Raw genomic sequence first — 57671 nt, 5'->3', positions numbered from 1 at the left:
TCGACCCGCCCGAGTTCCGCCGCATCCTGACCCTCATGCTCGAGGTGCCGTTCCTGTTGATCCGCGCAGCGCTGCCGCACATGTACACGCGGGGATTCGGGCGGATCATCAACGTCTCGTCGGTGCACGGGCTGCGCGCCTCGCCGTACAAGGTCGCCTATGTCACGGCGAAGCACGGGTTGGAGGGTCTGTCGAAGGTCACCGCGCTGGAGGGCGGCGAGCACGGCGTCACGAGCAACTGCGTCAACCCCGGCTACGTCCGCACGCCCCTGGTGGAGAGGCAACTGGCCGATCAGGCGCGCGTCCACGGCATCCCCGAGGCCGAGGTGCTCGAGCGGATCATGCTCACCGAGAGCGCCATCAAGCGGCTCGTCGAGCCGGCCGAGGTGGCGTCGCTGGTGGCGTGGCTGGCGAGCGACGAGGCGTCGATGGTGACCGGAGCGAGCTACACGATGGACGGCGGCTGGTCGGCGCGGTAGGAAGCGGCCCGGACCGGAGCGCTAGCGTGGAGGGGTGCCTTCCCTGAACCCCGCCGTCGCCGAGGTCCGCCTGGCGGTGCGTGCCGCACTCGCCGACCTTCCCGAGGGCGCGACCGTGGTCAGCGCCCTCTCCGGCGGCGCGGACTCGCTCGCCCTCACCGTGGCCGCCGCGTTCGAGGCGGCCAAGACGAGCATCCGGGTGGTCGCCGCGGTGGTCGACCACGGTCTTCAGGACGGTTCGGATGCGGTCGCGCAGCGTGCGGCCGAACAGGCCGGCGCCCACGGCGTGCCGGCTCGGGTGCTGTCCGTCGTCGTCGATCCGCGGCATCCCGACGGCCCGGAGGCCGCCGCGCGCGATGCCCGCTATGCGGCGCTGCGACGGTGCGCCGCCGAAGAGGGGGCCGACGCGGTGCTTCTCGGACACACCCTCGACGACCAGGCCGAGACCGTGCTGCTCGGCCTCGCCCGCGGATCGGGCGCGGCCAGCCTGCAGGGCATGGCTCCCGCACGTGAGGACGATGACGGCTCGCGGTGGCTGCGGCCGCTGCTCGGAGTGCGCCGCACGACCACGCGCGCGTTCTGCGCGGCATCCGGAATCGACGCGTGGGACGACCCGCACAACCTCGACGCGCGCTACGCGCGCGTCCGCGTGCGCAAGCGGGTGCTCCCGGTGCTCGAGGATGAGCTCGGCCCCGGCATCGCCGAGGCACTCGCGCGCACGGCCGAGCAGCTGCGCGAGGACGCCGAGGCGTTCGAGGAGATGATCCACGAGACCATCGAGGACATCGTCGAGCACGCCGAAGCCGGCATCTCGGTGAGCGCCGCCGCGCTCGCCGCGAATCCCGCGGCGCTGCGCAACCGCATCATCCGCCTCGTCGTCGACAGCGAGTTCGGAGTGGGTCTCAGCCGCACGCAGACGCTCGAGGTCGCGCGTCTCGCGACCGACTGGTCCGGTCAGGGCCCGATCGACCTGCCCGGATGCTCCGCACAGCGTCGTGGGGGCCGCATCGTCTTCACCGCCCGCTGACCCCCGCGCTCGCGCTCGCGCCCGCGCGCTCACGCCCGTGCGCTCACCCCCGCGCCCGCACGCCCGCACAAACTGACGCTGAGGGGTCGGAAAGCGTTCGATCAGAGCCCGCGGATGCCGCAGGTCTTGACCCCTCACCGGCGGTGCGTGGCTGCTTCCCGCCGCCGAGCAGGCCGCTGAGAAGGAGCATCCGAAACCGTCGCCTAAAATCGATCCATGCGTGCAGCGGACATCCCCGAAGACCTCGCCCAGATCCTCGTCACCGAGGAGGAGATCCGCGCCAAGCTCGACGAGCTGGCCGCCCGGGTGGCCGCCGACTATGCGGGCAAGAACCTGCTGCTGGTCGGCGTGCTCAAGGGCGCGGTGATGGTCATGGCCGACTTCGCCCGTGCCCTTCCGATGGACGCCCCGATGGACTGGATGGCCGTGTCGAGCTACGGCGCCAGCACGAAGTCGAGCGGCGTCGTGCAGATCCGCAAAGACCTCGACACCGACCTCAACGGCCGGCACGTGCTGATCGTCGAGGACATCATCGACTCCGGGCTCACCCTCAGCTGGCTGCTCGAGAACTTCGAATCCCGCGGCGCCGAATCGCTCGAGGTGCTCGCTCTGCTGCGCAAGCCCGAGGCGGCGAAGGTCGAGATCGACTGCAAGTACGTCGGCTTCGACATCCCCAACGAGTTCGTCGTCGGATACGGACTCGACTACGCCGAGAGCTACCGCAACCTGCGCGACGTGGCCGTTCTCGCGCCTCACGTGTACTCCTGACGCGGGCGTACGCCGTCGGTGAACGCACAGCGGGCGCCTCAGGTGCGGGCGGTACGCTGAACGCATCATGGATGTCAAGAAGATCTCCCGGAGTCCGCTGATCTACATCGCGTTGATCGGTGTTCTGCTGTTCGGCGGCTTCCTGCTGATCTCGAACCTCAATGCGCCCAAGCAGATCACCACCCAGGAGGGGCTGAAGCTGCTCGAGGGCACCAGCGTCACCAAGGTGATCAACACCGACGGCGACCAGCGCGTCGACATGACCCTCTCGAAGCCGTACGAGGGCGCCGAGAGCGTGCAGTTCTACTATGTGCAGGCGCGCGCCGAGCAGGTCGTGCAGGCGATCGACGCCTCCGAGCCGAAGGACCAGTTCAACGACGTCGTGCCCAGGGCCACCTGGTTCGACGGCTTCCTCTCACTGCTGCTTCCCCTGGTGCTGCTGGGTCTGCTGTTCTGGTGGCTGCTGTCCTCCATGCAGGGCGGTGGCAGCAAGGTCATGCAGTTCGGCAAGTCGAAGGCCAAACTCGTCAGCAAGGAGACCCCGACGGTCACCTTCGCCGATGTCGCCGGCGCCGACGAGGCCATCGAGGAGCTGCACGAGATCAAGGAGTTCCTGCAGGACCCGGCGAAGTTCCAGGCGATCGGCGCTCGCATCCCGAAGGGCGTGCTGCTGTACGGCCCTCCCGGAACCGGAAAGACACTGCTCGCCCGTGCGGTCGCCGGCGAGGCGGGCGCCCCGTTCTACTCGATATCGGGTTCCGACTTCGTCGAGATGTTCGTCGGCGTCGGCGCATCCCGCGTGCGCGACCTGTTCAACCAGGCCAAGGAGAACGCCCCGGCGATCATCTTCATCGACGAGATCGACGCCGTCGGCCGGCACCGCGGCGCCGGGCTCGGCGGCGGCAACGACGAGCGCGAGCAGACGCTGAACCAGATGCTCGTCGAGATGGACGGCTTCGACCCCAACGCGAACGTGATCGTCATCGCGGCGACCAACCGCCCCGACATCCTCGACCCGGCGCTGCTGCGCCCCGGTCGCTTCGACCGCCAGATCGGGGTGGATGCCCCGGACCTCAAGGGCCGGCAGAAGATCCTCGAGGTGCACGCCAAGGGCAAGCCGCTCTCGCAGTCGGTCGACCTCGAGGTCGTCGCGCGCAAGACCCCCGGGTTCACCGGCGCCGACCTCGCGAACGTGCTCAACGAGGCCGCGCTGCTCACCGCCCGCTCCAACGCGCAGCTGATCGACAACCGCGCGCTCGACGAGGCGATCGACCGTGTCATCGCCGGGCCGCAGCGGCGCACCCGGGTGATGAAGGACAAGGAGAAGCTCATCACCGCGTACCACGAGGGCGGCCACGCCCTCGCCGCCGCGGCGATGAACCACACCGATCCGGTGACGAAGATCACCATCCTGCCGCGCGGCAAGGCCCTCGGCTACACGATGGTGCTGCCCCTGGACGACAAGTACTCGGTCACCCGCAACGAACTGCAGGACCAGCTGACCTACGCCATGGGCGGTCGCGTGGCGGAGGAGATCGTCTTCCACGACCCGACCACCGGCGCCTCGAACGACATCGAGAAGGCGACGAGCATCGCCCGCAAGATGGTCATCGAGTACGGCATGACCACCGCGCTCGGCCCCGTCAAGCTCGGCTCCGAGGGCGGAGAGCCGTTCGCCGGCCGCGACATGGGCCGCGGACGCGAGTACTCCGAGACGATCGCCGAGCGCGTCGACGTCGAGGTGCGGGCGCTCATCGAGCAGGCGCACAACGAGGCGTACCAGGTGCTCAGCGAGAACCGCGACGTCCTCGACCGCCTCGCGCTGGCGCTGCTCGAGCAGGAGACGCTCGACCACAACCAGATCGCCGAGATCTTCACCGACGTGCGCAAGCTGCCCGAGCGCCCGCAGTGGCTCTCCAGCGACGAGCGTCCGGTGTCGGCGCTGCCGCCCGTCGAGGTTCCCCGCCGCTCCGACCAGGGGATCGCGGCACAGACATCCGCGCAGACCGGAAGCGCACGCCGTTCGGGCGCGCAGGCGGCCGGCGGGCAGGCGCGACCGGCGACGGCCTGACGTGACTGTCGACAAGGCACGCGTCGAACGGCTCACCCGAGAGTTGCTCGAGGCGATCGGCGAGGACCCGGATCGGCCGGGGCTGCGGCAGACACCGAGCCGCATGGCCGAGCTGTACGGCGAGTTCTTCGCCGGCGTCAGCGAAGACCCGGCCGGGCCGCTGGCGCGGACCATCAGCGTCTCCCGCGGACCCGCGCCCGACACGCTGCCGTCGGGTGCGGTGCTGCTGCGCGACATCCGGTTCCGCTCGGTGTGCGAGCATCACCTGCTGCCGTTCGCGGGGCACGCGCACATCGCGTACCTGCCCGGCGAGCAGGTGGTCGGTCTCGGCGCGCTGGTGAAGGTCGTGGAGATCCTCGCCGCGCGCCCGCAGGTGCAGGAGCGGCTCGGCGAGCAGATCGCGGACGCGATCGCCGATCATCTCGACACCCGCGGTGTGCTCGTGGTGCTCGACGCCGTGCACGGCTGCGTCACCATGCGCGGCGGACGGCAGCCCGAGGCGTCGACCCTCACGATCTCCGCACGCGGCGAGTTCAGCGACGCCACGGCGCGCGCCGAGCTGATCGCGCTGATCGGCACCGGCCCGGCGACTCCGGGGGCCGTGCGGTGACGGCGATCTGGGGCATCCTCAACGTCACCCCCGACTCGTTCAGCGACGGCGGTCGCTACATGGACGCCGACACGGCGATCGCCCGCGCCCGGATGCTGCGCGCTCAGGGCGCCGCGGTCATCGACGTCGGCGGCGAATCCACGCGTCCCGGTGCGGAAAGGGTGTCGGCCGACGAGGAGCAGCGCCGAGTGCTGCCCGTCGTCGAAGCGCTCTCGGCCGACGGCATCCCGGTGTCGATCGACACCCTCAACGCCGCCACGGCTGCGGAGGCGGTGCGAGCCGGAGCGCGGATCGTCAACGACGTCTCCGGCGGTCTCGCCGACGACGGGATGCTGGCGGCCGTCGCCGCCTCCGACGCCGACTTCGCGATCGGCCACTGGCGCGGGCCGTCCAGCGACATGTACGCCCACGCGCAGTACGGGCGCGTCGCCCGCGAGGTGGCCGGCGAGCTTCGGGAACGCGTCTCGGCGGCGGCCGCCGCCGGCATCGCGCCCTCTCGGCTGATCGTCGACCCCGGCATCGGCTTCGCGAAGTCGGGACAGCAGAACTGGGAGGTGCTGCGCGGCCTCGACGAGATCACCGCCCTCGGGCACCGGGTGCTCGTCGGCACGTCGCGCAAGCGCTTCCTGGCGGAGGTGCTGGATGCGAGGGCCGAGGAGGACGCCGAACGCCGCCGCGACCTCGCCACCGCGGTGACGAGCGTGCTCGCAGCCCGAGCCGGTGCGTGGGCGGTGCGGGTGCATGACGTCGCCGCGACGCGCGATGCGCTGGCCGTGGTGAGCGCCTGGGACGGAGCGTGAGATGGATCACCTCGACGAGATCACCCTGACCGGCCTGACCGTGTTCGGCTATCACGGCGTGTTCGACCACGAGCGCCGTGACGGGCAGGAGTTCACGATCGATCTCACGCTGAACCTGTCGCTGAAGGATGCCGCGGCATCCGACGACGTCGCCGACACCGTGCACTACGGCGAGCTCGCCGATCGGGTGGCCGCGATCATCGCCGGCGAGCCGGTAAACCTCATCGAGAGCCTCGCCGAGCGCATCGCCGGCGCCGTCCTCGATGACGAACGGGTCAGGATGGTCACGGTCACAGTGCACAAGCCGCATGCCCCGATAGAGCAGTCGTTCGACGACGTCTCTGTCACGATCCGCCGGAGCAGGGTGTGATGGACCGCCGCCTCACCCACCTGCCGCCCGGGCCGGACCCGCGCCCCGGGCGGGAGCCGCAGGTGGCCGTGATCGCGCTCGGATCGAACGAGGGTGACCGCGGCGAGATGCTGCACGCTGCGGCGGAGCGCCTGCGTCGCCTGCCGCTCGTCGACGGTTTCGTGATGTCGGAGCCGATCGAGACGGTCGCGGTGCGCGTCGACGGTCCCGACCCGGATGCTCCGCCGTATCTCAACGCGGTCGCTCTGATGACCACCCGCCTGGCGCCGTCGGTGCTGCTCGGCATGCTGCACGCGGTCGAGGAGGAGCAGGGCCGGGTGCGCGCAGAGCGGTGGGGCGACCGCACGCTCGATCTCGACCTCATCGCGTACGGCGAGTTCCGCAGCGACGAGCCGCACCTGCAGGTGCCGCACCCGCGTGCCGCCGAGCGGCTGTTCGTGCTGGAGCCGTGGCTCAGCGTCGACCCGGAGGCCGTGCTGCCCGGGCACGGGCGGGTGGACGCACTGGTGCGACGACTGAAGAGCTCGTCCGCGGACGAAGCGGGGGACCGATGAAGAGGACCTCCGCCGGTCTGCTGATGCTGCTCGCGCTGCTGGCGGCGGGTGCCGGATTCGGGTTCGATCACCTGCTCACCGTCAGCGGACGGGCGACGTTCACGCCGTCCGTTTTCCTGCCGGTGCTGCTCGCACTGCTGGCCGTCGCGACCGTCTCGCTGGCGTGGCCGGTGCGGCGCAGCGTGCGCGGCGGACGCCGCATCGACCCGTTCCGTGCGCTGCGCGCGGCGACCCTCGCCAGAGCCTCCAGCCTGCTCGGTGCGATCATGGCCGGGTTCAGTGCCGGGCTGTTGGCGTTCCTCTCCACGCGTCCCGTGCCCGCGCCGGTAGGGTCGACTGTGGCGCTGGTCGCCCTGATCGTCGCCGCGGTGGTGCTGATCGGGGCGGCGCTGATCGCCGAACAGTTCTGCACCCTGCCGAAGGATTCTGATGACCGAGAGCCAGACGACCCCGCCGAGTGATCCGAACGGATTCGGCGTGCCGGTACCTCCGGCGCCGCCCATCGCACCCGTCGCGCCCGCCGCACCGAATCCCGCCGTGCAGCAGGCAGCGGATGCGGCGCTGACCCAGCCGCCCGCCCCGCCGGCATCCGCTCCGACGGCCCCGCCGGCGCCGACCGCGTCGGCATCCGGCCAGCCGGTGCCGAGCGCCCCGGCATCCGCACCGTCCGCCCCTGCCGCGCTCGACCAGGGGACGTACGACATGCTGCGCACGCCCCGCAACCCCGCCGGCCTCGCGCTCGACGGCACCTGGCATCAGATCTCGCCGCGCTACGTCGTCTCGCAGTTCGTGCAGAACGCCATCTTCATCGCCGTCGTCGTCATCGCCGCGCTCGTTCTCGGCCTGGTGCTGGACCAGAGCTGGGTGTGGATCCCCGCGGGCCTGATCATCGCGGTCACCGTGGTCACGCTGATCATCCTTCCCCGTCAGGCGAAGGCGCTGGGCTACATGCTGCGCGAGGATGACGTGGTGTTCCGCAAGGGCATCCTCTGGCAGCGCATGGTGGCCGTGCCCTACGGGCGGATGCAGCTGGTCGACATCACCCAGGGGCCGCTCGATCGCGCGTTCGGCGTCTCGCAGCTGAAGATGGTGACCGCCGCGGCCACCACGGGCGTGCAGATCCCCGGACTGACCCAGCAGGCGGCCGAGGCGCTGCGCGACACTCTCATCGAGGTCGCCGAGACCCGACGGACCGGACTGTGAGCGAGCCGCGTACCCCCGGCATCGTCGATCCCGCGGCATCCGATCCCGAGGTGCTGCCGCAGGGCGGGTCGTCGTCGCTCGCCGACGGCGAGTGGCACCGGATGCATCCGCTCACCCCTCTGTTCAAGGGTGGACTGGCCCTGATCGTGGTCGCCGGCATCGTGATCACGAACATGCGCGATCGGGTGATCGGCTGGCTGGTGAACATCTTCGCCCCGGGTGAGCTCGAGAACGACGCCGTCGACTACGGCGGAGCCGACCCGCTGAACTGGGTGGTCGAGAACAACCTGATCCTCATCGCGCTGCTGGGCGTGCTCGGACTGGTGGTCGTGCTCATCGCGATCTTCTGGCTGGTCTGGCGTTTCCAGCAGTTCCGCATCACCGGCGATCACGTCGAGGTGCGCAAGGGCATGATCTTCCGTTCGCACCGTCGGGCTCCACTCGACCGCGTGCAGGGCGTGAACCTCACCCGTCCCTTCCCCGCACGCATCATCGGCCTCGCGAAGCTCGAGGTCGTCGGCGCCGGAAACGACGCGAACGTCCCCCTGGAGTATCTGGCCACCTCACGCGCCGAGTCGGTCCGCGCCGACATCCTGCGCCTCGCCTCGGGTGCACGCGCTGCCCGCGAGCAGGCCCGCACCGGTGCTGCGCCGACACGAACCCGCGCCGAGTTCGTCGGATCGGTGAACGCCGGCGTCTCAGGGCTCATCGAGGGCGTCGACCTCGCCGACGTCGCGCCCGAGAGCGTCGTGAAGATCCCGACCGGACGCCTGATCGGCTCCCAGCTGATCCACGCGCTGCTCTGGCTTGTGTTCTTCGGCCTGATCTCCCTCGCCGTGATGATCACCGCTCTCATCGGGATGCGCGCCGACGGCGACGACAACGCCGAGATCAGGATCGCCATGCTCGGCATCGGCCTCGGCATGGGCGTGCCGATGATCGTCGCCGCAGTGGGCATCACCTGGGCGCAGATCTCGAAGTCGCTGCGCTACTCGATCGCTCCCACCCCTGACGGCGTGCGGATCACGTACGGACTGCTCACCACGGTGACCGAGACCATCCCACCAGGACGCATCTTCGGCGTGGAGGTCACCCAGTCGCTGCTGTGGCGGCCGTTCGGATGGTGGACGATCAAGATCAACCGCATGAGCGGCAAGAGCGCCGCACAGCAGCAGTCGGGCAACGCGCAGCAGTTCAACGTCGTGCTGCCGGTGGGCAAGCGCGCGGACGTGGAGCGCGTGCTGGCGCTCATCCTGCCGGATGCTCCCGCATCCGACATCCCGCTGGTGTGGGAGCACGGCATCCTGGGCCCCGTCGCCGGCGACCCGTACAAGACCATCCCCTCGCGCGCACGCTGGCGGCGTCCGCTGTCGTGGAAGCGGCACGGATACGCGCTGACGGAGTTCGGGGTGCTGCTCAGACGCGGCACCGTCTGGCGCAAGCTCGCCGTCTTCCCCCTGGCGAGGCTGCAGGGCGTCTCGATCTCACAGGGACCGATCGACCGGATGCAGCGCGTCTCGGGAGGTCAGGTGCACTCCATCACCGGACCCATCTCCGGCGGACTGTCCGGCCTGGAGCGCGACGACGCCATCGCGCTGCTCGACGGGGTGAGCCGGGCCGCCGCGCTCGCCGCTTCGCGCGATCAGACGCACCGCTGGGGCGCGTACGCCGCCGCGCCTCCCGCGAGGTGAACCGGTGAACCGCGACGGTCGGCTGGGCGTCGGCGTCATCGGCGCCGGAAGGGTGGGCCCCGTCATCGGCGCTGCGCTCGCCGGTGCAGGTCATGCGATCACCGGGATCACCTCGGGGTCGGACGACGACCGGGCGGCCGCCGTGCTTCCCGGCGCGCCCGTGCTGGACGCGCTCGAGGTGGTGCGCCGCAGCGAGCTGGTGGTGATCGCCGTGCCGCATGCGGAGCTGCCCGGACTGGTGTCGGGCATCGCCGAGCTCGGCGGGTGGCAGATGGGCCAGCTCGTGCTGCACACCGACCCGTCGTACGGCATCGAGGTGCTGCGGCCCGCCGCCGAGCGCGGCGCCATTCCGCTCGCGGTGCATCCGGCGATCGCCTTCACCGGCACGACGATCGACCTGCGACAGCTGCAGGTGGCGTTCGCCGCGGTCACCGCCCCGGCGGCCGTCCTGCCGATCGCGCAGGCGCTCGCCGTCGAGATGGGCTGCGAGCCGGTCGTCATCGCCGAGCAGGACCGCGCCGCCTATGCCGAGGCGATCGCGACGGCATCCGCCTTCTCCCGCTCCATCGTCGGCCAGGCGACCGCGCTGCTGCGCGGCGTCGGCGTCGAGAACCCCGGAGGCTACCTCTCGGCGCTGGTGTCGTCGACGGTCGAGCAGGCGCTGCGCGAGGCATCCGCCCCGCCTGAACCGCCCCCGAGCCTCTGAGTCGCGCGCGGGCCTGACGGCCGTTCTGGGCGACCGGAGCTAGATCGCAGATGCGCCACACGTGCCCTGACCGGAGTCAGCGCCCGCCCGAGAAGCCGCCACCTCCGCCGCCGCCGGAGAATCCGCCGCCGGCCGAACCGCCTGCGCCGGAGGATGAGCCGGACGACGGCGAACTGTAGGTGGCGGCCGACTGCGTGGAGGCGGAGAACGACGACATCCACAGGGCGAAGCCGGCGTTGCGCGTCGCATCCGTCCAGGCGGGCGTCGCGCCGGTGTCGGCGTAGGTCTGCTCGAGCACCCGCGCCCAGGACTTCTCCTCGCCGAGCAGCATCGCGTACGGCAGCAGGTGCTCGTAGAGCAGCACCGTGTCGACGCCGCCGTCGGCGCGGCGCTCGGCCCCTTGGTACGACTGCAGCATCCGGATGCGGTCGGCTTCGGCGACTCGGATGAACTCGCGCACGCCCATCAGGTACTCGTGCCACTGGGCGCCCTCACGGGTGAGTACGGCGTGCCGGCTGAACGCGATGATCGCAGTGACCCCGGTGAACACCGTCGTGACGATGGCCATGGCGACGGCGAGCGGAAGCGTGTCGCGGTCGAGCGAGATGCTCCAGATCAGGAACCCGACGGCGCAGGCCAGCACGGCGAGCGAGATCCCGCCGAGCACGGCGGCGACCGGACTGCGCTCGGCGGTGGTCCAGCCGCGCCGCTCGGCCTCCTTCACGCCTGCGGCGAGGAGCTTCGCCATGCGTCCGCTGAACTTCTCGCTGCCGGACGGGATGGCGCGCGCCGTCTTGTCACCAGGGAACAGCGCCTTCAGCATCCGGGTGTCGAGATCTGACTCCGCCGCGGTGCGATCGAGCAGGCGCAGCGACGGCCGGGGCTCGCCCTCGGCGGACGCGCCCTCTTCGATGCGCAGCGCACCACGCACGGCGAGGTGCACGATCTGCGCGGGCACGGGGTGATCGGCGCCCGGGATCAAGGGTGCGGCCGCCAGCGGCGGCAGGTCGGCGGGCACGTCGTACTGCGCGATGATCACGCCCGTCGCGGTGCGCCGCCGGCGCCGGAAGGCCGCGACGGCGCCGATCGCACCCGCCCCGACGGCGAGCGATCCTCCCGCGACGATCACGGGGCCGACGTCGGCGACGACGTTCGGCCTGCGCGATTCCGGCTGAACGACCGTCCCCGGTTCGAAGCCGATCGCGATCGTGACCCCGTCGCCCGCCGAGCGTTCCCCGGAGCTCACGGTGAACACCGCGCTGCCGTCGGCGTCCGTCGGCCCCTGCAGCGTGCACGTGCGCGTCGACCCCTGTGCGCCCTGATAGCAGGCCGCATCGCCGGTGAGCGCCTCGGCGAGTTCGGGGGAGAAGACGACGGCGGCACGGAACGAGCCGATCGCCTGGGTGCTGTCGAGCGGAAGCAGGTCCCAGTAGAACTCGTCGCGGCCGGTCTCGCTGCCGGCGACCATCACATCCGTCATCGTGTACTCGATGACGTACGTGGTGCGGCCGTGGACGTACGAGTCGTCTCCGGTGAGCACGTACAGCACGCCGTCGTCGGATTCCGTCTCGTACGGCACCGCACGTCCGTCGCCGTCGGTGACCGAGCGGATGCTCAGGTTCAGGCCGGCTCCCTGATACCGCTCCGGGTATCCGCGCACGATGCCCTTGTTCTGATCGCTGTCGGGGAAGTCGGCGACGAGGGTCTCCGTGACGTGGGCCAGTGCGCGACCCTGCGCGTCGAGCGAGATCTCGTAGCGCGAGGTCCACGACGCGTAGTCGAAGTCGTCGACATCGTCCTCGGCGACCGCGGCGGAGGCGGGCATCAGCGTGGCCGCGAGGATCGCGAACAGCAGCAGGGCGATGGCGAGCGGCCGGTGATGGGCGTCGATCCGGGCGGAGGTCTGGAGGGCGCGCATGCTGAGAGGCTACCCGCGTCCGCCTCTCACAGCGGTCGGCGACGGGCTCGCCGGTAGACTTGCAGCGACTTTCCGAGGAGCTGCACCCATGACTGACGCGCCTGCGCCGACCACCGCCCCTGCCGAGCTGGAAGACGACGTCTTCGAGCAGAAGGCGGTCCGTCTGGCGAAGCGCGAGAAGCTGATCGCCGGCCGGGCCGATGCCGGTGGCGGCGCGTTCCCCGTCGGCGTGCCCGTGACGCACGGCATCCCGGCGCTGCGCGAGAAGTTCGGCGACCTCGAGGCAGGCGCCGAGACCGGCGAGGTCGTGGGCGTCGCGGGGCGCGTCGTGTTCAGCCGCAACACCGGCAAGCTGTGCTTCGCCACGCTGCAGGCCGGCGACGGCTCGCGCATCCAGGCGATGGTGTCGCTGGCGAACGTCGGCGAGGACTCACTCGCGAGCTGGAAGGAACTCGTCGACCTCGGCGACCACGTGTTCGTGCACGGCGAGGTCATCTCGAGCCGCCGCGGTGAGCTGTCGATCATGGCCGACGACTGGGCGATCGCGTCGAAAGCGATCCTGCCGCTGCCGAACGTCTACGGCGAGCTGAGCGAGGAGACCCGCGTGCGCAGCCGGTTCCTCGACCTCATCGTGCGCGACCAGGCCCGCACCACCGTGCGCGCCCGGGCGGCGGTGAACGCGAGCCTGCGCTCCACCTTCACCGATCACGACTACCTCGAGGTCGAGACGCCGATGCTGCAGGTGCAGCACGGCGGAGCATCCGCCCGCCCCTTCGTCACGCATTCGAACGCGTTCGACACCGAGCTCTACCTGCGCATCGCACCGGAGCTGTACCTGAAGCGCGCCGTCGTCGGCGGCATCGAGCGGGTGTTCGAGATCAACCGCAACTTCCGCAACGAGGGCGCCGATTCCACGCACAGCCCCGAGTTCGCGATGCTCGAGGCGTATCAGGCCTACGGCGACTACAACCAGATGGCGCAGCTCACGCAGGAGCTGGTGCAGAACGCTGCGATCGCGGTCGCCGGCTCCACGACCGTGACCTGGGCTGACGGCACCGAGTACGACCTCGGCGGCGAATGGGACCGTGTCTCGATGTACGACTCGCTCTCCGAGGCGTCGGGCCGCACGGTGACCCCGGCGGACTCCGTGGAGGACCTCATCGCCTTCGCGGACGAGCACGGCGTCGAGATCCCGCCGCATCCCACCCACGGCAAGCTCGTCGAGGAGCTGTGGGAGCACTTCGTGAAGGTCGACCTGGTGCGGCCGACCTTCGTGATGGACTTCCCGGTCGACACGTCGCCGCTGGTGCGCGAGCACCGCTCGATCGCGGGCGTCGTGGAGAAGTGGGATCTGTACGTGCGTGGCTTCGAGCTGGCCACCGGCTACTCCGAGCTCGTCGACCCGGTCATCCAGCGGGAGCGCTTCGTCGAGCAGGCCAAGCTCGCCGCCCGCGGCGACGTCGAGGCGATGCCGATCGACGAGGAGTTCCTGCGCGCGCTCGAGCACGGCATGCCGCCGTCGGGGGGCATGGGCATGGGCATCGACCGTCTGCTGATGGCGGTCACCGGGCTTGGCATCCGCGAGACCATCCTCTTCCCGCTGGTCAAGTGAGCCTGCGGCGGCCATGATGCCGAACCTGGTCGATCTGGTGATCGCGGTGCTGCTGATCGCCGCGCTCGCGATCGGACTGAGCGTCGGGCTGTTCGCCGCGCTCGGGGCTCTGCTGGGCCTCGTCGCCGGCGGCCTCGCCGCCCCGTGGGTGCTGCCCTGGGTGGCGAAGGTGCTGCCCCAGAGCGAGTGGCACGGCCTCATCGTGATCGGAAGCGCGGTCGTGCTGCTGCTGCTCGGCGCGAGCATCGGCTCGGCCATCGGCGCGTTGCTGCGACGCGGCGCCGACCGGCTGCGGCTGCGCGTCGTCGAGCGTCTGCTGGGCGGGCTGACCACGCTGATCGCGGGGACGCTCGCGATCGCGATGACGGGAGCGGCGGTCGCCTCGGCGGGCATTCCGGTGGTGTCGAGCGCGGTGGCATCGTCGGTGGTGCTGCGCACGATCGACCGGTACACGCCGGCGCCTCTGGCCGACGCCGCCGCGCGCCTGCATGCCCTCGTGCTGGGGGAGTCGGTGCTGCCCACGATCGACGGGCTGCTCGGTCCGCAGGACCTCGGCGTCGCCCCCGATCCCGGTGACATCGACATCGCGTCTCCGCAGGTCGAGGCGGCCGCGGCGTCCGTCGCGCGCATCTCGGGGGTGGCGCATCAGTGCAGCACCATCCCGACCGGTTCGGGGTTCGTCATCGCCGAGGACCGCATCCTCACCAACGCGCACGTCGTCGCGGGCGTCGACGCACCCGTGGTGCAGCTGCCCGGAGAACCGGCGAGAGACGGGAAGGTGGTGTACTTCGACCCCGTCGACGACATCGCCGTCATCGCGGCGGACGTCGACGCCCGGCCGCTCGCGCTCGGAGAGGAGCTCGGCGCGGGCGACGGTGGTGCGGTGCTGGGCTACCCGTTCGGCGGGCCACTGCGCAGCATCCCGGCCGGCGTGGTCTCGGCGACGAACGCGCCCATCGACGACATCTACGGCGAGAGCGTCGCCGACCGCGGCGTGTACGTGCTGAGTTCGGACGTGAACCCCGGCAACTCCGGCGGGCCGCTGCTCGCACTGGACGGTGCCGTGGCCGGGATGGTGTTCGCGAAGGACGCGGCGAGGGAGGACGTCGGTTACGCCATGACGAACGCCGAGCTGCAGCCGGTGGTCGAGGGACTGGATGCCGCGCAGCAGAGCGTGCCGACCGGGGCGTGCATCGGCTGAGCGCACCGCGGCGACGCCTCACCCGCGTCGCAGCGCCCACTCCGGCAGCACGCCGGCAGAGAGCATCGTGCCGATCAGCGCGGCCATGCGATGCTCGGGGTCGATCTCGAGAGCCTGCTCGACGTAGGCGCCGGCGTGCGACGAGCGGCCCAGCGCCCAGGACAGCCATGCGGCGGCGGTCAACGCCCCGGGTTGCGCCAGCCGCGGCGCCCGGGCGGCGGCGAGGCGTACGACGTGCAGCGCGCACCCCAGCCGGTCGGGGTCGGGGCGTGCGCCGCGACCCAGAAACACCTCGCCGATCGCGTCGGGAATCACCCGCTGCGCGCCGGCGAAATCGAGCTGCGCGGACAGGGCACGGTCGCCGAAGGTGAGATCGGTGGCCCACTGCACCAGGATCGCGTCGCGGATGGCGGGGCGGTTCAGGCACCACAGCAGCGTCGCGCACGCGAACGGCGGCAGGTCGGCCGGCTGCTCGAGCAGGTCTTCCGCGAACGCCGGCACGTCGTCGAGCAGGACCGCCGCCGCAAGAGCCTGCGGGTTCTCACGCCCGACGAGCGGCGACCCGCGCAGCTCGCGATCAAGCACCTCGCCCAGATCACGCAGCGCCCGGCCGACGCGCTCGCGCTCGGCGAGGTCGGCGGCGGGAAGCGCGGCCCCGGCCAGTTGATCGCCGGACACGTCGCCGATGCCGGGCAGCTCGGGTGGCGCGAGAATCTCCCGCAGCGGCCGCAACGGCGATTCCTGCTCGAGGTAGTCGCCCCAGCCGCTCGGGGTGACGCACAGCGCCTCCACGATGTGCACCCCGGTGTCATGCACCGTGCCGAGCAGCGTGTCGATCAGCGGCACGTGCGGCAGCAGCAGTCCGTCGGGCACTCGCTGCGCCGCCTCGCCGGTGTAGACGACCACCGCCACAGCCTCCACGTCGGGCACTCGCAGCAGGATCCGCAACGCCCCATCGGCGAACTCCTCGGGATCGACCTTATCGTCGGGAAGATCCATGCGCATCGCACCGTGCGTTCTGCCGCCGTGGAACGGCAGCAGCACGATGCTCTCGCGCGGGGTGAAGCCGGCCAGGGCCGGCACGAGGCCGAGGAACTCGGCGGGATCGGTCGCTCTCATCACGGTGGTCATGCCAGGAGTGTGCCGAAAGGGAAGTCCGCCAGGGAGCCGGAAGAGCTCATTGTGGACGGATGCTTCACGGTCGCGATCTGTGCAGAGCGATCGGCGGCCGGCGACCCACCCGGGGCACAGGCACGCCGCGTAGCATGGAGCCGTGGACAACTTCTGGATCGCGGCACTGTGGTCGATTCTGCCGACCGTGACGGTGAGCATCGTCTTCGTGTTCGTGCTGCGCGGCATCCTGCGCTTCGACCGCACCGAGCGGAAGGTGCACGCGCAGATCGAGGCCGAGGAGCGCGCCGCGCGCGGCCTTCCGCCGAAGGCGTCCTGACCGCTCCCACCCCGCCTCCCGCCGAAGTCCGCGGCTCCGGCTACTCTGATGCGAGGCGCCGTTCGGCGCCGCGAAGAGGGGAGCGGCGGTGATCAACTTCCAGAACCCCGCATGGTGGATCGTCGCCGCATACGCGATCATCGACATCACCGTCCGCATCGTCGCGATCATCACCATCCCCCGCAACCGCCGGCCGACCTCGGCGATGGCCTGGCTGCTCGCGATCTTCTTCATCCCGGTCGTGGGCGTTCTGCTGTTCCTGCTGATCGGCAATCCGCGCCTCCCGCGCGCGCGACGGCGCAAGCAGCAGCGCATCAACGAGTACATCGCCGACACCGGCAGCAACCTGCACTTCGGCACGCTGCGCCCCGATGCCCCGGATTGGTTCCCGCCACTCGTCACGATGAACCAGAGCATGGGCGCGCTTCCGCTGGCCGGCGACAACGGCGTGCACCTGATCAGCGACTATCAGCGGTCGATCGACGAGATGGCCGATGCCATCCGCGACGCGCGCGAATACGTGCACATCGAGTTCTACATCCTGCAGTCCGACGCCTCCACCGACGGCTTCTTCCGCGCCATGGAAGAGACCGCCGCCCGCGGCGTCCCGGTGCGCGTGCTGCTGGACTACTGGGCGAACCGCTGGAAGCCGAAGTACCGCGAGACGGTCCGCCGGCTCGACGCCATGGGCGCCGACTGGCACCTCATGCTGCCGGTGCAGCCGCTGCGCGGCCGCATCCAGCGCCCCGACCTCCGCAACCACCGCAAGCTGCTCGTCGTCGACGGTCGGGTGGGATTCCTCGGCTCGCAGAACGTCACCGACTCCACGTACAACCTGCCCAGGAACATCAAGCGCGGCCTGCATTGGGTCGACCTGATGGTGCGCGTGGACGGACCGGCGGTGGCCAGCATCAACGCGGTGTTCCTCAGCGATTACTACGCCGAGACCGACACCGTGCCGGAGGGCATCGACATCACGCGCGTCGAGCCGGGCAGCGGCGATCTGGACTGCCAGATCGTGCCCTCAGGGCCTGGATTCGAGGTCGAGAACAACCTGCGGCTGTTCCTCGCGCTGCTCTACGCCGCCAAGCGCAGGATCATGATCGTCAGCCCGTATTTCGTGCCCGATGAGGCGCTGCTGCTGGCCGTCACCGCCGCGGTCGACCGCGGCGTGCAGGTCGAGCTGTTCGTCTCGGAGGAGGGCGATCAGGCGATCGTCTACCACGCGCAGCGCAGCTACTACGAGGCTCTGCTGAAGGCCGGCATCCGCATCTGGATGTACCCCAAGCCGTACATCCTGCACACCAAGAGCCTGACGATCGACGACCAGATCGCCGTGATCGGGTCGAGCAACATGGACATGCGCTCGTTCGGTCTCAACATGGAGGTGTCGATGCTGGTGCGCGGCGAGGAGTTCATCGGGCAGGTGCGCGCCGTCGAAGACGAGTACCGTGCGCTCAGCCGCGAGCTGACGCTGGACGAGTGGATGCAGCAGCCGCTGCGTTCGACGGTGCTCGACAACCTCGCGCGGCTCACCTCGGCCCTGCAGTAGACCGGGCGGGGGTGCCTTTGAGACGATTCGTCGTCTCGTGACACCATCGGGGTATGCGCAGTCCTCGTCTCGTTCCGTCCCTGCTCGCGGTCGCCGCGGTCGTCGCACTCGCCGCGGGATGCTCCACGACCCCGCAGTCGCCGGCGCCCACCAGCACCGGCTCGAGCACGACGGATGCGACCGGGTCCACGGCGCCCGAGGACCGGGATGCCGACGACATCGAGGTCGCGTGGCTGGACGGCGGTCGCTCGATGGCGATCGTGACCTGGGGATCGTCGAGCAGAGCTTGCCAGCCGTCGGCGGGCGATGCGACCGCCGACGGGCAGGTCATCGCGGTCACCCTCGCGGATCCCTCCGACGAGGAGAGCGTCTGCACGGCGGATCTCGGACCGAGGGCCGCCCTCGTCAACGTGCCCGAGGGCATGGACGTCACCAGGGACGTGGAGGTGCGGGTGACCTACGGCGACATCTCGGACGACGCCGACCTCGACGGTCTCGCCGAGCCCGCGGCGCCCGGACTGTCGTTCGGCGAGGAACCGTCGGCCGGCTGGTTCGACGATCGCGGCATCGTGCTGCTGACCTACGGCTCGTCATCGTGCCAGCCCGTCGTGGAGGATGTCGAACAGACGGCTGACGGAGCGACGGTCACGTTCGCCGAGATCGACGGCGTGTGCACGATGGACATGGCCCCGCGTCTCACGGTGCTCACGCTGCCGCAGGAGCACGACGATGATGCGCCGTTCCGGCTGACGATGATCGACGGCGAGTTCGAGTCGACCGTCGACGTGATCGGCTGACCTTCCGCATCCGTCGTCCGCGTGACGCGGGCGGTGATCAGAATCGCGACGTGTCGTGCCCGGCGGGCAGCACGATGCTGAGACCGCCCTGCTGGATGCGGCACAGCATCCGCACCGCCGTGCCGAGCTCGTCGCCGTCGAGCTCGATCGACGTCGGCGCGACCATGGCCGCCTCGGCCACGCTGCCGCGCAGGAAGTGGATCGACCGGTCCTTGCCGCGGCGCTCGAGCACGCGACGGCCGGCACGGGTGCGGCGCAGCACCGAGTTGTCCCACCAGACCTTGCGCCAGATGCCCAGCCAGCCCAGCGGACCCGTCGGCTGGATGACGGCGACGTCCATCGCGCCGTCGTCCAGTGAGGCATCGGGCAGCAGCGCGATGCCGGCGGGCAGCGCACCGCAGTTCGCGAACAGCACGCTGTGCACCTTCGCCGAGTGCAGCCTGCCGTCGTCGAGCTGGTAGACGACGCGGAACGGCTTCGCGCCCGGCAGCGATCGGGCAGCGCCGTCGAGGTACGCCACCCAACCCAGCGAGCGTTTGAGATCGGGCCGGGTGTTCGCGATCATGTCGGCGTCCAGCCCCATGCCGGCGAGCACCACGAAACCGTGCTCGGTCTCGGTGCCATCCGGCCGGGTCAGTCGCACCCAGCCCATGTCGACTGGATGCGTGAAACCGCTGAAGACGGCATCGATCACCCGCTCGGGGTCGAGCAGCGGCAGGCCGAGATTGCGGGCGAACAGGTTGCCGGTGCCGCCGGGGATCACGGCGAACGGGATGCCGGTGCCGGCCATCGTCTCCGAGACGGCCCGGATCGTGCCGTCTCCACCGGCGGCGAGCACCGCGGAGGCCCCCGCATCGAGTGCGGCGCGGGCGATGCCCTGACCGGGATCCTCGATGCTCGTCTCGTAGAACGCCGGAGGGTCCCAGCCGTGCTTCTTCGATAGGGCGAGCAGCGCCGACCGCAGCCGGCGGCCGTCCACCTTCACGGGGTTGAACACGAGCGCCGCATGCCCGCGCTCCCGTTCCGATGCCGCCATGCCGCCACTCTACGACCGAAGCGGCCCTCCGCCGTTCAGCGGCCGCCGGACGAGCCGCGACGCGCGGCACCCCCACCCCTGTCACACTTTTCGTCATCTGACACGCAGATCGATGTGCCAGATGACGAAAAGTGTGACAGGGGCGCGCTGGATAGACTTGGGCGATGATCGATCTCACCCTCCTCCGCGACGAGCCCGAGCTCGTCCGACGCTCACAGATCGCGCGCGGGAACGCGCCCGAAACCGTCGATGCGGCCATCGAGGCGGACCGATCGCGTCGCACGGCGCTGAGCACCTTCGAAGAGCTGCGCGCCGAGCAGAACGCCTTCGGCAAGCAGGTCGCCAAGGCGCCGAAGGACGAGAAGGCAGCGCTGGTCGCGCAGGCGAAGGACCTCGCCGACCGGGTCAAGCAGGCGCAGCAGACGGCGAACGAGGCGGCGGATGCTGCCGCATCCGCTCTCGCCCTCATCGAGAACGTCGTCATCGAGGGCGTGCCCGCGGGCGGCGAGGAGGACTTCGTCGAGCTGCGCCGTGTCGGCGAGGTGCCCGCGTTCGGCTTCGAGCCGCGCGACCATCTCGAGCTGGGTGAGATGCTCGGCGCGATCGACATGGAGCGCGGCGCGAAGGTGTCGGGTGCGCGGTTCTACTTCCTGAAGGGCATCGGTGCGCGCCTCGAGATCGCGCTGATGAACCTCGCGCTCGACAAGGCGCTCGCGAACGGGTTCACGCCCATGATCGTGCCGACCCTGGTGCGGCCCGAGATCATGCAGGGCACCGGGTTCCTCGGCGAGCACGCCGACGAGGTCTACCACCTCGACAAGGAGGACCTGTACCTGGTCGGCACCAGTGAGGTGCCGCTGGCCGGCTACCACAAGGACGAGATCGTCGACCTCTCCGACGGTGCCCTGCGCTACGCCGGCTGGTCGACCTGCTACCGCAGCGAGGCGGGCTCGTACGGCAAGGACACCCGCGGCATCATCCGCGTGCACCAGTTCAACAAGCTCGAGATGTTCGTGTACACGACGCCTCAGGATGCCGAGGCCGAGCATCTGCGGCTCGTGGCGCTGCAGGAGGAGATGCTGACCTCCCTCAGGCTGGCGTACCGCGTCATCGACGTCGCGGCGGGCGATCTCGGCTCGAGCGCCGCCCGCAAGTACGACATCGAGGCGTGGGTGCCGACCCAGCAGGCGTTCCGTGAGCTCACCTCGACCTCGAACTGCACCAGCTATCAGGCGCGTCGCCTCGACGTGCGCCACCGTCCCGAAGAGGGCGGCAAGACCGAGCACGTCGCCACGCTGAACGGCACGCTGGCCACGACCCGGTGGATCGTCGCGCTGCTCGAGACGCACCAGCAGGAGGACGGCTCGGTGCGCGTGCCCGAGGTGCTGCAACCCTACCTGGGCGGACTCGAGGTGCTGACGCCTCTGACGGGCTCGGCGTCGGCGCAGGGCGCGAAGTGACGTCGCGCGGTCTGGTCGGCCTCGACATCGACGGAACCATCCTGCTGCAGGACGAGACGCTGAGTCCCGGTGTCGTCGAAGCCGTGGCGGAGGTGCGTGACGCTGGTTACGACGTGATGCTGGCGACCGGACGCAGCTGGTCGGGCACGCAGCGCTATGTCGAACTGCTCGAGCTCACCTCGGAGTACGTGGTCTGCTCGAACGGTGCGGTCACGATGCGTCGCGAGGGCGACGGCTGGGAGCGCTGGCACGTCGAGGTGTTCGACCCGAAACCCGTGCTGTCGCTGCTGCGCGACCGGCTGCCGGAGGCCCGGTACATGGTCGAGCTCGCCTCGGGGCAGCGACTGTACACCGCGCTGATGGACAATTGGACGCTCGGCGACGGCCGTGAGGTGAGCTTCGAGGAACTCGCGTCGAACCCGGTCTCTCGTGTGGTCGTCGTGTCACCGCAACATGACGAGGCCGACTTCCAGCGGCTCGTCGCCGAGGCGGGGCTGAACGAGGTCTCGTACGCGATCGGCTGGACGGCCTGGCTCGACATCGCCCCGCAGGGCGTCGACAAAGGCACCGCGCTGGCGCGCGTGAGCGAACTCCTCGGCACGGCATCCGACACGGTTCTCGTCGCCGGCGACGGCCGCAACGATGTGGGGATGTTCGCGTGGGCGCTCGCCGGGGGAGGCCGGGCCGTGGCCATGGGGCAGGCACCCGACGAGGTGCGGGATGCCGCGGGCGAGATGACAGGGCACGTCGACGAGGGCGGTCTGGCGACGGCGCTGCGCACGCTGCTCTGACCCGTCTCCCCGGCTGAGCGGGTGGGGAGCGCGCTGCGAGTCGCCCAGGTCTTCTCCAGGTGGGCACGCGAAAATGGGTGGTCGGCGTCTTCGGGTCCGCAGGGAACCGGATAGACTCGACGCCTGATCGTCCGGTGTGAACCGGGCGAGGAGGGTTGTCCGAGCGGCCGATGGAGCTGGTCTTGAAAACCAGTGGGCAGAGATGTCTCGTGGGTTCGAATCCCACACCCTCCGCAGAAATCCCGAAAGGTACCGAGTGAGCGAGTCGAGAAGGCGTCCCCTCGCGCGTCACGGTCAGCAGCATTCGCCGACCGCGGTCGGTCAGCTGCTCAAGCTCATCGGCGTGGCGCTGGCCGTCGTGCTGGTGAGCGGATTGGGCGTGGTCGGCTATGTCGTCTCGAGCTGGACGACGACGGTCACCGCGAACGCGGTCGAACTGGAGGGGCAGAAGGAGCTTCCGCCCGACATCGCGGCGTATGAGGGCGGCTTCGACATCCTGCTGACGGGAGTCGACACCTGCGAGGAGAAGTACGCGCACCTCTTCGGTGAGCGCTGCACCGGACGGGATTCCGGCGGCACCCTGAACGACGTCAACCTGCTGGTGCACGTGTCGTCGGAGCCGCGCCGGGTCACGGCGGTGAGCTTTCCGCGCGACCTGATGATCCCCATCCCGGAGTGCACCGACCAGGAGGGCAACACCAGTTCCGCGATGAGCAAGCAGCCCCTGAACGTCGCGTACGGTCACGGCGGTAACGGCGGCGGGCTGAACTGCGTGGCGAAGACGATCTCCGAGCTGACCGGCGAGGACGTCGAGTTCGCCGCGAAGGTCACCTTCGGCGGTGTGATCGAGATCACGGATGCCATCGGCGGGGTCGATGTGTGCCTGGCGAATCCCATCAAGGACCGGTACACCGGCCTGGACATGGCGGCCGGTGACCACACGATCCAGGGCATGCAGGCGCTGCAGTTCCTGCGCACCCGGCACGGCGTCGGCGACGGCAGCGACCTCGGCCGCATCGGCAACCAGCAGCAGTACATGTCGAGCCTGTCGCGCAAGCTGATCAGCGGCGAGGTGCTCGGCAACGTGCCGACGATGCTGAAGCTCGCCGACACCGGTCTGAACAACCTCGAGGCGTCGACCTCGCTGGCCGACCCGATGAAGATCGTGCAGATCGCGCTCGCCGTGAAGGACGTGGCGTTCGAGGACATCGTGTTCGTGCAGTACCCGACGGTCGAGGACCCGTACGACCCGAACAAGGTCGTGCCGAATCAGTCGGCCGCCACCGCCCTGTGGGACGCGATCTCGGCGAACAAGCAGTTGCAGATCACGCACGAGAACTCGAACAACGACGGTGTCGTCGTCAAGGACCCGGCACCGTCGACCGGCGAGACGGCGACGCCCGCGCCCACCGAGAGCGCGACCCCGTCCGACGTCGTCGAGCTGCCTTCGTCGATCAAGGGCACCTCGGCCGCGCAGCAGACCTGCTCGAACGGCAACGTGCGCCGCTGATCCGCTCGGTTCGCCTGGCCCGGCGCGAGCAGTTATGATTGCATGACGTGCTCGATTCCGATCGGGCACAAGGAGACGTCGCATAGTCAGGCCTAGTGCACCACCCTGCTAAGGTGGAGTCCTCGCAAGGGGACCGAGGGTTCAAATCCCTCCGTCTCCGCCAAAAGGTTCAGCCCCGGGACGAAGTCTCGGGGCTGAACCTTTTTCGGGGCGGGTGGCACTTTTCCACCCGGGCCCACGCCGCCCGGAGGCTCCGCGCGCCGCCTTTGCGCTCGACGTGAGCCGATGTTGATGACCTGCGGCGTGTGGAGTGGGCGGTGGGGACCAAATCCCTCCGTCTCCGCCAAATGTCGAAGCGCTCGGACAGAATCCGGGGGCTTCGACGTTTCCGGGAGGCGGGTGGCACTTTTCCAGCCCGGCCCACGCCGCCCGGAGGCTCCGCGCGCCGCCTTTGCGCTCGACGTGAGCCGATGTCGACGACCCGCGGCGTGTGGAGTGGGCGGTGGGGACCAAATTTCTCCGTCTCCGCGTCAGACGGTGCCGTGGAGGTCTCGTGCCCGCGCGGGCGAGACCTTCCCAGCGCCGGTGACGCGCGACAGGAACGCCTCCACGCCGTCGACGACGGCAGCGCCGCGCCACGAGGCGAACAGGTCGAACGCATGCTGCCCGCCGGGCAGTTCGGCGTAGACCACCGGGGCGTCTGACGCCGCACGAAGGTGCTCCACGAACGCGCGGGCGCCTTCGACGGGGACGTAGGTGTCGTGATCGCCGTGGGCGACGAACGTCGGCGGGGCGTCAGTCGCATCCAGTGCCAGCGGATCGGAGATCGGCCGCTCGTCCGCACCGCGGCCGTAGTAGCGACCCAGGTACCCGTACATGCAGACGGCCGCGTCCAGGTGCTGCCCCTGCTGCGGCTGCAGCGCGCAGTGCGCCGTCAGATGCGCGCCCGCCGAGCTGCCGGCCATGACCAGCGTTCCCGCGTCTCCGCCATGCTGTCGCGCATGCTGCTGCGCCCACGACAGCACGCTCCTCGCATCATCGAGATGATCGGCGAAGTCCGCCTCGGGCCGCAAACGGTAGTCGGCGCTGATGCACACCCACCCGCGCGCGGCGAGTCGATGCAGAAGCGCACGGCCCTCCCAGTGCTTGCTGCCGGAGGAGTACCCGCCGCCGTGTAGATAGACGAGCACCGGCCCTGCGGTCGTGTCATCCCGGCGATAGACGTCCAGTCGCTGCTTCGGATGCGGCCCGTACGGGATGTTCTTGATCCGCCGCACGGAGCGCGGACGGACGGGCAGTGGTGCGACGAGACTGAGCCATGCGCTGCGGAAGTCCGCCGTGGCCACAGCAATCCCCGACGCGTGCAACGCCTCCGAGACGACAGCTCGAGACCGCATCCCCCGCAGCGCGAGAACGATCAACCCGAGCGTTGACAGGCACGCCACAGCGATGCCGACCAACCCGCCCGGAGTGAGAAGGTCGTCTTCGACAAGCGCGAGGCCCGCGGTGCCGAGAAGGTAGAGAAGCGCCACCTGCGGCAGCTCATTGACGACCATGCCCAGGAAGAAGGCCGCGACGCCCACACCACGCGGCCGGCGCGGACTGATCAGGGCCGCCGCCGTGCAGACGGCGATCAGGACGTATCCGAATTGCACCAGAGCCTCCTTCGCTCTACATTTGCAGAGGAACTACTCTACAGATGTCGAGAACCAGCGCAAGGGGGACCAGTGGCTCACGAGAACCGCAGGGCACGTATCGCGGACGCGGTCATCGCGACGCTCGCTCGTGAGGGCAGTCGCGGTCTCACGCATCGCGCGGTGGATGCCGCAGCGCAACTTCCGTCCGGGTCGACGTCGTATTACCTCCGGAATCGGGCCGCCCTGCTCACCGCAGCGGTCCAGCGTCTCGTCGAGGCGGATGCCGCGAAGCTCGAGGCGATCGACCCGCGGCATCCGGTCGCCGCGATCACCGCCGTCATGGAGCAGGCTCTGACCGGCGAGGGACGACTGCGCACGGTGGCCCGCTACGAGCTCTCCCTTGAATCCGCGCGCCGCCCCGAACTGCGCGAGGCGCTGTCCGCCGGCACGTCGACGCTCGAGCGGCTCATCGTCGACCGGTTCGGAACGACGCTGCCGCTGGCGGAGGCCACGCAGCGGGCGCGGGACCTGCTCGCCGTCATCGACGGCGTGCTGTTCGCCGAGGTGACCGGTGCCAACCCGACGCCTCGCACGTCGGATGAGATCCGCGGAGTCGTGGAATGGGCGCTCGAACGGCTGGAGGCGGGTACTCGTTCCGCACACCGCTGACGATCGCGGCGCGCTGAGCGGATCCGTCAGCCGGCCTGCGCCTCGATCCACGCGGCCACCCGCGCGATCGTGCGCTCGAACCCGGGCTGGTCCGGCCGGTTGAGGTGCCCGTGCGTGGTGCCGGCCTCGATCGACAGATCGACGGGCACGCCGGCCGCCCTGAGCGTCACGGCGAACAGCTCGCCCGACACGCGCAGCTCGTCCACGTCGTCGTTGATCACGATCGTCGGCGGGAATCCCGCGACGTCCGCCGGCGTCGCGAGGCCAGGGATCGCCGTGAGGGAAGCATCCGGCGTCACCGGGCCGTCGAGGTAGGTCTCGTACATCGACAGCACGCGGGCGGGTGGGAAGCGATCGAACTCCGGATCGGCGTCGAGCGCCGCCCGCAGCGCCGCATCGGGAGCGGGCTGCACGGCGAGCAGCGTCGGGTAGGCGAGGAACACGCCGGCGGGATGCGCGTCGACGGATGCCGCCGGTGCGTGTCCGAGCATCCGCAGCACCGCGCTGGTGACGAGGTTGCCGCCGGCGCTCGCGCCGCCGATCACGAGGCGGGCTGGATCGATTCCGAGCCGTGGCGCCTGCGCGAGCGTCCACGACCACGCGGCGAGGATGTCGTCGGAGCCCGCCGGAAAGCGTCCGCTGCCGTCGCCGACGAGGCGATAGTCGACCGAGACGATGACCGCGCCTCGCGCCGCGAAGGCGCGGGCGACGGCATCCGCTTCGGGCATGTCGAGGTCGCCCTGCACGAAGCCACCGCCGTGCGCCCACACGAGACCGCAGCCGCGCAGCGAGCCGCCGGCGGCGGCGGGGTAGAGGCGGACGAGGCCGTCGAGTTCAGCGGTGGGATGCGGCATGCCATCGATCCTGGCGCATGACCGCATTCCTGCCGGTCATCGGGGGTCGTATCGGGTCGGCGCGTGGCCGGCAGTGACGAGCGCCCGCAGCTGTTCCAGCGACGTGTCGTCTCCGCGCAGGGCGCGAGCCTGCACGAGCACGTTGCCCAAGGCGGTCGCCTCGACCGGGCCCGCGAGCACGGGCAGGCCCGAGCGGTCGGCGGTGGCCTGGCAGAGCGGCCGGTTCAGGGAGCCGCCGCCGACGAGGTGGATGCTGTCGATCGACCGTCCGGCGAGGTCGCCCGCCGCGCGCACGGCCTCGGCGAAGGCGGCGGCGATCGATTCGACGATCGTGCGCACGAACGTGGCGCGGTCGCCGGGGACATCAGCATCCGAGGTGCGCAGCAGTGTCGCGATGCGCTGCGGCATGTCACCCGGCTCGCTCAGCGAGGGGTCGTTCGCGTCGAACAGGGGCAGTTCCGCGGTCACGGCCGACGCGTCGGCGAGCAGAGCGGGCAGGTCGATCGCCGCACCGTCCTGCGCCTCCCACGCGCGGATCGTCTCGCTGAGCAGCCACAGCCCGGTGACGTTGTGCAGGAAGCGGATGCGCCCGTCCACGCCGAGCTCATTGGTGAAGTTCGCTTCGCGGGCGGCATCCGAGAGCACGGGCGCGGCGAGCTCGAGCCCGACGAGCCCCCAGGTGCCGCAGGAGATGTAGGCGGCGTGCGGGGAGGCGAGGGGAGCGGCGACCACGGCGGATGCCGTGTCGTGCGAGCCCACGGCGATCACCGGCAGGTCCTTGCCGATGCGTTCGGCGAGATCGGCGCGCAGCCGGCCGATCGTGTCGCCGGCGCTCACCAGCTCGGGGAGCACCTCGGCGGGGATCCCGAGCCGCGTGACGAGGTCGAGGTCCCATTCGGACGTGCGCACGTCGAGCAGGCCGGTCGTCGAGGCGTTGGTGCGCTCGGCCACCTGACGGCCGGTGAGCAGGTACGCGACGAGGTCGGGGATCAGCAGCGCGGCATCCGCCTCGCCCAGCCGGTCATCGACGCCGTACTGGTACAGGGTGTTGAACGGCAGGAACTGCAGGCCGTTGCGCGGGTACAGTTCGGCGAACGGCACGCGGGCGTGCACCTTCTGCACGCCGCGCTCGGTGCGCCGATCGCGGTAGTGGAAGGGCTCCGCCAGCAGGTTCCCGTCGTGCAGCAGCCCGTAGTCGACGGCCCACGAGTCGATGCCGATGCTCTCGATCGCGGGCTCACGGCGCACGGCCTCGGCGAGCCCCGAGACGATGCTCTCGTACAGGGCGCCGAAGTCCCAGTGCAGGCCGTCTTCGCGTTCGACCGGACCGTTCGGGAAGCGGCAGACGAGCTCGAGGTCGACCGTGCGCGCGCCCACCCTGCCGATCATCACTCGGCCGCTGGTCGCACCGAGGTCGACAGCGGCGACGGCGCGGGTCGCGGTCGCCGGGATCATCGCAGGAATGCGGCGGCGACGCCGGAGTCGACCGGGATGTGCAGGCCGGTCGTACGCGACAGCTCGGGGCCGGTCAGCACGTACACGGCATCCGCCACGTTCTCGGGCACGACCTCGCGCTTGAGGATGGTGCGGTTCGCGTAGAACTGGCCGAGGTCCTCTTCGGCGACGCCGTAGGTCGCGGCGCGGTTCGCGCCCCAGCCGGAGGCGAAGATGCCCGAGCCGCGCACGACGCCGTCGGGGTTGATGCCGTTCACCCGGATGCCGTACTCGCCGAGCTCGACCGCGAGCAGCCGCACCTGGTGCGCCTGGTCGGCCTTCGTCGCCGAGTAGGCGATGTTGTTCGGGCCGGCGAAGACGGAGTTCTTCGACGAGATGTAGACGATGTCGCCGCCGAGCTTCTGATCGATGAGGACCTTCGCGGCCGCCTTGGAGACGAGGAACGAGCCCTTCGCCATGACGTCGTGCTGCAGGTCCCAGTCCTTCTCGGTGGTCTCGAGCAGCGGCTTCGACAGCGAAAGGCCGGCGTTGTTGACGACGAGGTCCACGCCGCCGAACGCGAGCACGGCCTCGTTCAGGGCCGCCTGCACGGCATCCCCGTCGGCGACGTTCGCCGCCACGCCGATGGCGACGTCCGTGTTGCCGAGCTCTGCGGCGGCGGCCTGTGCCTTGTCGAGGTCGAGGTCGGCGACGACGACGCAGGCGCCCTCGGCGGCGAGGCGGGTGGCGATGGCCTTGCCGATGCCGGATGCGGCGCCGGTGACGAACGCGATGCGGCCCTGGTGGGTCTTCGGTTTCGGCATCCGCTGCAGCTTGGCCTCTTCCAGCGCCCAGTACTCGATGCGGAACTTCTCGGCGTCGGAGATCGGCGAGTAGGTCGAGAGGGCTTCGGCGCCGCGCATGACGTTGATGGCGTTGACGTAGAACTCGCCGGCGACCCGGGCGGTCTGCTTGTTCGCGCCGTAGGAGAACATGCCGACACCGGGGACCAGCACGATGAGCGGGTCCGCGCCGCGGATCGCGGGGGAGGACGCCTCGGCGTGCGCGTCGTAGTACGCCTGGTAGTCGGCCCGGTACTGGGCGTGCAGCTCGTGCAGGCGGGCGATCTGCTCATCGACGGTCGCCGTGGCGGGCACGTCGAGGATGAGCGGCTTGACCTTGGTGCGCAGGAAGTGGTCGGGGCAGCTCGTGCCGAGGCCGGCGAGAGAGGGGGCCTTCTCGGACGCGAGGAAGTCGAGCACCACGTCGGCGTCGGTGAAGTGGCCGACCATCGGCTTGTCGGTCGAGGCGATGCCGCGGATCGTGCCCGCCAGTGCGGCTGCGCGCTCACGGCGCTCGGTCTCGGGCAGCGCCTCGAAACCGGGCCGGATGCCGCCGAAGGGCTCGGCCTTGCCGTGCTCGGCGATGTGGGCGGCCGCGGTGTCGATGATCCACAGCGAGTGGGACTCCGCCTCCTCCGAGGTGTCACCCCATGCGGTGATGCCGTGTCCGCCGAGGATGCACCCGATCGCCTGCGGGTTGGCCTTCTTGATCTCGGCGATGTCCAGGCCCAGCTGGAAGCCGGGGCGACGCCACGGCACCCAGACGACCTTGTCGCCGAAGATCTTCCGCGTGAGCTCGGGGCCGTCGGCAGCCGTGGCGATCGCGATGCCGCTGTCGGGGTGCAGGTGATCCACGTGCGCGGCATCCACCAGGCCGTGCATGGCGGTGTCGATCGAGGGAGCGGCTCCGCCCTTGCCGTGCAGGCAGTAGTCGAACGCCGCCACCATCTCATCCTCACGCTCGACGCCGGGATAGACGTCGACGAGCGCGCGCATGCGGTCGAGGCGCAGCACGGCCAGGCCCTGCTCGGTCAGCGTGCCCAGATCACCACCCGAGCCCTTCACCCACAGCAACTCGACCGGCTGCCCGGTGACCGGGTCGGTCTCGGTGCCCTTCGCCGAGGTGTTGCCACCCGCGTAATTCGTGTTCTTCGGATCGGCGCCCAGGCGGTTCGACCGCGCGATGAGAGCGGCTGCGGTGGGATTGGTCATGAGTCGGAGTCCTTCGCGGAGGTGAGGAGATGGATGTCAGACGCGCTCGGCCTCGACCGGCGTGCCGTAGCGCTCGTGCTCGATCTGCTCGAGAGTCTTGCCCTCGGTCTTCGGGGCCCAGATCGTGCCGATGAGCAGCGCGGCCACGAGCAGGCCGATGATCAGCAGGCCAAGCTGGCCGAGACCCCACGTGGTGAGGAGCACGGGGAAGACCAGGCTCAGCAGGCCCACCATGACGCGGGCGAGCATGAACAGCACTCCCTGGGCGCTCGCACGGTACCGCGTCGCGAACAGCTCTGCGGTCCACAGGCCGTAGAACGCCTGCGCGCCGATGCCGGCCGAGATGCCCCACGCGACGGCGAAGAACAGCAGCGAGAAGAGACCGGGAGGGGCGAAGACGAGAACGACCCAGGCGACGACGCCGAGCAGCGCACCGCCGAAGTACAGCCAGCGGCGGCTGACACGGTCGCCGTAGCGCATGAAGCCGAAGTAGGTGGCAGCGGCGGTGAGGGTCCACACCAGCACCTGCAGCAGGTTCTGCTGGGTGGCGTCGTGGAGTCCGGCCGCCTCGTACACGCGCGGCTGGAAGATCCCCGCCTGGCCGGCGACCGTGTTCCACAGGCCGTAGACGCCGAGCAGGAAGAGCAGGGCGCCGAGGTTCTTGCGGTCGGAGAGCAGGCCGCCGATTCCGGAGAAGATCGAGACCTTCTCGCCGCGCTCCTGGGACGACTCGCGCTGCTCCTTCCAGCGCTTCGACTCCGGCAGGCCACGACGCACCCACCACGTGACGGCGGCGATGACGAAGAGGTGGAAGAAGATGATGCGCGAGCCGACGATGCCGAGCGGCCCGAGCACGACGGCGAGCAGGAAGCCGATGGCGGGGCCGATCGACCAGGCGAGCTGTGCGGTGCCGACGTGGGCGGCACGGTGCTCGCTCGGTGCCTCCTCGGCGATGTAGGTCCAGGAAGCAGGCACACCGGCGCCAACGGCGATTCCCATGAGCACCACGCCGACGAGGAGCACGGCGAAGTTCGGCGAGAACGTCACCATCAGGGCGCCGATCATGAACACGATGAGGTCGTACGTGTAGATGAACTTCCGGCCGAGCCGGTCGCACAGCGGACCGCCGATCGCGGCGCCGATCGCCGCGCCGAAGGCATTGGCGCTCAGGGCGGCGACGAGGCCGACGGCTCCGTCATCGAATCCGAACTCGCCCTGCCACAGGGTGAGGCTGGTGGCCAGCGCGATGATCGCACCGGCCTCGATGTAGTTCGACATCGCCACCGCGATGGTGGCCTTCCACGCCGTGAGCGTGCGCTTCTGCTGCGTGTTCACACTCATGCGCCCCATCCCGCCTGCACGCCGCCCACGCGGTCGGCGGCGATCTTCTCCTGGTATCCGGATGCCGCGAAGGCGGCCATCGGGTCCGCGGGCAGCCCGCGGCTCTCGCGCCATTCCGCGAGCGCCGGACGGACGTCGGTGTAGAACGCGTCCATGAAGACGGCGTTCGCGGCGAGCACGTCGCCGGACTTCTGCGCCGCGGCCAGCGCATCGCGGTCGACGAGCAGGGCACGAGCGGTCATCTCCTGCACGTTCAGCACCGAGCGGATCTGACCGGGGATCTTCTCCTCGATGTTGTGGCACTGGTCGAGCATGAACGCCACGTCGGGGTTGTTCAGCCCGCCGCCGCGCACGACCTCGAACAGGATGCGGAACAGCTGGAACGGATCGGCGGCGCCGACGATCAGGTCGTCGTCGGCGTAGAAGCGCGAGTTGAAGTCGAACGAACCGAGCTTGCCGAGGCGCAGCAGCTGCATCACGATGAACTCGATGTTGGTGCCGGGGGCGTGGTGGCCGGTGTCGAGGCAGACCATCGCCTTGTCACCGAGCGCGCTCACCTGAGCGTAGGACGTACCCCAGTCGGGCACGTCGGTGTGGTAGAACGCGGGCTCGAAGAACTTGTACTCCAGCACCAGGCGCTGCTCGTCGCCGAGGCGAGCGTAGATCTTCTCCAGTGACTCCTGCAGGCGGTCCTGCCGGCCGCGCATGTCGGCCTGGCCCGGGTAGTTGGAGCCCTCGGCCAGCCAGATCTTCAGATCGCGGCTGCCGGTGGCGTTCATCACGTCGATGCAGGCGAAGTGATGGTCGATGGCCTTCTGGCGCACACTCGCGTCCTCGTGGGTGAGCGCGCCGAACTTGTAGTCCTCGTCCTGGAAGGTGTTCGAGTTGACGGTGCCCAGCTGCACGCCGAGATCCTCGGCATGGGTGCGCAGGTCGCCGAAGTCGCACATATCCCACGGGATGTGCAGCGCGACGCTCGGGGCGAGCGCGGTGTGCTTGTGCACCTGGGCGGCATCCGCGATCTTCTCGAACGGGTCGCGCGGCGTGCCCGGGGTGCCGAACACGCGGAATCGGGTGCCGGAGTTGCCGAACGCCCAGCTGGGCAGTTCGATCGACTGCTCTTCCAGAGCGGCGAGGTGTTCGGGGGAGAGGATGCTCATGAGGCGCTGCCTTCGTCGTCGTTGTCGGATGTCGTTGCGCCGCCGACCGCGGCGAGCTGATCTTCGAGGTGGAACACCTCGGTGAGCGGCGTGGCCGCCTGGTCGGGCCGACCCTCGAGGCCGACGAAGAAGCGGCCCATCTCGGCCTCCCACCGTGCCGCCACCTCGGACGTCGCGAGATACGCCTGCGCCGCCTCGTCATCGTCGGTCTCGTAGTAGCCGATGAGGACGCCGTTCTCGCCGACGAAGAGCGAATAGTCGCGCCGGCCTGCCGCGGCGATCTCGGCGAGCATCTCCGGCCAGACGGGGCTGTGGCGGGCCAGGTACTCGTCGAGGAGCTCGGGGCGCACGCGCAGCTGGAAGCAGTGCCGGGTCATGCGTTCACTTCTCTCCGTTGAATCGTTTCAGACCATACTACGACTCTGCTGATCGAAAACGCAACATCCTCGGCGCGGCCCCGCGCTCGAACGCGTGCGGGAGCATGCCCGTTACATCCGCCCGCGCTCGCAAAGATCCGAGGAATTCCTTGAAAGCGTTTTCTGGGGTGTGTTACATTCCCGGCCATGACACCAGTACCCGCAATGACGCGTCGAACGTTCGGTCAACTCGCTGGAATCACGGCGGCCACCGTGGCCACCGGCGCTTTCGCCAGCCCCGCATTCGCCGGCAGCCCACAGGATCCGCCCGTGCTCGAGGAGACCGGCACGGAGGTGGTCGTCGACAACGGCCTCGTCCGGATGGTCATCGACCGAGCCAATGGTCGGATGACTTCGCTCATTTATGACGGCGTCGAGATGGTCGGGCGTGGCAACTACGACATGAACGCCGGGCGCGAGGGAGGCGCCCTGCCGCTGCCGGGCGCCGAGAACGGCATCTTCGTGCGCCGCGAGCAGGACTTCGTCGACGTGGCTTTCCGGCACGCACCCTCCAGCGGAATGCCCTGCTACCTCGTGCGGCACCACATCATGCGTGCCGGCGAACCCGGCATCCACCTCGCCTACAGCTACGACCATCCGAAGGACTTCCACGGCTTCCGCATCGACCAGCACCGCTACGTCTTCTACATGGCGGGCGACACGTTCACGCACGCGTCGGTACCCGACGACGCGCACGCGACCCCGTGGCGCGAGGCCGCCGCGCAGATGCCGACGCCGGCCGAGATGAAGGCCGGCCGCACCGTCATGGACGCGACCACCGATCTCGAAGGCACCGGAACCGCGTACCCGCGCCGCTACTACACGAAGTACGACTGGGCCGTGTACATGAAGGATCATCACCTGCACGGTCTGTACGGCAGCGGATACGGCATCTGGGCCGCACTGCCGAGCCTCGAGGCCTTCTCGGGCGGCCCGGTGCGGCAGGACCTCGTGCTGCATCAGCGCGATGCCGGTCCGGTGCTCCTCGTCGAGCCGCACGCGACGCACTACGGCACGCGCCCGGTGCGTGTCGCGGCCGGGCAGGCATGGCAGAAGACCTACGGCCCGTACTTCGTGTACTTCAACAAGGGCACGGACGGCCGTGCACTGCGACGCGATGCCGACAAGCAGGCCCGCCCCGCAGCCCACGCCGACTTCTATGATCGGCTGGCGATCGAGGGGTGGACGCCGAAGCGCCAGCGTTCCCGGGTGCGCGGCAAGGTGCGCCTCCCCGGCGTCTCGCCGAAGGATCTCGTCGGGGCGGTCGTCGTGCTCTCCGACAACCGCACGCCCATGCAGGACACCGTGCTCGGGTACAACTACTGGAGCGAGGTCGAGAACGGCGGGCACTTCTCGATCGACGGCGTTCGTGCGGGAACCTACCGTCTGACGATCTACGGTGACGGCATCTGGGGCGAGCACGTCATCGACGACGTCGCCATCCAGGCGGGAAGCGACGTGCGTCTCGGCAAGATGATCTGGGAACCCGAGCGTCACGGAGAGACGATCTTCCAGATCGGCTCCCCGACGCGCGACTCCCGTGAGTTCCGCAACGGACGCGACTTCCGCCAGTACGGGCTGTTCCACACTTACCGGGATCAGTTCCCGGACGGCGTCACCTATGTCGTGGGCGAGAGCAGTGACGAAGACTGGAACTACCTGCACTACCAGCGTTCCTACGAGGTGTCGGCCCCCGAGGGCTCCGTCGTGCCGGAGGACGCCGAAGGGGTGCGCCTCTTCGACTTCGGCAGTTCGTCGAGTCCGGTCGCCGACGGTTACGAGCGCGTCGCCCGCGACACGCTCTACAGTGCCGGCGGCGGATTCGGTCTCGATCGAGCGACCGACTTCCGCGACCGCGGAGAGGACGGAGATCTACGGCGAGACTTCGTCGTGGGGGGATGCACGTTCTCGGTCGATCTGCCGGACGGCGAGTACGACGTCACGGTCATCTCGGGCGACGCGATCGCCGGCAACAAGACGACGATCACGATCGGCGAAGCGGAGCCCGTGAATCTGCAGTCCGGCACGGGGGAGTACGCGACCCATACGGCTCGCGTCGTCGTCTCGGGCGGCCGCCTCGACGTGGTCGCCTCGGGTGACGGCCGGATCAACGCGATCGAGATCGTGGCGACGGATGCCGCCGTGCCCGTCCTCGAGTCGTTGAGCGTCGACGGTGCCGAACTCGTGCCGGGCTTCAGCTCGTTCCGCTCGGACTTCGCCGTCGACTTCCCGCACGATCGCGACACCGTGCGGGTGCTCGCGACGGCGCGCGGCGGATCACGGGTCGAGATCGACGGCGTGTCGGTGTCCGCCGGCGGGCTCGACGTCGCGGTATCCGGCCCGCACACCGTGCTCGAGATCCGCGTCGTATCTCCGGAAGGCGATCAGTCGACGTACCGGCTGCATGTCACACGGCAGGAGAAGCCCTGGCGCATCCTGTTCGACGTCGACACGCCGGTCGCGGCCGGCGCGCAGGCGACGCTGTCGGTCTGGCTCGCCGCGTGGGCGATGGGATCGGCGCTGCCGGTGCCGCCCGAGCAGAGCAACCTCACCATCCGCGTCAACGGCGAGCCGTTCGTGTGGACCTTCGAGCCCGACGACGCGCGAGGGGCGACCTACCGCAGCGGCCGGGGCGGACGCACCTTCCATCGTGAGTTCACGTTCGATGCCGCGCTTCTGAAGCCCGAGGGGAATGTGATCACGTTGCAGATCAACGACGGCGCCGAGCACCTCTGGAACGAGGCGGCGTACGACGCGATCCGCCTCGAGATCGCGTCCTGACGCACGAAGAGAGCGAATCTTCGGGAACCGAGCCGGATGCCGGTCCCCGGAGGTTCGCTCTCTTCACGTCCGGGAGATCAATGCGGCAGTGAGTACACGTGTGCACCACTGCCCGAGAGGCCGTCCGGCAGAGACTCGGGTCGCTCCGCGATCACGACGAGCTCGTCGTCACTGACCCATCCGCGGGCCCAGGTGCCGTCGTGCGGGGCGATGGCTGCGGCCTCCTCCGCCGACAGCGGGCGACGCCGCACCGTGCGCGGCTTCAGCGCGGTGAGCCATCCGGCGATGCCTTCGAGCGTGCGCAACTGGACATCGGGGATCACCCCCGACGCCTCCGGGCCGATGTTCAGCAGCAGTCGTCCGCCGCGCGACACGACGTCCGCATAGATTTTCGCGAGGTCACGCGGCGAGAGCGTCAGCTCCTCGCTTTCGACGCGGTTGTGCCCGAAGGAGAACCCCAGGCCGCGGTTGTGCTCCCAGCCCGTTCCGTGCTCGTTGTGGACGTCATGCGCGTACTCGCTGGTGCGATAGTCCCAGACATCCGCACCCCACCGGTCGTTGACGATGCCGTCGGGCACCACGTCGCGGTAGTGCGCGATGAGAGCATCCAGGCTGCCGTCGTGCTTACCCGCATCCGGCCATTCGATGTCGTTCCAGATGACCGAGGGACGGTACCGATCGATCAGGTCCCGCACGTGCGCTGTGGCGTAGGCCGCATAGTCGTCGTCGACGGGCCGCAGGGTCTCGACGTCTTCGGGGGACTGGATCGGAGCGAAGTCGGTCCTGTGCCAGTCGAGCCCACCCGAGTAGTACACGCCGAACCGGATGCCTTCGGCGCGGACGGCGTCGGCGAGAGGTGCGAGGAGATCGCGCCGGGGGCCGCGCTCGACGGTGTTGAAGCCCTCGGTGCCGGGTGCCTGCCACAGGGTCACACCGTCGTGATGCTTGGTCACGGGCACGACGTAGTCGACGCCCATGGACCGGAACAGCGTCGCCCACGAGCGAGGGTCGTAGCGCTCGGCGGTCCACTGGTCGAGGAAGGCCTCGTAGGGTGCGCCGTCGTGGATCTCGTCGTGGTGCGCGCCCGCCGGCGAGTCCTCGATTCTGATCGTGTTGGCGTACCACTCGGCATACGCGTTGTGCCGGAACCAGATCTCCGGCGGGATCGCGCCCCAGGCCCCGGTCGGTTCGGCCCAGGCGGGCACGGAGTAGGGACCCCAGTGGATGAAGATGCCGAGCGTCGCATCCAGCGTCCAGTCGGGCAGAGGCCGCTCGCGGGGGTGGGTCATGGTCGTGTCTCTCTCGGTCGATCGACCGCAGCCGATGGTGGGAGGTGATCGCGATCGGGATGCTGCACACCTGTTGTGAAACGTCTCAATTCATAGTACCGTCTGGGAAGACGCTTTCCCAGAGGGTATGCGCAATCACGACACAGGACATCCGCGCACCGACGGGAGCGCGGATCTCCCAGAGAGGACAACGATGTTCAGAAAGAAGCGGATCACAGCAGCGGCCGCCGTCGCCGCGAGTGCGGCACTCCTGCTCGCCGGATGCGCAGGCGGTGGCGAGCCCGGCGCCGGGGCCACCTACGACCCCGACGAGAAGGTCACCCTGGACTTCTCGTTCTGGGGCAACGACGTGCGGGCCGACCTGTACAACCGCGCCATCGACGCGTTCAACGAGGAGTACCCGAACATCGAGGTGAACGTCTCGTTCCTGGACTTCCCCGCCTTCTGGGAGAAGCGTCAGACCGAGGCCGCCGGTGGCGGGCTGCCCGATGTGATGCAGTTCGACTACTCGTACCTGCGCCAGTACTCCGAGAACGGTCTGCTGCTGGACCTCAACCCGTACCTCGGCGGCGTCATCGACACCGACCCGCTGCCCGAGAGCGTGCTCAAGATCGGCGTCGTCGGCGATCAGACCACCGCCATCCCGACGTCGACCAACGCCTGGGGCCTGTTCCTCAACCCCGTGCTGCTCGAGAAGGCGAATGTCGAGGCGTATCCCGGCGCCGGCTCGTGGGAGGACTACGACGCATGGATGAGCGAGGTGACCTCCGCCGCGGCGGACAGCGGCATCGAGCTCTGGGGTGGAACCGACTACAACATGCGGATCCAGAACTTCGAGATCTACCAGCGCGCGAAGGGCGAGGACCTCTTCACCGCCGACGGTGAGCCGAACTTCACCGAGGACGACCTCCTCGAGTTCTGGCAGCTGGGCGCCGCCAACCGCGACGACAAGGTGGTCATCGACCAGCAGACGCTCGAAGAGATCTCCCCGCTGTCCGGCTTCGACGCCGGCTTGACCGCGAGCGAACTGACCTGGGACAACTTCGGTGCCGGCTACCTGGGCAACCTGGGTGAGGGGTACACCGAGCTCGATCTCATCGAGCCCCCCGTGACGAAGGAAGGCGCTCAGGACCTGTACCTCAAGCCCTCCATGCTGCACGCCGTGGCGGCCAACACCGACCACCCGGAGGCGGCGGTGACGCTGCTGAACTTCCTGGTGAACAGCGCCGAGGTCGGCGAGATCTTCGGCACCAACCGCGGCCTGCCCGCGTCGGAGACCCAGCTCGAAGGGGCGCAGCTCGACGCCATGGGCGAGCAGATCAAGGAGTACGAGGCCTCGATCGCGGATCGTCTTGGCGATGCACCGCCCGTCCCGATCGTGGGCTACGGCACTCTCGAGCAGAAGTTCCTCGAGCTCGGTCGCGAGATCGGATACGGCACCACCACCCCGGAGGCTGCGGTCGAGCAGTTCTTCACCGAGATGGACGTCGTCGTCAACAGCTGAACCATGAGGGGGGTGGAAGCCGCGCCAGCGGCTTCCACCCCCTTTGCGTGTCTGCGGTCGACCGCGCCCCGGACGTCTTCCGCAGAGACGATCCCGCCGGTCAGCGGCCCGTGTCGACCGGCATCCACTCGCCCCGCTCTCGCAGAGAGACGCGGTCCAGGGCCAGGAGCGCGGCGGCGGTGCCGCGGCGTCGCGCCTCAGCGGCGGGCGGCAGCCACACCGTCGACTCGCCGGACAGGGCCAGCAGATGCAGCGTCACCGTGGAGTCGTGCTGGACGCCGACGTCGCGCAGCGAGACCGACCAGCGCGTGCCGTCCCAGAACCGGTCGTCGACCGTCTCTCCGTCGACCCGCAGCTGCGCCACGTCACCGGCCCAGTCGATGTCGAGCAGCGCGTCGCCCGACCAGGCCGGCATCTCGAGCGCGTACACGGCCGCGAGCGCGTCGAACGCCGCGTGTGAGGGTGCGCGGTGCCGCGCACCGCCGAACCCGTAGTCCGCAGGCACCTCGCGCTCGGCGCGGAGCAGGCGCGCCGCCACCTCGACCGGCTGCCCCGGGAAGGAGACCGGCAGATCGATCCACCCGCGGGCTGCCGTGTCGAAGCGACGCGCGAACGTGGCATCCCTCGCCTCGACCTGATCGCCGTCCCACCGCAGCTGGCCATCACTCAGCACAGCTCGTCCCCTCGCACCCACGCTTCACGAGCGTCGTCGAGAACGAGCAGCGACAGTCCGGCGACCTCGTGCAGGCCGGCCTCGACGACGCGGGGGGCTTCGTCGCCCACCGCGACCTCGACCGGGATGCCGGAATCCGCGCACAGCACGAGCAGCTCATCCCGCAGCAGCGTGAGCGCCGACGCCGTCGCCCACCGCAGTCGCGTCCCGCCCACCCGCAGGCCGATCGGCCAACGGGCCAGAGTGCCCGCCGGGATGTCGATGGGCGTGCTGGGCAGCACCAGCGTCTCGTCGTCGAGCTGCACCCGCAGCTGCACCTCGGTCACCGATTTCACGGGGAGATGCGGCTGGTGATGGGTGATGATGCAGAAGCCCTCGACGCCGTCGGAGCGCAGAGCCCACCGCAGGGTCTGCGTGTCGTCGAGCCCGGTGGCCCGCACGTCCGGAAGGCTCGAGGTGCCCAGACGACCGCCGAACGCCGCCAGGAACGCGTGCTGGGCGCGCAGCAGCCCGGCCGACTCGTGCAGGTCACCGGATTGGCCGATCGGCGCGTGGAAGTCGTAGCTCCACTCCGTCATGTCGTTCGGGTAGCCGGTCGCCTGCGTCTCGTGCATCCCCGCTGCCGGATTCCGGCCGCCGACGTACATGTAGTACCCCTGCCAGGCCGAGCCGTTGCCGATCTTCATCTGCGCGAGGGCGGCGACGTCGTGGCCGCTGAGCACGGGGCGCCGGTGGTAGGCGGTCGCCATGCCGCCGCCGAGTTCGCACGTCGCCGGCGGGAAGCCGCCGAGGAGGGCGGGATCAGGCCTCGCAGGTGCCGAGTCGGCGGCGGCGAACCCCTGCGATGCCCGCACGTCCGCACCGACACCCGGGTCGTCCCAGGTGTGCGACGGGAAGTAGTGCGCGCGGAACGACGGATCCCAGCCGTCTCCGGGGTCGGCCCAGAAGCCGTCGCCGTAGCCGCCGAACAACGGCATGACCTCGCCGGGCGGGAGCTGCGCGCCGCCCCACGCGGTCGCTGTCCACAGCGGCGCCGCCATCCCGGCCTCCCTGGGCCATCCGCTTCAGCGTGAGGAGGTGGCCAGGGCGGTCGTAGAGCTCGTTCTCGAGCTGGATCGCGATGACGGGTCCACCCGGCTGCGCCCGCCCGTCGAGATTCCCGGCGAGCTGGGCGAACCACGCCCGCACGAGTTCCAGGTAGCGCGGATCGTCGCTGCGGTGCGCGACGTCGGCATCCGCCACCCAGTCGGGGAAGCCGCCGTTGCGCGCCTCGCCGTGCGCCCACGGCCCGATGCGCAGCACGACCTCGAGTCCGGCGGCGGCGCACTCGTCGATGAACGCGGCGACGTCGCGGGCGCCGTCGAAGTGCGCCACCCCGCGCTCGGGGGAGTGGTGCAGCCAGAGAACGTAGGCGGAGGCGACGGTCACACCGTTCGCGCGCATCTGGCGCAGCCGCTCGCCCCAGCGCTCCCGGGGCAGGCGGCTGTAGTGGATCTCGCCGGACACCGGAACGATCGGCACGCCGTGCCGCAGCACAGCGCGGTCGGTCATGGTGATGCCCCGCGCGGCTTCCGCGGGCTCCGGCAGCGCGCTGGGGGATGCCGGCGCCGGCCACCCGCGATGCCGGACGTGGTGGATCATCGCCCGGACACCACCGCGTTGTCGAGCTCATCGGCGTCGACGCCCGCGCGCAGGGCGCGGTTCGTCAACAGCACCCAGCACAGGCCGGCGCTCGGATGCACCCAGAACTCCGTGCCGGCCCAGCCGCCGTGCCCGTAGGTGTCGGGATCGATCAGCCCGGGCGCGCGTGTGCGCAGATTGAAGGTGAAACCCCAGTCCTGACCGTGCTGCGCCGGGTAGGGCTCGAGCCGGGGGATGTCGCCCGTGAGCGGGCGCCGCATCATCTGCAGCGTCGCCGGCGCGAGGATGCCGTCTGTCGCGCCGGCATGGATGCGCAGCAGTTCGGCGCCGATGCGCAGCAGATCCTCGGCGCGGCCGAGCAGCCCGGCGCCGGGGGTTCGCGTGGCCCGGAAGCGCTCCATGTCGAGCCCGGCCTCCGCGGCGTCGACGACCTCGACCGATCCGGTGTGGTCGAGGGTGAGCCCGTCGGCTCCGGTCGCCGACGCCCACGCCTGCGTGTCGGCGTCCCACGGCACGCCCGTCGCGTGCTCGGTGAGCGCGGCGATGCCCTCGAAGGCGAGGGTCGAGTACCGGGATGCGGTGCCCGCGGCGAAGTCGCGGCCTCGGGTGAGCAGCTCGATGCGCAGCGGGGTGGCCGTGTCGAGCGGCGGCTCGCTGATGCCCGAGGTGTGGCTCACGAGGTGACGCAGCCGCACGACGTCATCCCGGTCTGCGCCGAACGCGGGCAGGGCGGTCGTCAGCGGCGTCTCCGGAGTGAGCAGTCCCCGCTCGACCGCGCGAGCGGATGTGATGCCCATGAGCACCTTGGTGATCGAGAACAGCGGATAGGTCGCATCCGTGCTCGCACCGAACCCGTCCAGCGCGACGATGCCGTCGGCGGTCGCGACTCCGAGCACGGCCGTCGGCAGGTGCCCGGCATCCACATGGCGACGTGCCCAGTCGAACGCTGCGGTGTACCCGGCCATCACTCTACCTCGTGGCCGAGGTCCGGTCGTGCGAGGAAGCGCGCCGTGGCGTCCGTCGTCGCTTCGAGTTCGACGATGACGACCTGATTGCCTCCCGCGCGCGTCGCCGGCGCAGGCACGTACAGCGTGCGCTGCGGGCCGCGCCGCCAGTAGCGGCCGAGGAATAAGCCGTTGACCCAGGCGTACCCCTTGCCCCAGCCGGCGGTGTCGAGGAACAGGTCGGCGGGCTCGTCGAGATCGAAGGTGGCACGCAGGCCGATGGGGCCGATCGCCCGACCGTCCTCGATGGCGGCGCCGGCCGCGGCATCCGAGACCGCGGTGCCGAGCGCGGCGACGTCGAACGTGCGCACTCGCCAGGGGCCTTCGAGCGCTCGTCCGCTGAGCAGCGGGGCGCCGATGAGGCCCTTCGCCTCGCCGATCTTCTGGTCGTAGTTGACCCGGCCGGTCTCCTCGATCAGCAGCCGCAGCCTTTCGCCGCGTGGCACCGGCAGCGAGAGGTCGCCGATGGTGCGCTGCAGCCGGCCAGCGGGCGCGCCGTCGCGTTCCACCCAGGCGTAGTCGCGCACCTCGGCTTCCAGCACGCCGGATGCTGCGGCATCCGTCGAGTACTCCACCAGCACCACGTCGGAGCCGAGCTCATCCATGGTCGGTGGCGTCGCGAACTCGCCGTGGTCGGTGACGACCAGCTCGAGCGGATCGGCGACGGCCTCGAAGACGGCTGTCGGGGTCGGTGCGTCCGTCGGTGCGATCGCCGGCATCTCGGGCACGGGTGCGTGCCTGGCGATGACCTCGCGGAAGGCATGGAACTTCTCGGTGAGCTCGCCCGACTCGCTGATCGGGGCGTCGTAGTCGTAACTGGTCACCATCGGCAGGTAGCGGCCGGAGTCGTTCGCGCCCGCCGTCAGGCCGAAGTTCGTGCCGCCGTGCACCATGTAGATGTTCACGGATGCGCCCGCCGCGAGCAGCCGGTCCAGATCGGCCGCGCTGTCGGCGAACGTCGTCGTGTGGTGCTTCTCGCCCCAGTGGTCGAACCAGCCGCACCAGAATTCCATGCACATCAGCGGGCCGGTCGGCTGGAACTCCCGCAGGGTGGCCAGCCGCTCGTCGATGCGGCCGCCGAACGAGCCGGTCGTGTGCAGCGCGGGGTGCGCGCCGTTCTCGAGCATCGTGGGGATCGGCTGGTCGACCTGCGTGAGCGGGACGGTGATGCCGTTCTCGCGGGTGACGCGCACGAGCGCTTCGAGATAGTCCTTGTCGGCGCCGTACGCCCCGTACTCGTTCTCGATCTGCACGAGGATGACGCTGCCGCCGCGGTCGATCTGACGCGGTGCGACGATGGCGTTGACCTTCTCGAGGTAGCCGGTCACCTCGGCGAGATACGCGGGGTCGCTGCTGCGCAGCGTCATGCGCTTGTCGGCCGTCAGCCAGGTGGGCAGGCCGCCGTTGTGCCACTCCGCGCAGATGTACGGCCCTGGGCGCACGATGGCGTGCATGCCTTCCTCGGCGATGATGTCGAGGAAGCGGCCGAGGTCGACGTCGCCGTCCGCGCGCCACCCGCCCTTCACCGGTTCGTGAGCGTTCCACGCCACGTACGTCTCGATGGCGTTCAGACCCATCAGGCGCGCCTTGCGGATGCGGTCGCGCCACTGATCGGGATGGACACGGGGGTAGTGCATGGCGCCGGAGATGATGCGATGCGGTGCGCCGTCGAGCAGGAAGTCGGTCTCACCGATGGCGAAGCGGGAAGTCATGCGCCCAGCCTACCGGAAAGCGCTTTCTCCGCGACGGAGCGTGCGGCACCACCACGCGGAGAAGGTGACGTCAGACGAAGCGGATGCCGAGCCCGAGGTGCGGCGCCTCGGTCAGCCGGCCGTCGCGGACGATGACGGGTGACGGCACGGTCAGCGCACCGAGCTCCGCGAAACCGGCGTCCTCGACGACCTCCGCCCACGGCTCGGCGATCCCGTCGGGCAGCGTCAGGGCGAGCTGCCCTGACAGCTCCGGCAGCAGGTGCGGATGCAGGGCGACGCCGTGCTGCTCCGCCCGCTCGGCGATGCGCAGCAGTGGCGTGATGCCGCCCACTCGGACGACGTTCGGCTGCACGATCTGCGCCGCCTCCGCGCGCAGGTACTCCTCGAAGCGATGCCGCGTGTGCAGGTTCTCACCGAGCGCGATGGGCACACCGCTGGACGCCTGCAGGCGACGCGCCAGCTCCGTGTGGCCGGCGAGGTCCTCGGCGCGCAGCGGCTCCTCGATCCAGGCGAGGTCGTATGCGGCGAGGGCGTCGATCGACCGGGTCGCCCGATCGAGATCCCAGCGCTGGTTGGCGTCGACCATCAGCTCACGATCCGGTCCGAGCACCTCACGCACCGCGGCGACGCGATCGAGGTCCTCCGCCAGCGAGGGCCTGCCCACCTTGATCTTCACCGCCGGGAAGCCCGCAGCCACCCAGCGCTGCACCTGCGCGACCAGTTCGTCGAGCGGATAGTGCAGGTTCACGCCCGACCCGTACGCGCGCACGGATTCTCGGCGCCGCCCGAGCAGGGCGGACAGCGAGGAGGATGCCGCGCGGGCCTGCGCATCCCAGAGGGCCAGGTCGAGCCCGGCCAGGGCGATGGTCGTGACGCCCCCGCCGCCGGCCTCGTGCAGATGCTCCCAGAGCGCCTGCCACTCCTCGCCCGGCACCGCCGAGCGGCCGACCGCAGCCGCGGCGATGTCGTGCTGGAGGAGCGCATGCACGGCCTCGGCGCCGATCTGCGGCGTCCATGAGAAGCCCCAGCCCTCCGCGCCGTCGGAGCGCACGACATGCGTCGCGATCACTCCGACCGAGGTGACGTCGGCGGCCCACGGGCGCGTCAACGGCACCCGCAGCAGCCGGGCGTCCAGCCGGTCGATCGTCATCACAGCAGCGCACGCCCTGCGTCGAGGATCTCCGCGAGGCGCTGCTCCTGGGCGGCGGTCGGGTCGACGAGCGGGGCGCGCACCGACCCGACCGGCAGCCCCTGCAGCCGCAGGCCCGCCTTGATCAGCGAGACGCCGAACCCCGGGGTCTCGTCGCGCAGCGCGACCAGGGGTCGGTAGAAGCCGTCCAGCAGCTCGAGACGGCGCCCCTCGTCTCCGTCGACGTACGCGCGGTGGTAGGCGCTCGCCACGTCGGGGATCATCGCGAACGCCGCCGAGGAGTAGAGCGGAATGCCGATGCCCCGGTACGCGGCCTGGGTGAGCTCGGCGGTGAGCAGGCCGTTGAAGAACGCGAAATCGTCACGCCCCTCCTCGGCGACAGCGCGCACGATCAGCTGCGCGGCACCGACGTCTCCGGTGCCGTCCTTGAAGCCGATCACCTGCGGATTCTGCGCCAGGCGGCGCATGGTCTGCACGGTGTACTGCGCGCTGCCCCGGTGATAGACGATGACGGGCAGACCGGATGCTGCGGCGATCTGCTCGACGTAGGCGATGAGACCGTCCTGCGTGCCGCCGACCAGGTACGGGGGCAGCACGAGCAGGCCGTCGGCCCCGGCGTCCGCGGCGCCCTTCGCGACCTCGATCGCGTGTCCGAGTGCGCCACCCGTCCCGGCGATCACCGGCACGCGCCCGTCGACCGCGGCGGTGGCGCTGCGGACGACGGAGGCCGCTTCCCGCGCCGACAGAGCGTGGAACTCGCCCGTGCCGCAGGCGGGGAACACGCCACCGGCGCCCGCCTCGACTCCGTGGGCGACGTGCTGCGCGAGCATGTCGTGATCGATGGTGCCGGCGGCGGAGTAGGGGGTCACAGGGAAGAAGAGGATGCCGTCGAAGTTCATGCCGGAGCTCCCGGAGTCTGGGGGTGCGGGTCAGGTGCGAGCGCGGTGCGCCACGAGTGCACAGGGCGCCAGCCGAGGAGGCGGTGCGCCTTGGCGTTCGAGAAGGCCGGCGAGGTGCCGGTGAGCACCGCGGCGAGCTCGTCGCTTCCGGGCAGGAAGCGGGGGATGAGCTCCGCCAGCGGCTCGCGAGCCAGTGCGTCGTCGGCGCCGACGAAGAACGTCTCGCCGTCGGGGATGTCGGGCATCGCCCGCAGCAGCGTGTCGGCGAAGCCGGCGACGTCGCGGGCGTCGACGTAGTTGAACAGCGCCGGGGCCGAGAGTGCCGGATCGTCGAGACGCTCCCGCACGGTGTGGCCCTGCTGGGTGGGGGCGCCGCTCCACTCCTCGGGGGCGATCACATAGCAGGGGCGGAAGAGTGCGAAACGGGTGTCGCCACCCTGACGCCGCAGCATCGCGACCGTCTGCTCGACGAGCAGTTTCGACAGCGCATACGCGTGGGACGGTCTCGGAGCGGTCTGCTCGTCGAGGGGGAACCGGTCGGGCAGCCAGCCCGGTGAGCCGTAGCCGAGCACGGTCGGACTGGAGGCGGCGACGACGCGTCCCACGCCGGCGCGCACGGCGCCGCCGAGCACGCTCATGGCGAGCGCGGCGTTGGTGCGCAGGATGACGTCCTCCGGAGCGCTGAACGGCACGGCGATGGCGGCGAGATGGATGACCGCGTCGGCCTTGGCGTCGCCGAGCGCGCGTGCCGTGGCATCCGCATCCGTCAGGTCGATCACCCGCTGCTCCGCGTCGGTGAGCTGCACCGAGTCGGATGCCGCACGGTCGAAGGAGACGACGTCGTGCCCGCGGTCGGCGAGGCCCGCGACCAGGCTGCGTCCCAGGCGACCGGCGCCGCCGGTGACGACGACGCGGCTCATCTCGCGGCCGGCTCCTGAAGCAGGCGGATGCCGAGGTCGGCGACCCGCACGGGCAGGCCGGTCTCGAGGGAGCGGTTGCCGGCGATGCCGACCGCGATCGAGCGGATGCCGTCGGTCCAGTCCGCCGGGCGCGACAGCGGGTCTTCGCTCGGCCCGATGAAGACGTCGTTCAACAGCAGGGCGTCGCCGCCGCCGTGACCGCCGGTGCCGGTCACGATGGGAACCTCGTATGCCTCGCCCCAGTGCTTCTGCACGATGAGACGCTCGCCCTCGGGGCGCAGGTTCGCGACGCGCTCGGCGCCGGTGAGGCTCGGGTCGATGGCCGGGTGCAGGCCCTCGCCCGCGAGCACGGCACCGCGTTCGACGACCTCCAGCTCGGCGCGGCCGAGGGTGCCGTTCACGGCGACGCGGTAGCCCTCCCACGGAGCGTGCGCATTGAGGGAGTACGACAGCGTCGCCCCGGAGTCGTAGTCGACGATCAGGGCGAGGTTGTCCTCGATGGTGATGCCCTCGCTGAACACGTCGCGGTCGCGCAGATAGCCGTCGTGCTGCTCGGCATCGAGGTAGAGCTCGGCGAGGCGCGAGTCGGTGCGCAGGTCCAGCTCGAACAGGTCGCCGCCGTCGTGCGTGCCGCGCGCGGGCCGCTCGCCCAGGCCGCGTGCCCTCGCGTTCTCGGCACCGTAGAAGCGCAGGCCGCCGGACGCGAAGACACGGTGCGGCTGTGAGCGCAGCCACCAGTTCACGAGGTCGAAGTGATGGCTCGACTTGTGCACGAGCAGCCCGCCGGAGTTCTTCTTCTCGCGGTGCCAGCGGCGGAAGTAGTCGGCGCCGTGGTTGGTGTCGAGCATCCACGAGAAGTCGATCGAGGTGATCTCGCCGATCTCGCCGTCCTGCAGCACCTGCCGCAGCGTGCTGTTGCGCGGGGAGTAGCGGTAGTTGAAGGTGAGCACCACCTGCCGGCCGGTGCGGGCGACCGCCTCTTCGATGCGTGCGGCGCTGGAGGCGTCGATCGTCAGCGGCTTCTCGACGACGACGTCGGCGCCGGCGTCGAGCGAGCGCACGATCAGCTCGGCGTGCAGGTCGTCGCGGGCGCAGATGATGACGCGGTCGACCTTCTCCTCGCGGATCAGCGTCTCGAGCTCGTCGGGTCCGCCGATGCGCGGCGCCGCGTCCCCGGCGGCGACGACGGTGCGTGCGTGGTGCCGGGCGCGCACGGGATTCGGCTCGCAGATCGCGACCAGTTCGGCTCGCTCGCGGTGGGCGCCGACGATCGCTTCGACGTACATCTGCGCGCGGTGACCGGCGCCGGCGAGGGCGTAACGAAGGCGGGACATCCGTGACTCCAGATCTCGGGAAACGTTTTCTCAGCCTATCACGCAGTCGTCTTCGCGGGTCGGGCGTGCCTTAGCCCGGTGCCGGGCCGGTGCTTCCGCGCACCACCACCGCCGGGATGAGAGTCTCGGTCGCGACCGGTTCCGCGCCGGAGAGCAGTGCGTGCATGGCCGTCCATGCGCTGCGGCCGAGGTCGGCCGCAGGCACCGCGGCCGTCGTCAGCGGCGGGCTCGTGTAGGCGGCGAACGGAATGTCGTCGAACCCGACGATGGACAGCTGCTCCGGCACCCGGATGCCGCGGGCGGCGACGGCCGACAGGAGTCCCATGGCGACGAGGTCGTTGAAGGCGAGCACCGCGGTGGCCGCGCTGTCGATGACCGCGGGGGCGACGGCGGCTCCGCTGTCGAAGTCGACGCCGGCGGGGATCTCGATGATCTGCAGCCCGGCATCCGCGTCGAGCGCTGCGTCGATGGCCCGCCGGCGCGCCTCGCCGGAGGCGCTGAGGACGGTGCCGGAGAGAAAAGCCAGCCGATGGTGCCCCAGACCCCGAAGGTGGTCGATGAGACCGGTGATGGCCATGCCGTAGTCGGCCGCCACGGCGGGGGCGTGCCGCTGCGGCCCGCGGTTGATGACCACCGCGGGTGCGATCGCGGGCAGCAGCGCGGTGAGGTCGTCCTGCGGCAGGCGCGGCGCGCACAGGATCACGCCGTCGGTACGCTGACGCGTCGTGGCCGCGACCTCCTTCTCGTGCTCCACCCGCTCCTCGGTGTCGGAGATCAGCACGTGGTAGCCGTCCTTGGCGGCGGCGTGGCTGAGCCCACGCAGAATCGCCTGGAACGTCGGATTGGCGAGATCGGGGATGACCACCGAGATCGTCTGCGTGCGCCCGAGCACGAGGCTGCGCGCCAGAGGGCTGGCCGTGTAGCCCAGACGAGCGGCGACCTCGCGGACCCGCTCCGCCAGGGCCGCATCGACCGACGGATTGCCGTTCATCACGCGGGACACCGTCGAGAGGGAGACCCTCGCCTCACGAGCGACCTCGGTGATCTTCGCCCGCGGCATCCGTCCTCCGTCTATCGAGAACGAGCATAGCCGCGCCGCACGGCCGGAAGCCCGGGGACGTCGCGGCCGCTCGGCCGAACGCTCTGCGCGTCGGGCGCCTTGCCGCCCTTCCACCGATGACCCTACGATGGGACCATGTCGAAGAAAGCGCTTTCCGAGCCGACGGCGCTGATCGAGGGACAGCATCCGATACGCTCCGCGCTCCGCCTCGTCGCGCGGCGTCCGTGGCGTCTGACGGCGGCGGTGCTCGCGTTCGCCCTCAAGGAGACCGCGGTGTGGTTCCTGCCCGTCATCACCGCGGCGATCATCGACATCGTCGCCGCGCGCGGTGAGGTCAGCGGGGTGCTGTGGTGGTTCGCACTCGCCGTTCTGCTGCTGCTGCAGAACTACCCGAACCACCTGATCTACACGCGCAACTTCATGACCGTCGTCCGCGACCTCGGCGCCGACCTGCGCAACGCTTTGACCGCCCGCCTGCAGAGCCTCTCGATCGGGTATCACACCCGCGTGAGCGCCTCGATCGTGCAGACCAAGCTCGTGCGCGACGTCGAGAACGTCGAACTCATGCTGCAGCAGGTCACGCATCCCCTGCTCGCCTCGACGATGGTCACGCTCGGCGCGCTCACCATGACGGCGATCGCCGTGCCGCAGTTCCTGCCGGTGTACGCCCTGGCCGTGCCCATCGCGATCGGCATCCGCTACGGCATGCGCAAGCGCTCGCAGCGGCGCAACGAGGTGTTCCGGCGCGAGATCGAGACGCTCTCGGCGCGAGTCGGCGAGATGGCATCGCTCATCCCCGTGACCCGCGCGCACGGACTGGAGCAGACGGCCATCACCCGCGTCGCCGACGGCGCCGACGGCGTTCGGCGTGCCGGGCTCGATCTCGACCTGCTGAACGGCCGCGTCGCCTCCGTCTCGTGGGTGGCCATGCAGCTGCTGGGTGCCGCGTGCCTCATGCTCGCCGCCGTCTTCGCCCTCACCGGCATCCTGCCGATCTCTCCCGGTGAGGTCGTGATGCTGTCCACGTACTTCACCCTGCTCACCGGAGGCCTCACCCAGCTGCTCATGCTCATCCCGGTGGGAGCCCGCGGTCTGGAGTCCGTGCGCTCGATCGCCGAGGTGCTGCAGGAGCCGGACATCGAGCACAACTCCGGTAAGCGCGTCGTGCGCGACGTGCGCGGCGAGATCGTGCTCGACGCCGCGACGCACCGCTACGCGGACGCGGACGACGACGCCCTGCACAGCATCGACCTGCGCATCGGCGCCGGCGAGACCGTCGCCTTCGTCGGCTCCTCCGGCTCGGGCAAGTCCACCCTGCTGAACCTCGTGCTGGGTTTCGTGCGGCCGAGCAGCGGTCGCATCCTCATCGACGGTCAGGATCTGCAGGAGCTCGACGTGCGCACCGTGCGCCGGTCGATCTCGGTCGTACCGCAGGAGTCCGTCCTCTTCGAGGGATCGATCTTCGACAACGTCACGTACGGGCTGCCGGATGCCAGGCCGCAGCGCGTCGAGAAGGCGCTGCGGGATGCGAACGCCTGCGAGTTCGTGCGCGCACAGCCGAACGGCTGGGACACCGTCGTCGGCGAGAGGGGCGCGCGCCTCTCGGGCGGACAGCGACAACGGCTGGCCATCGCCCGCGCACTCGTGCGTGATCCACGCATCCTGCTGCTCGACGAAGCCACCAGTGCGCTGGATCCCGAGTCCGAGGCTCTCGTGAAGCAGGCGCTCGAACGTCTCATGCACGGACGCACGACCCTCATCGTCGCCCACCGGCTCTCCACCGTGCGGCAGGCCGACCGCATCGTCGTTCTAGAGCACGGCCGCATCGCGGAACAGGGCTCGCACGCCGAGCTGATGGCCCTCGGCGGCCGGTACGTGCAGCTCCATCACGCCCAGAACGGACAGCCGCCCGTGATCACCGGCGCCATTCCGCTTCCGGACGCCTCCCCGACCCGAGGAGAATCATGACCACCCCCAGCCGTTCCGGCAGTCCATCGCCGGCGCGGACGCATCCGATCATGGCCGCTGCAGAGGAGCGCACACGATGACCCTGACGCTTGCCCGCACCGACGCCGGGATCGTCGTCTCCGACGGCGACGTCGATCTGCTGCGCTACGTGCTCGCCCCGGAGTCGCCGCAGCGGGAATCGCCGAAGCCCTACCTCGACCCGATCCGCACCAGGGCCGGGCACGTCGTGAGCCTTCTCCGGCCGTGGGATCACGTGTGGCACACGGGCCTCGCCTGGTCGCTGCCGGTGGTGGGAGACGAGAACTTCTGGGGCGGGCCGACTTACCTGCGCGGCGAAGGCTACGTGCAGCTGCTCAACGACGGTACCCAGCGTCATCGGCAAGTGACCGCCGCCGACGCGCAGGACGGCGTGGTCACGTTCGCGCACGAGCTGGAGTGGATCACGCAGGACGGTCGCCGGCTCTTCACCGAGCACCGCACGCTCACCGCGCGCGTGGTGGATGACACGACCTGGGCGCTCACCTTCGAGACCGTGATGACGAACGTGACGGATGCCACGATCGAGATCGGCTCACCCACCACCAGGGGTCGGGAGAACGCCGGGTACGGCGGGCTGTTCTGGCGGGGACCGCGCTCGTTCACCGACGGGCGCCTGGTCACGGCCGAGGGCATCGGCACGGGTGCGGACGTGCGCGGGCAACGGCACGAGTGGATGGGCTTCGAGGGTCGTCATGACGTGATCGACGCCACCTCGCTGGTCGTGATGGTGGATGCCGCGGACAACCCGCACCATCCGCCGCAGTGGTTCGCCCGTTCCGAGGAGTTCGCCGCGATCAACCCCGCGCCGTTCTTCAGCGAGGAGGTGCACGTGGCTGCGGGGGAGCATGTCGCGTTCCGCTACGGCGTGGGGATCGCGGACGCGGGTGCGGAGGATGCGGCGCGGATCGCCGGTGAACTGCGGAACCTGCTCGATGTGCGCTGACCGCCGCGCCAGCGACGGCGCATCGATTGAAACGTTATGATCGACGCAGCCCGAGGAGGTTCGATGACGTCCCATCCCCCGTCCGCCCGCACCCTGCGCTGTGTGCTGGTCGGCACCGGTTCCGTCGCCCATCTGCACGCGAAGGCCGTTGCGCAGCATCCCCGTGCCGAGCTCGTCGCGGTCGCCGATCTCAGCGCCGAGCGCGCCGCGGAGTTCGCCGCGCAGTACGCGATCCCCGAATCATCGGGGGACTACGAGGGGATGCTCGCCGCGCAGCATCCGGATGTGGTCCTCATCTGCACCCCTCCCGCGCCGCACCGCGCGCAGGCGCTCGCCGCGTTCGCCGCCGGTGCGCATGTGATCGTCGAGAAGCCCCCGGCGCCGTCGCTCGACGAGCTCGACGACATGCGGGCGGCCGCGCTCGCCGCCGACCGGCGCCTCGCCGTGGTCTTCCAGCAGCGCACGGGAACGGCTGCGGCGCACGTCCGCGCGCTCCTGTCGAGCGGCGCCCTCGGGCGGCCCCTCGTCGCGGTGTGCCAGACGCTCTGGTTCCGCGACGCCGCGTACTTCGAGGTGCCGTGGCGCGGCAAGTGGGAGACCGAGGGCGGCGGAACGACCCTCGGGCACGGCATCCACCAGCTCGACCTGCTCGCGCATCTGCTCGGGGACTGGTCCTCCGTGCAGGGCAGGCTGTTCCGCCTGGACCGCGAGACGCAGACCGAAGACGTCTCGACGGCGACCATCGTCTTCGCGGCCGGGGTCGTCGCGCAGGTCATCACCAGCGCGGTGTCGCCTCGCGAGACCAGCGCGATCCGCATCGACACCCAGAAGGCGACCGTCACGGTCGATCACGTCTACGGTCACGGGCACGAGAACTGGCGGATCACGCCCGCGCCGGGATTCGAGTCCGAGGCCGACGCGTGGGCGTTCCCGGATGCCGAGGAGCGCAGCGACCATGCGCCGCTGCTGCGCGACGTGTTCGACGCGCTGCTCGACGGCACGCCGCTGCCTGCGACGGCCGACGCTCCCGCCCGGTCGCTGGAGCTGGTCGCGGCGATCTACGCGTCCGCAGCGGCCGACGGCGCGACGATCACCCCCGAGATGCTGGCCGCGCACCCGACTCATCGCGCCGGGTTCACGAGCCCGGTGCAGGACCTGCGCCCGACGGAGCCGACCTTGCGAAACGTTTCAATTTGAGTTAGTTTGCAGGGAAGCGCTTTCCCGTCCGTCGAGGGCGGCGAGCCAGCACCCACACCGGACAAGGACGTTCCGCGGCTCAGCCGGACGAGGACGTCATCCGCTCCACATCCCGGAAGGAGAGCCCCGTGAGCACCACCGCGACGAGGGTGATCGTCACCGAAGAGCGCCAGAGCGCGCGCCTGCTGCGCAAGGGCCGACGTGAGGTGGAACCGGTGCGCCCCGGCCAGCGCGCACGTGTGCGCCGGGAGACCGCCGCCGGCTACGCGTTCCTCACCCCCTGGCTGATCGGCTTCCTCGGCCTCACGCTCGTGCCGATGGCCTACTCCCTCTACCTCTCCTTCACGCGGTACAACATCTTCCAGCCGCCCCGGGTGATCGGGTTCGACAACTACGTCCGGCTGTTCACGAAAGACCCGGTGTTCCTGCAGTCCGCCGAGATCACGCTGATCTACGTGTTCGTGGGCACGCCGATCACGCTCGCCGCCGCACTCGGCGTCGCGATGCTGCTGAACTACCGCGACAAGGGTGCGGGCTTCTTCCGCTCCGCGTTCTATGCGCCGTCGCTGATCGGCGCCTCGGTCTCGGTGGCGATCGTGTGGCGTGCGATGTTCTCCACGGACGGCCCCGTCGACAGCGGCCTGCAGATCTTCGGCATCAACCTCGGCGGCTGGATCGGCAACCCGTCGATGGTGCTGCCGATGATGATCCTGCTGCACGTGTGGACCTTCGGCTCGACCATGGTCATCTTCCTCGCCGGTCTCAAGCAGGTTCCCAAGGAGCTGTACGAGGCGGCCGAGATGGACGGCGCCGGCGCCTGGCGCAGGTTCCGGGCGGTGACGCTGCCGATGCTCTCCCCGGTGATGTTCTTCAACCTGCTGCTCGGGCTGATCGGGGCGTTCCAGGTCTTCGCATCGGCCTACATCATCTCCAACGGCACCGGCGGCCCGGCCGGCATGACGAACTTCATCACCGTCTACCTCTACAAGCGAGGCTTCTCCGACGGGCAGATGGGCTACGCCGCGGCGATGGCCTGGGTGCTTCTGATCGTGGTCGCGCTGTTGGCATTCATCCTCTTCCGCACGCAGAAGTCCTGGGTGCACTACGCAGGAGACGACAAATGACCTCCACCACTGTCGAGCGTCCGGCAACGGCACCCGCGCCTGCGCCGGCGCGTCGCAGGATCAAGCGCAAGACCGTGCAGACCACGATCTGGTTCGTCGGGCTCATCCTGCTCACGGCGATCGTGCTCTACCCGCTGCTGTGGCTGTTCCTCGCCACTCTCAAGCCGAACGGCGAGTTCGGCTCGAACGCGGGGCTGTTCCCGATCAATCCCACCATCGAGAACTACGGGAAGGTGATGGAGGGCATCGCCGGCGTGCCGATGTGGAAGTTCTTCCTGAACTCCTTGATTCTCGCCACGTCGGCGGTCGTCGGCACGGTGATGTCGTCGGCGCTCGCCGCCTACGCGTTCGCCCGCGTGCAGTTCAAGGGCCTGGGCATCCTCTTCGCGGCGATGATCGGCACGCTGCTGCTGCCGTTCCACGTCGTGATCATCCCGCAGTACATCATCTTCAACAAGCTCGGCTGGATCGACACCTTCATCCCGCTGATCCTGCCGAAGTTCCTCGCCACCGAGGCGTTCTTCGTCTTCCTCATCGTGCAGTTCATCCGCCAGATGCCGCGCGACATGGATGAGGCGGCTCGCATCGACGGCGCCGGGCACCTGCGCATCTTCTGGTCGATCATCCTGCCGCTGATCCGGCCGGCCCTGATCACCTGCGCGATCTTCGCCTTCATCTGGACCTGGAACGACTTCCTCAGTCCGCTGCTGTATCTGACCAGTCCCGAGAACTACCCGCTGCCCATTGCGCTGCGGCTGTACAACGACGCCTCGTCCGGCGGTGCGGACTACGGCGCGACCGTGACCGCGTCGTTCGTCGCCCTGGTGCCGATCATGCTGTTCTTCATCGTCTTCCAGCGGTTCCTCGTCGACGGCGTCGCTACGCAGGGTCTGAAGGGCTGACGATGTCCACGGCTGGTCGGCGCGAGGCGAGGGCTGCGGTGCGCGAGGCGCGCTCCGGCGCCGGACCCGTCGGCGCGGGGTTCGACCCCGGTCCCCACCCCGGTGCGACGGCGAAGTTCGGTCTGTTCGGCGAGGTGCTCACGATCGGGCTGCTGATCGCGGTCGTGTCGCTGGGTGTCGTGACGCTGCCGATCGCGCTCGCCGCCGGCATCCGTCACCTGCGGCGCTTCGTCGCGGCCTCCGACTCCCGCGTCGCGCTGTTCTGGGACGATGTGCGCGCCGGCATCCTGCCCTCGCTTCTCGTCGGTGTCCCCGCCGCGCTGATCGCCGCAGTACTGGCGTTCGATGTGCTGCTCGCCGGTTCGGGGATGCTGCCCGGTGGTGAGGTCGTCGCCGTGATCGGCTGGGCGGGGCTCGTCGTGCTCGCCACGGCGCTGCTGCTGGCAGCAGGCGCGTGGTCACCCGCGTCGGGCTGGGCCGCCGCGGTGCGCGCGGTTCCCGGCGTCGTGAGGGCGGATGCCGTCGGCGCGGCGTTCATCGCCGCCGCGGCGGTGTTCGTCGGCGTCGTGACCTGGGCGCTGATCCCGCTGTTCATCCCCGGGGTGGGATGCGCCGTCCTGGCCGTCGTGGCGGTCCCGGCGCGTCGCCGCCGGGGAGAAGCCCGCGCGGAATGAGAAGCTGGGACGGCCGCAGCTGTTGTGCGGGTGATCGGGGGAGGGAAGCCGCATGCCTGTGGGCGTGAAGGACGTCGCCGCCGCCGCCGGGGTGTCGGTCGGCACGGTGTCGAATGTGCTGAACCGGCCGGACCGCGTCTCGGCGCGCACGGTCGAGCGCGTGCAGAAGGTCATCACCGAACTCGGGTTCGTGCGCAACGACGCGGCACGTCAGCTGCGGGCCGGTCGCAGTCGCAGCATCGGACTCGTCGTTCCCGACATCGGCAACCCCTTCTTCGCCGAGGTCGCGAGGGGGGCGGAGGATCGTGCGGCGGATGCCGGGATGACCGTGCTGCTCGGCAACAGCGACGAGAACGACGCGCGACAGGAAGCGCACCTGGCGCTGTTCCAGGAGCAGCGCGTCAACGGGGTGCTGCTCACGCCGGCGTCCGACGATCTGACGTCGCTGCGCCGCTTCGCGTCCGGCGGGATGCCGGTGGTGCTCGTGGACCGCGAGGTCGACGAGCAGTCGTTCCCGTCCGTGTCGGTGGACGACATCGAAGGCGGAAAGCTGGCGGTGCGGCATCTGCTGGCGCAGGGTCGTCGGCGGATCGCCTTCGTGTGCGGTCCTCGCAGCGTGCAGCAGGTCGCCGATCGTCTGCGCGGAGCGGAGGCGGCCGTCGCCGACACCGCCGGCGCGTCGATCGAGGTCATCGAGCAGACGTCGCTGACCGTGCTGGAGGGCCGGGCCGCCGGAGAGCTGCTGGTCGCCCGAGACGCGCAGGACCGACCGGATGCCGTCTTCGCCGCCAACGACCTGCTGGCGGTCGGTCTGCTGCAGGCGTTCAGCTTCGGCTCCGGCATCCGCGTGCCCGAGGACATCGCGATGGTCGGGTACGACGACATCGACTTCGCGTCGGCCACGGTCGTGCCCCTGAGCTCGGTGCGCCAGCCCGCCCGGCTGCTCGGCTGGACGGGGGTCGATCTGCTGCTGAAGGAGCTCGACGGCGCGGATCACGACCGCCGGGTGCGGTTCCAGCCCGAGCTCGTCGCGAGGGACTCCAGTGGCGGCTGACCGCCGTCGTCAGCCGACGAACTCCGCTCCCGCAACCCCGTAGCGGATCTTTCCCGTCGATGGTTGAATCCGAAGATGATGGTCGATCGGGGGATCGAACTCGAATCCGTTCGGGTGACGAACGCACTCCGTGACGACATCATGCTCGGAAGGCGGCTGCCCGGTGCCCGCCTCATCGAGCGCGACATCGCCGCCGAGCTCGGCGTTTCGCGCCTGCCGGTGCGCGAGGCGATCAAGGCGCTGGTCGGCGAGGGGCTCGCGGTGAAGACTCCGCGCACCTGGGCGGTCGTCCGCGAGTTCACCATCAAGGACATCCGCGACTTCGCCGAGTTCCGCGAGGCGATCGAGACCCTGGCGTGGGTCCTGGCCGCTCAGCGACATGACGACCATGGGGCGGCGCTGATGCGGGCGACCTTCGCACGGGAATCCCGCGCGGTCGAATCCGGCGACATCGCCGGCGCGCAGGCCGCCTCCGCCCAGTTCCACACCATGGCGGTCGGTCTGTCGGGCAACGACGTCCTGCAGGAGCTCGCGGAGTCGTACGTCACGCGCCTGCGCTGGCTGTTCGGCCAGTTCGAAGAGGTCGTGCGGATGGTCGACGACCACCGGGTGATCCTCGACGCCTTTCTGGC

General features: G+C 70.0%; 51 protein-coding genes and 2 tRNA genes (2 of these 53 cut by a window edge). 33 read left to right on the top strand and 20 right to left on the bottom strand.

Features of this window, described 5'->3' with window-relative positions:
• From ACFWH5_RS03295 to ACFWH5_RS03240, 12 genes are all read left to right on the top strand, one after another.
• Positions 1-479, top strand: the 3' portion of a protein-coding gene (locus ACFWH5_RS03295; RefSeq protein WP_378831733.1) for a 3-hydroxybutyrate dehydrogenase. The gene continues 295 nt to the left of window position 1, outside the view; only the last 479 of its 774 coding nucleotides appear in the window; its start codon lies off the left edge, out of view; it ends in the stop codon at positions 477-479.
• Between the two features lie 34 nt (positions 480-513).
• Entirely contained in the window at positions 514-1506 is a 993-nt protein-coding gene (tilS, locus tag ACFWH5_RS03290; protein WP_378831731.1) for a tRNA lysidine(34) synthetase TilS, read from the top strand.
• Between the two features lie 216 nt (positions 1507-1722).
• On the top strand, positions 1723-2274 hold the full coding sequence (hpt, locus tag ACFWH5_RS03285; protein WP_378831728.1) for a hypoxanthine phosphoribosyltransferase: 552 nt from the start codon (positions 1723-1725) through the stop codon (positions 2272-2274).
• 67 nt (positions 2275-2341) lie between these two features.
• Positions 2342-4345, top strand: coding sequence for an ATP-dependent zinc metalloprotease FtsH (gene ftsH / locus ACFWH5_RS03280; protein WP_378831725.1), 2004 nt, complete (start codon positions 2342-2344; stop codon positions 4343-4345).
• Position 4346: 1 nt separating this feature from the next.
• Positions 4347-4955, top strand: coding sequence for a GTP cyclohydrolase I (gene folE, locus ACFWH5_RS03275; RefSeq protein WP_378831722.1), 609 nt, complete (start codon positions 4347-4349; stop codon positions 4953-4955).
• Entirely contained in the window at positions 4952-5755 is an 804-nt protein-coding gene (gene folP / locus ACFWH5_RS03270; RefSeq protein ID WP_378831720.1) for a dihydropteroate synthase, read from the top strand. Before folE ends, folP begins: the two co-directional genes overlap by 4 nt.
• Position 5756: 1 nt before the next feature.
• Positions 5757-6125: a dihydroneopterin aldolase gene (gene folB, locus ACFWH5_RS03265; RefSeq protein WP_378831718.1), complete on the top strand. Its 369-nt coding sequence runs from the start codon at positions 5757-5759 to the stop codon at positions 6123-6125.
• Complete coding sequence (gene folK / locus ACFWH5_RS03260; RefSeq protein ID WP_378831716.1) at positions 6125-6679, top strand: 2-amino-4-hydroxy-6-hydroxymethyldihydropteridine diphosphokinase; 555 nt, start codon at positions 6125-6127, stop codon at positions 6677-6679. Before folB ends, folK begins: the two co-directional genes overlap by 1 nt.
• A complete protein-coding gene (locus tag ACFWH5_RS03255; RefSeq protein ID WP_378831713.1) occupies positions 6676-7140 on the top strand; it encodes a DUF3180 domain-containing protein in 465 nt (154 codons plus the stop codon). The genes folK and ACFWH5_RS03255 overlap by 4 nt, the downstream gene beginning before the upstream one ends.
• 241 nt (positions 7141-7381) lie before the next feature.
• Complete coding sequence (locus ACFWH5_RS03250) at positions 7382-7882, top strand: PH domain-containing protein (RefSeq protein WP_378833519.1); 501 nt, start codon at positions 7382-7384, stop codon at positions 7880-7882.
• Entirely contained in the window at positions 7879-9573 is a 1695-nt protein-coding gene (locus ACFWH5_RS03245) for a PH domain-containing protein (RefSeq protein ID WP_378831711.1), read from the top strand. Before ACFWH5_RS03250 ends, ACFWH5_RS03245 begins: the two co-directional genes overlap by 4 nt.
• Before the next feature lie 4 nt (positions 9574-9577).
• Entirely contained in the window at positions 9578-10279 is a 702-nt protein-coding gene (locus ACFWH5_RS03240; protein ID WP_378831709.1) for a DUF2520 domain-containing protein, read from the top strand.
• 76 nt (positions 10280-10355) lie between these two features.
• Here the strand turns inward: ACFWH5_RS03240 and ACFWH5_RS03235 are convergent, their stop codons facing one another.
• Positions 10356-12197: a DUF2207 domain-containing protein gene (locus ACFWH5_RS03235; RefSeq protein ID WP_378831706.1), complete on the bottom strand. Its 1842-nt coding sequence runs from the start codon at positions 12195-12197 to the stop codon at positions 10356-10358.
• Between the two features lie 88 nt (positions 12198-12285).
• Here ACFWH5_RS03235 and lysS point away from each other — a divergent pair, with 88 nt between their 5' ends.
• Positions 12286-13809 carry a lysine--tRNA ligase gene (gene lysS, locus ACFWH5_RS03230; RefSeq protein ID WP_378831704.1) on the top strand — a complete coding sequence of 508 codons (1524 nt, stop codon included), beginning with the start codon at positions 12286-12288 and terminating at the stop codon, positions 13807-13809.
• A gap of 13 nt (positions 13810-13822) precedes the next feature.
• Positions 13823-15010, top strand: coding sequence for a MarP family serine protease (locus tag ACFWH5_RS03225; protein WP_378831701.1), 1188 nt, complete (start codon positions 13823-13825; stop codon positions 15008-15010).
• Between the two features lie 18 nt (positions 15011-15028).
• On the opposite strand, the gene ACFWH5_RS03220 is transcribed toward ACFWH5_RS03225, so the two are convergent.
• Entirely contained in the window at positions 15029-16141 is a 1113-nt protein-coding gene (locus ACFWH5_RS03220; protein ID WP_378831699.1) for a DUF4192 family protein, read from the bottom strand.
• Positions 16142-16283: 142 nt separating this feature from the next.
• On the opposite strand from ACFWH5_RS03220, the gene ACFWH5_RS03215 reads away from it, so the two are divergent.
• The 3 genes from ACFWH5_RS03215 (at position 16284) to ACFWH5_RS03205 (ending at position 18809) form a co-directional block, all read left to right on the top strand.
• Entirely contained in the window at positions 16284-16460 is a 177-nt protein-coding gene (locus ACFWH5_RS03215; protein WP_378831696.1) for a hypothetical protein, read from the top strand.
• A gap of 91 nt (positions 16461-16551) precedes the next feature.
• Positions 16552-18012: a cardiolipin synthase gene (gene cls / locus ACFWH5_RS03210; RefSeq protein WP_378833517.1), complete on the top strand. Its 1461-nt coding sequence runs from the start codon at positions 16552-16554 to the stop codon at positions 18010-18012.
• 53 nt (positions 18013-18065) lie between these two features.
• Positions 18066-18809, top strand: coding sequence for a hypothetical protein (locus ACFWH5_RS03205; RefSeq protein WP_378831694.1), 744 nt, complete (start codon positions 18066-18068; stop codon positions 18807-18809).
• A gap of 37 nt (positions 18810-18846) precedes the next feature.
• Here the strand turns inward: ACFWH5_RS03205 and ACFWH5_RS03200 are convergent, their stop codons facing one another.
• Complete coding sequence (locus ACFWH5_RS03200) at positions 18847-19845, bottom strand: diacylglycerol/lipid kinase family protein (RefSeq protein WP_378831691.1); 999 nt, start codon at positions 19843-19845, stop codon at positions 18847-18849.
• A gap of 164 nt (positions 19846-20009) precedes the next feature.
• On the opposite strand from ACFWH5_RS03200, the gene serS reads away from it, so the two are divergent.
• From serS to ACFWH5_RS03175, 5 genes are all read left to right on the top strand, one after another.
• Complete coding sequence (serS, locus tag ACFWH5_RS03195; RefSeq protein ID WP_378831689.1) at positions 20010-21305, top strand: serine--tRNA ligase; 1296 nt, start codon at positions 20010-20012, stop codon at positions 21303-21305.
• Complete coding sequence (locus tag ACFWH5_RS03190) at positions 21302-22096, top strand: HAD family hydrolase (RefSeq protein WP_378831687.1); 795 nt, start codon at positions 21302-21304, stop codon at positions 22094-22096. Before serS ends, ACFWH5_RS03190 begins: the two co-directional genes overlap by 4 nt.
• A 149-nt stretch (positions 22097-22245) precedes the next feature.
• A tRNA-Ser gene (locus ACFWH5_RS03185) sits at positions 22246-22330 on the top strand.
• A gap of 22 nt (positions 22331-22352) precedes the next feature.
• Complete coding sequence (locus tag ACFWH5_RS03180; protein ID WP_378831686.1) at positions 22353-23606, top strand: LCP family protein; 1254 nt, start codon at positions 22353-22355, stop codon at positions 23604-23606.
• A gap of 71 nt (positions 23607-23677) precedes the next feature.
• Positions 23678-23769, top strand: a tRNA-Ser gene (locus ACFWH5_RS03175).
• A 367-nt stretch (positions 23770-24136) separates the two neighbouring features.
• Here the strand turns inward: ACFWH5_RS03175 and ACFWH5_RS03170 are convergent.
• The gene (locus ACFWH5_RS03170; RefSeq protein WP_378831683.1) at positions 24137-25261 is read right to left on the bottom strand and encodes an alpha/beta hydrolase; all 1125 of its coding nucleotides are present in this window, start codon (positions 25259-25261) and stop codon (positions 24137-24139) included.
• A 72-nt stretch (positions 25262-25333) separates the two neighbouring features.
• Between ACFWH5_RS03170 and ACFWH5_RS03165 the strand changes: the two genes are divergently transcribed.
• The gene (locus tag ACFWH5_RS03165) at positions 25334-25912 is read left to right on the top strand and encodes a TetR/AcrR family transcriptional regulator (RefSeq protein ID WP_378831680.1); all 579 of its coding nucleotides are present in this window, start codon (positions 25334-25336) and stop codon (positions 25910-25912) included.
• A 26-nt stretch (positions 25913-25938) separates the two neighbouring features.
• Here the strand turns inward: ACFWH5_RS03165 and ACFWH5_RS03160 are convergent, their stop codons facing one another.
• Genes ACFWH5_RS03160 through ACFWH5_RS03135 form a run of 6 tightly spaced genes read right to left on the bottom strand, consistent with a single transcriptional unit; the run spans position 25939 to position 33132 of the window.
• A complete protein-coding gene (locus ACFWH5_RS03160; RefSeq protein WP_378831678.1) occupies positions 25939-26766 on the bottom strand; it encodes an alpha/beta hydrolase in 828 nt (275 codons plus the stop codon).
• 36 nt (positions 26767-26802) lie between these two features.
• Positions 26803-28221, bottom strand: coding sequence for a rhamnulokinase family protein (locus ACFWH5_RS03155; protein WP_378831675.1), 1419 nt, complete (start codon positions 28219-28221; stop codon positions 26803-26805).
• A complete protein-coding gene (locus ACFWH5_RS03150; RefSeq protein WP_378831673.1) occupies positions 28218-30254 on the bottom strand; it encodes a bifunctional aldolase/short-chain dehydrogenase in 2037 nt (678 codons plus the stop codon). The genes ACFWH5_RS03155 and ACFWH5_RS03150 overlap by 4 nt, the downstream gene beginning before the upstream one ends.
• A 36-nt stretch (positions 30255-30290) precedes the next feature.
• The gene (locus tag ACFWH5_RS03145) at positions 30291-31595 is read right to left on the bottom strand and encodes an MFS transporter (protein ID WP_378831671.1); all 1305 of its coding nucleotides are present in this window, start codon (positions 31593-31595) and stop codon (positions 30291-30293) included.
• Positions 31592-32755 carry an L-rhamnose isomerase gene (rhaI, locus tag ACFWH5_RS03140; protein WP_378831668.1) on the bottom strand — a complete coding sequence of 388 codons (1164 nt, stop codon included), beginning with the start codon at positions 32753-32755 and terminating at the stop codon, positions 31592-31594. Before rhaI ends, ACFWH5_RS03145 begins: the two co-directional genes overlap by 4 nt.
• Positions 32752-33132: an L-rhamnose mutarotase gene (locus ACFWH5_RS03135; RefSeq protein WP_378831666.1), complete on the bottom strand. Its 381-nt coding sequence runs from the start codon at positions 33130-33132 to the stop codon at positions 32752-32754. Before ACFWH5_RS03135 ends, rhaI begins: the two co-directional genes overlap by 4 nt.
• A gap of 186 nt (positions 33133-33318) precedes the next feature.
• Between ACFWH5_RS03135 and ACFWH5_RS03130 the strand changes: the two genes are divergently transcribed.
• On the top strand, positions 33319-35952 hold the full coding sequence (locus ACFWH5_RS03130; RefSeq protein WP_378831663.1) for a polysaccharide lyase family protein: 2634 nt from the start codon (positions 33319-33321) through the stop codon (positions 35950-35952).
• Between the two features lie 77 nt (positions 35953-36029).
• On the opposite strand, the gene ACFWH5_RS03125 is transcribed toward ACFWH5_RS03130, so the two are convergent.
• Positions 36030-37241, bottom strand: a complete 1212-nt coding sequence (locus ACFWH5_RS03125; RefSeq protein ID WP_378831661.1) for an alpha-L-fucosidase — start codon at positions 37239-37241, stop codon at positions 36030-36032.
• 193 nt (positions 37242-37434) lie between these two features.
• Here ACFWH5_RS03125 and ACFWH5_RS03120 point away from each other — a divergent pair, with 193 nt between their 5' ends.
• Entirely contained in the window at positions 37435-38745 is a 1311-nt protein-coding gene (locus ACFWH5_RS03120) for an ABC transporter substrate-binding protein (protein ID WP_378831658.1), read from the top strand.
• Between the two features lie 100 nt (positions 38746-38845).
• Here the strand turns inward: ACFWH5_RS03120 and ACFWH5_RS03115 are convergent, their stop codons facing one another.
• From ACFWH5_RS03115 to ACFWH5_RS03075, 9 genes are all read right to left on the bottom strand, one after another.
• Positions 38846-39418 carry a hypothetical protein gene (locus ACFWH5_RS03115; RefSeq protein WP_378831656.1) on the bottom strand — a complete coding sequence of 191 codons (573 nt, stop codon included), beginning with the start codon at positions 39416-39418 and terminating at the stop codon, positions 38846-38848.
• Positions 39419-40219: 801 nt separating this feature from the next.
• Entirely contained in the window at positions 40220-41059 is an 840-nt protein-coding gene (locus ACFWH5_RS03110; RefSeq protein WP_378831654.1) for a beta-galactosidase, read from the bottom strand.
• Positions 41056-42024 carry a serine hydrolase domain-containing protein gene (locus ACFWH5_RS03105; protein ID WP_378831652.1) on the bottom strand — a complete coding sequence of 323 codons (969 nt, stop codon included), beginning with the start codon at positions 42022-42024 and terminating at the stop codon, positions 41056-41058. The genes ACFWH5_RS03110 and ACFWH5_RS03105 overlap by 4 nt, the downstream gene beginning before the upstream one ends.
• Complete coding sequence (locus tag ACFWH5_RS03100; RefSeq protein WP_378831649.1) at positions 42024-43775, bottom strand: beta-galactosidase; 1752 nt, start codon at positions 43773-43775, stop codon at positions 42024-42026. The genes ACFWH5_RS03105 and ACFWH5_RS03100 overlap by 1 nt, the downstream gene beginning before the upstream one ends.
• 70 nt (positions 43776-43845) lie before the next feature.
• The gene (locus tag ACFWH5_RS03095) at positions 43846-44925 is read right to left on the bottom strand and encodes a mandelate racemase/muconate lactonizing enzyme family protein (RefSeq protein ID WP_378831647.1); all 1080 of its coding nucleotides are present in this window, start codon (positions 44923-44925) and stop codon (positions 43846-43848) included.
• Positions 44925-45824 carry a 5-dehydro-4-deoxyglucarate dehydratase gene (locus ACFWH5_RS03090; RefSeq protein ID WP_378831644.1) on the bottom strand — a complete coding sequence of 300 codons (900 nt, stop codon included), beginning with the start codon at positions 45822-45824 and terminating at the stop codon, positions 44925-44927. The genes ACFWH5_RS03095 and ACFWH5_RS03090 overlap by 1 nt, the downstream gene beginning before the upstream one ends.
• Positions 45821-46744 carry an NAD-dependent epimerase/dehydratase family protein gene (locus ACFWH5_RS03085; protein WP_378831641.1) on the bottom strand — a complete coding sequence of 308 codons (924 nt, stop codon included), beginning with the start codon at positions 46742-46744 and terminating at the stop codon, positions 45821-45823. The genes ACFWH5_RS03090 and ACFWH5_RS03085 overlap by 4 nt, the downstream gene beginning before the upstream one ends.
• A complete protein-coding gene (locus ACFWH5_RS03080) occupies positions 46741-48078 on the bottom strand; it encodes a Gfo/Idh/MocA family protein (protein WP_378831639.1) in 1338 nt (445 codons plus the stop codon). Before ACFWH5_RS03080 ends, ACFWH5_RS03085 begins: the two co-directional genes overlap by 4 nt.
• A 70-nt stretch (positions 48079-48148) precedes the next feature.
• Positions 48149-49138: a LacI family DNA-binding transcriptional regulator gene (locus ACFWH5_RS03075; RefSeq protein WP_378831637.1), complete on the bottom strand. Its 990-nt coding sequence runs from the start codon at positions 49136-49138 to the stop codon at positions 48149-48151.
• Between the two features lie 135 nt (positions 49139-49273).
• Between ACFWH5_RS03075 and ACFWH5_RS03070 the strand changes: the two genes are divergently transcribed.
• From ACFWH5_RS03070 to ACFWH5_RS03035, 8 genes are all read left to right on the top strand, one after another.
• Complete coding sequence (locus ACFWH5_RS03070; RefSeq protein WP_378831633.1) at positions 49274-51106, top strand: ABC transporter ATP-binding protein; 1833 nt, start codon at positions 49274-49276, stop codon at positions 51104-51106.
• 76 nt (positions 51107-51182) lie between these two features.
• Entirely contained in the window at positions 51183-52088 is a 906-nt protein-coding gene (locus ACFWH5_RS03065; RefSeq protein ID WP_378831631.1) for a PmoA family protein, read from the top strand.
• Between the two features lie 63 nt (positions 52089-52151).
• Positions 52152-53285, top strand: a complete 1134-nt coding sequence (locus ACFWH5_RS03060; RefSeq protein WP_378831629.1) for a Gfo/Idh/MocA family protein — start codon at positions 52152-52154, stop codon at positions 53283-53285.
• 128 nt (positions 53286-53413) lie between these two features.
• Positions 53414-54409 (top strand): carbohydrate ABC transporter permease, encoded by a 996-nt coding sequence (locus ACFWH5_RS03055; RefSeq protein ID WP_378831626.1) that lies wholly within the window; start codon positions 53414-53416, stop codon positions 54407-54409.
• Complete coding sequence (locus ACFWH5_RS03050; protein ID WP_378831623.1) at positions 54406-55311, top strand: carbohydrate ABC transporter permease; 906 nt, start codon at positions 54406-54408, stop codon at positions 55309-55311. The genes ACFWH5_RS03055 and ACFWH5_RS03050 overlap by 4 nt, the downstream gene beginning before the upstream one ends.
• Before the next feature lie 2 nt (positions 55312-55313).
• The gene (locus ACFWH5_RS03045) at positions 55314-55985 is read left to right on the top strand and encodes a hypothetical protein (RefSeq protein ID WP_378831621.1); all 672 of its coding nucleotides are present in this window, start codon (positions 55314-55316) and stop codon (positions 55983-55985) included.
• Between the two features lie 52 nt (positions 55986-56037).
• Entirely contained in the window at positions 56038-57039 is a 1002-nt protein-coding gene (locus ACFWH5_RS03040; protein ID WP_378831618.1) for a LacI family DNA-binding transcriptional regulator, read from the top strand.
• A 114-nt stretch (positions 57040-57153) separates the two neighbouring features.
• Positions 57154-57671, top strand: partial view of a GntR family transcriptional regulator gene (locus ACFWH5_RS03035; protein ID WP_378831616.1) — the 5' portion only. The gene runs 103 nt beyond the window's last position; 518 of the gene's 621 nt are visible here — the first part of the coding sequence; its start codon is at positions 57154-57156; its stop codon lies beyond the right edge, outside the window.

The organism is Microbacterium sp. NPDC058345 (assembly GCF_042723855.1).
In the GTDB taxonomy this organism is placed as follows: Bacteria; Actinomycetota; Actinomycetes; order Actinomycetales; family Microbacteriaceae; genus Microbacterium.
This window is presented reverse-complemented; position numbering and strand designations above follow the sequence as displayed.

Bases quoted from the DNA above. Each gene is read 5' to 3' on its own strand.
- rhaI (WP_378831668.1), bottom strand. From the start codon at position 32,755: ATGAGCATCCTCTCCCCCGAACACCTCGCCGCTCTGGAAGAGCAGTCG.
- ACFWH5_RS03075 (WP_378831637.1), bottom strand. From the start codon at position 49,138: ATGCCGCGGGCGAAGATCACCGAGGTCGCTCGTGAGGCGAGGGTCTCC.
- ACFWH5_RS03250 (WP_378833519.1), top strand. From the start codon at position 7,382: ATGCTGCGCACGCCCCGCAACCCCGCCGGCCTCGCGCTCGACGGCACC.
- ACFWH5_RS03130 (WP_378831663.1), top strand. From the start codon at position 33,319: ATGACACCAGTACCCGCAATGACGCGTCGAACGTTCGGTCAACTCGCT.
- ACFWH5_RS03205 (WP_378831694.1), top strand. From the start codon at position 18,066: ATGCGCAGTCCTCGTCTCGTTCCGTCCCTGCTCGCGGTCGCCGCGGTC.
- ACFWH5_RS03080 (WP_378831639.1), bottom strand. From the start codon at position 48,078: ATGTCCCGCCTTCGTTACGCCCTCGCCGGCGCCGGTCACCGCGCGCAG.
- ACFWH5_RS03125 (WP_378831661.1), bottom strand. From the start codon at position 37,241: ATGACCCACCCCCGCGAGCGGCCTCTGCCCGACTGGACGCTGGATGCG.
- ACFWH5_RS03145 (WP_378831671.1), bottom strand. From the start codon at position 31,595: ATGAGTGTGAACACGCAGCAGAAGCGCACGCTCACGGCGTGGAAGGCC.
- ACFWH5_RS03235 (WP_378831706.1), bottom strand. From the start codon at position 12,197: ATGCGCGCCCTCCAGACCTCCGCCCGGATCGACGCCCATCACCGGCCG.
- folB (WP_378831718.1), top strand. From the start codon at position 5,757: ATGGATCACCTCGACGAGATCACCCTGACCGGCCTGACCGTGTTCGGC.
- ACFWH5_RS03050 (WP_378831623.1), top strand. From the start codon at position 54,406: ATGACCTCCACCACTGTCGAGCGTCCGGCAACGGCACCCGCGCCTGCG.
- ACFWH5_RS03095 (WP_378831647.1), bottom strand. From the start codon at position 44,925: ATGACGATCGACCGGCTGGACGCCCGGCTGCTGCGGGTGCCGTTGACG.
- ACFWH5_RS03225 (WP_378831701.1), top strand. From the start codon at position 13,823: ATGATGCCGAACCTGGTCGATCTGGTGATCGCGGTGCTGCTGATCGCC.
- ACFWH5_RS03045 (WP_378831621.1), top strand. From the start codon at position 55,314: ATGTCCACGGCTGGTCGGCGCGAGGCGAGGGCTGCGGTGCGCGAGGCG.
- ACFWH5_RS03255 (WP_378831713.1), top strand. From the start codon at position 6,676: ATGAAGAGGACCTCCGCCGGTCTGCTGATGCTGCTCGCGCTGCTGGCG.
- lysS (WP_378831704.1), top strand. From the start codon at position 12,286: ATGACTGACGCGCCTGCGCCGACCACCGCCCCTGCCGAGCTGGAAGAC.
- ACFWH5_RS03200 (WP_378831691.1), bottom strand. From the start codon at position 19,845: ATGGCGGCATCGGAACGGGAGCGCGGGCATGCGGCGCTCGTGTTCAAC.
- ACFWH5_RS03220 (WP_378831699.1), bottom strand. From the start codon at position 16,141: ATGACCACCGTGATGAGAGCGACCGATCCCGCCGAGTTCCTCGGCCTC.
- ACFWH5_RS03120 (WP_378831658.1), top strand. From the start codon at position 37,435: ATGTTCAGAAAGAAGCGGATCACAGCAGCGGCCGCCGTCGCCGCGAGT.
- ACFWH5_RS03150 (WP_378831673.1), bottom strand. From the start codon at position 30,254: ATGACCAATCCCACCGCAGCCGCTCTCATCGCGCGGTCGAACCGCCTG.
- ACFWH5_RS03060 (WP_378831629.1), top strand. From the start codon at position 52,152: ATGACGTCCCATCCCCCGTCCGCCCGCACCCTGCGCTGTGTGCTGGTC.
- hpt (WP_378831728.1), top strand. From the start codon at position 1,723: ATGCGTGCAGCGGACATCCCCGAAGACCTCGCCCAGATCCTCGTCACC.
- serS (WP_378831689.1), top strand. From the start codon at position 20,010: ATGATCGATCTCACCCTCCTCCGCGACGAGCCCGAGCTCGTCCGACGC.
- ACFWH5_RS03160 (WP_378831678.1), bottom strand. From the start codon at position 26,766: ATGCCGCATCCCACCGCTGAACTCGACGGCCTCGTCCGCCTCTACCCC.
- ACFWH5_RS03090 (WP_378831644.1), bottom strand. From the start codon at position 45,824: ATGAACTTCGACGGCATCCTCTTCTTCCCTGTGACCCCCTACTCCGCC.
- ACFWH5_RS03065 (WP_378831631.1), top strand. From the start codon at position 51,183: ATGACCCTGACGCTTGCCCGCACCGACGCCGGGATCGTCGTCTCCGAC.
- ACFWH5_RS03110 (WP_378831654.1), bottom strand. From the start codon at position 41,059: ATGATCCACCACGTCCGGCATCGCGGGTGGCCGGCGCCGGCATCCCCC.
- ACFWH5_RS03135 (WP_378831666.1), bottom strand. From the start codon at position 33,132: ATGACCCGGCACTGCTTCCAGCTGCGCGTGCGCCCCGAGCTCCTCGAC.
- ACFWH5_RS03105 (WP_378831652.1), bottom strand. From the start codon at position 42,024: ATGGCCGGGTACACCGCAGCGTTCGACTGGGCACGTCGCCATGTGGAT.
- ACFWH5_RS03085 (WP_378831641.1), bottom strand. From the start codon at position 46,744: ATGAGCCGCGTCGTCGTCACCGGCGGCGCCGGTCGCCTGGGACGCAGC.
- ACFWH5_RS03100 (WP_378831649.1), bottom strand. From the start codon at position 43,775: ATGACTTCCCGCTTCGCCATCGGTGAGACCGACTTCCTGCTCGACGGC.
- ACFWH5_RS03070 (WP_378831633.1), top strand. From the start codon at position 49,274: ATGTCGAAGAAAGCGCTTTCCGAGCCGACGGCGCTGATCGAGGGACAG.
- folK (WP_378831716.1), top strand. From the start codon at position 6,125: ATGGACCGCCGCCTCACCCACCTGCCGCCCGGGCCGGACCCGCGCCCC.
- ACFWH5_RS03155 (WP_378831675.1), bottom strand. From the start codon at position 28,221: ATGATCCCGGCGACCGCGACCCGCGCCGTCGCCGCTGTCGACCTCGGT.
- ACFWH5_RS03040 (WP_378831618.1), top strand. From the start codon at position 56,038: ATGCCTGTGGGCGTGAAGGACGTCGCCGCCGCCGCCGGGGTGTCGGTC.
- ftsH (WP_378831725.1), top strand. From the start codon at position 2,342: ATGGATGTCAAGAAGATCTCCCGGAGTCCGCTGATCTACATCGCGTTG.